The organism is Sphingobacterium siyangense (assembly GCF_007830445.1).
GTDB classification, from domain to species: domain Bacteria; phylum Bacteroidota; class Bacteroidia; order Sphingobacteriales; family Sphingobacteriaceae; genus Sphingobacterium; species Sphingobacterium siyangense.
Genome location: NZ_VLKR01000025.1, coordinates 1 through 57,671 on the forward strand (window position 1 = coordinate 1; position 57,671 = coordinate 57,671).

The 57,671-nt window shown below is 41.0% G+C and carries 34 protein-coding genes and 1 pseudogene (1 of these 35 running past the window's edge); 12 read left to right on the plus strand and 23 right to left on the minus strand.

Annotation, left to right across the window (positions count from 1 at the left end; genetic code table 11):
* Positions 1-222 (minus strand): transposase (locus IQ31_RS19615; RefSeq protein WP_483259537.1); only part of this gene is annotated, 222 nt, incomplete at its 3' end.
* Positions 223-345: 123 nt separating this feature from the next.
* Between IQ31_RS19615 and IQ31_RS19620 the strand changes: the two genes are divergently transcribed.
* Positions 346-534 (plus strand): hypothetical protein, encoded by a 189-nt coding sequence (locus tag IQ31_RS19620; RefSeq protein WP_145329452.1) that lies wholly within the window; start codon positions 346-348, stop codon positions 532-534.
* 261 nt (positions 535-795) lie between these two features.
* On the opposite strand, the gene IQ31_RS19625 is transcribed toward IQ31_RS19620, so the two are convergent.
* The 8 genes from IQ31_RS19625 to IQ31_RS19660 all read right to left on the minus strand — a co-directional run bounded on the left by IQ31_RS19625 (position 796) and on the right by IQ31_RS19660 (position 20,240).
* The gene (locus IQ31_RS19625) at positions 796-4,971 is read right to left on the minus strand and encodes a hybrid sensor histidine kinase/response regulator transcription factor (protein WP_145329455.1); all 4,176 of its coding nucleotides are present in this window, start codon (positions 4,969-4,971) and stop codon (positions 796-798) included.
* A gap of 62 nt (positions 4,972-5,033) precedes the next feature.
* A complete protein-coding gene (locus IQ31_RS28165; RefSeq protein ID WP_145329458.1) occupies positions 5,034-7,733 on the minus strand; it encodes a glycoside hydrolase family 88 protein in 2,700 nt (899 codons plus the stop codon).
* 59 nt (positions 7,734-7,792) lie between these two features.
* Positions 7,793-8,980, minus strand: coding sequence for an alginate lyase family protein (locus tag IQ31_RS19635; RefSeq protein WP_244294541.1), 1,188 nt, complete (start codon positions 8,978-8,980; stop codon positions 7,793-7,795).
* 17 nt (positions 8,981-8,997) lie between these two features.
* Entirely contained in the window at positions 8,998-11,568 is a 2,571-nt protein-coding gene (locus IQ31_RS19640) for a glycoside hydrolase family 95 protein (protein WP_145329461.1), read from the minus strand.
* Positions 11,569-11,574: 6 nt separating this feature from the next.
* Positions 11,575-14,046: a glycoside hydrolase family 2 TIM barrel-domain containing protein gene (locus IQ31_RS19645; RefSeq protein WP_145329464.1), complete on the minus strand. Its 2,472-nt coding sequence runs from the start codon at positions 14,044-14,046 to the stop codon at positions 11,575-11,577.
* A 37-nt stretch (positions 14,047-14,083) separates the two neighbouring features.
* Positions 14,084-15,529 (minus strand): alpha-L-fucosidase, encoded by a 1,446-nt coding sequence (locus IQ31_RS19650; protein ID WP_145329466.1) that lies wholly within the window; start codon positions 15,527-15,529, stop codon positions 14,084-14,086.
* Between the two features lie 25 nt (positions 15,530-15,554).
* Entirely contained in the window at positions 15,555-17,123 is a 1,569-nt protein-coding gene (locus IQ31_RS19655; protein ID WP_145329469.1) for a RagB/SusD family nutrient uptake outer membrane protein, read from the minus strand.
* 27 nt (positions 17,124-17,150) lie between these two features.
* A complete protein-coding gene (locus IQ31_RS19660) occupies positions 17,151-20,240 on the minus strand; it encodes a SusC/RagA family TonB-linked outer membrane protein (protein WP_244294542.1) in 3,090 nt (1,029 codons plus the stop codon).
* Positions 20,241-20,511: 271 nt separating this feature from the next.
* Here IQ31_RS19660 and IQ31_RS19665 point away from each other — a divergent pair, with 271 nt between their 5' ends.
* The 5 genes from IQ31_RS19665 (at position 20,512) to bglX (ending at position 32,117) form a co-directional block, all read left to right on the plus strand.
* Positions 20,512-23,397 (plus strand): helix-turn-helix and ligand-binding sensor domain-containing protein, encoded by a 2,886-nt coding sequence (locus IQ31_RS19665; protein WP_145329472.1) that lies wholly within the window; start codon positions 20,512-20,514, stop codon positions 23,395-23,397.
* A gap of 265 nt (positions 23,398-23,662) precedes the next feature.
* Positions 23,663-26,764, plus strand: coding sequence for a SusC/RagA family TonB-linked outer membrane protein (locus tag IQ31_RS19670; RefSeq protein ID WP_145329475.1), 3,102 nt, complete (start codon positions 23,663-23,665; stop codon positions 26,762-26,764).
* A 20-nt stretch (positions 26,765-26,784) separates the two neighbouring features.
* Positions 26,785-28,215 (plus strand): RagB/SusD family nutrient uptake outer membrane protein, encoded by a 1,431-nt coding sequence (locus IQ31_RS19675; protein WP_088160959.1) that lies wholly within the window; start codon positions 26,785-26,787, stop codon positions 28,213-28,215.
* Positions 28,216-28,290: 75 nt separating this feature from the next.
* Positions 28,291-29,676: a glucoamylase family protein gene (locus tag IQ31_RS19680; protein WP_075991877.1), complete on the plus strand. Its 1,386-nt coding sequence runs from the start codon at positions 28,291-28,293 to the stop codon at positions 29,674-29,676.
* A gap of 164 nt (positions 29,677-29,840) precedes the next feature.
* Positions 29,841-32,117, plus strand: coding sequence for a beta-glucosidase BglX (gene bglX, locus IQ31_RS19685; RefSeq protein WP_145329477.1), 2,277 nt, complete (start codon positions 29,841-29,843; stop codon positions 32,115-32,117).
* Positions 32,118-32,200: 83 nt separating this feature from the next.
* On the opposite strand, the gene IQ31_RS19690 is transcribed toward bglX, so the two are convergent.
* The 5 genes from IQ31_RS19690 to IQ31_RS19705 form a co-directional block, all read right to left on the minus strand.
* On the minus strand, positions 32,201-33,535 hold the full coding sequence (locus tag IQ31_RS19690; RefSeq protein ID WP_244294543.1) for a sulfatase-like hydrolase/transferase: 1,335 nt from the start codon (positions 33,533-33,535) through the stop codon (positions 32,201-32,203).
* 73 nt (positions 33,536-33,608) lie between these two features.
* On the minus strand, positions 33,609-35,219 hold the full coding sequence (locus IQ31_RS19695; RefSeq protein WP_198386072.1) for a RagB/SusD family nutrient uptake outer membrane protein: 1,611 nt from the start codon (positions 35,217-35,219) through the stop codon (positions 33,609-33,611).
* A gap of 34 nt (positions 35,220-35,253) precedes the next feature.
* On the minus strand, positions 35,254-37,086 hold the full coding sequence (locus tag IQ31_RS27690) for a SusC/RagA family TonB-linked outer membrane protein (protein ID WP_208734325.1): 1,833 nt from the start codon (positions 37,084-37,086) through the stop codon (positions 35,254-35,256).
* Positions 37,046-38,350, minus strand: a complete 1,305-nt coding sequence (locus IQ31_RS27695; RefSeq protein WP_208734326.1) for a TonB-dependent receptor plug domain-containing protein — start codon at positions 38,348-38,350, stop codon at positions 37,046-37,048. Before IQ31_RS27695 ends, IQ31_RS27690 begins: the two co-directional genes overlap by 41 nt.
* Before the next feature lie 438 nt (positions 38,351-38,788).
* The gene (locus IQ31_RS19705; protein ID WP_075991875.1) at positions 38,789-39,775 is read right to left on the minus strand and encodes a hypothetical protein; all 987 of its coding nucleotides are present in this window, start codon (positions 39,773-39,775) and stop codon (positions 38,789-38,791) included.
* A 226-nt stretch (positions 39,776-40,001) separates the two neighbouring features.
* Between IQ31_RS19705 and IQ31_RS19710 the strand changes: the two genes are divergently transcribed.
* Together IQ31_RS19710 and cydB are read left to right on the plus strand one after the other, a co-directional pair.
* A complete protein-coding gene (locus IQ31_RS19710; protein ID WP_075991874.1) occupies positions 40,002-41,339 on the plus strand; it encodes a cytochrome ubiquinol oxidase subunit I in 1,338 nt (445 codons plus the stop codon).
* Between the two features lie 6 nt (positions 41,340-41,345).
* The gene (cydB, locus tag IQ31_RS19715) at positions 41,346-42,422 is read left to right on the plus strand and encodes a cytochrome d ubiquinol oxidase subunit II (RefSeq protein WP_145329483.1); all 1,077 of its coding nucleotides are present in this window, start codon (positions 41,346-41,348) and stop codon (positions 42,420-42,422) included.
* 9 nt (positions 42,423-42,431) lie between these two features.
* On the opposite strand, the gene IQ31_RS19720 is transcribed toward cydB, so the two are convergent.
* From IQ31_RS19720 to IQ31_RS19740, 5 genes are all read right to left on the minus strand, one after another.
* On the minus strand, positions 42,432-43,058 hold the full coding sequence (locus IQ31_RS19720; RefSeq protein WP_145329486.1) for a response regulator transcription factor: 627 nt from the start codon (positions 43,056-43,058) through the stop codon (positions 42,432-42,434).
* Positions 43,059-43,070: 12 nt separating this feature from the next.
* Positions 43,071-45,038 carry a sensor histidine kinase gene (locus IQ31_RS19725; RefSeq protein WP_145329488.1) on the minus strand — a complete coding sequence of 656 codons (1,968 nt, stop codon included), beginning with the start codon at positions 45,036-45,038 and terminating at the stop codon, positions 43,071-43,073.
* 354 nt (positions 45,039-45,392) lie between these two features.
* Positions 45,393-45,947 (minus strand): NADPH-dependent FMN reductase, encoded by a 555-nt coding sequence (locus tag IQ31_RS19730; RefSeq protein WP_145329491.1) that lies wholly within the window; start codon positions 45,945-45,947, stop codon positions 45,393-45,395.
* Positions 45,947-46,444 (minus strand): DUF2480 family protein, encoded by a 498-nt coding sequence (locus tag IQ31_RS19735; protein ID WP_145329494.1) that lies wholly within the window; start codon positions 46,442-46,444, stop codon positions 45,947-45,949. The genes IQ31_RS19730 and IQ31_RS19735 overlap by 1 nt, the downstream gene beginning before the upstream one ends.
* 1 nt (position 46,445) lies before the next feature.
* A complete protein-coding gene (locus IQ31_RS19740; RefSeq protein WP_145329497.1) occupies positions 46,446-47,072 on the minus strand; it encodes a superoxide dismutase in 627 nt (208 codons plus the stop codon).
* 229 nt (positions 47,073-47,301) lie between these two features.
* On the opposite strand from IQ31_RS19740, the gene IQ31_RS19745 reads away from it, so the two are divergent.
* From IQ31_RS19745 to fabF, 3 genes are all read left to right on the plus strand, one after another.
* On the plus strand, positions 47,302-47,886 hold the full coding sequence (locus tag IQ31_RS19745) for a helix-turn-helix transcriptional regulator (RefSeq protein WP_201670582.1): 585 nt from the start codon (positions 47,302-47,304) through the stop codon (positions 47,884-47,886).
* Positions 47,887-47,970: 84 nt separating this feature from the next.
* The gene (locus IQ31_RS19750; RefSeq protein ID WP_145329503.1) at positions 47,971-48,564 is read left to right on the plus strand and encodes a TetR/AcrR family transcriptional regulator; all 594 of its coding nucleotides are present in this window, start codon (positions 47,971-47,973) and stop codon (positions 48,562-48,564) included.
* A 61-nt stretch (positions 48,565-48,625) separates the two neighbouring features.
* Positions 48,626-49,864 carry a beta-ketoacyl-ACP synthase II gene (gene fabF / locus IQ31_RS19755; protein ID WP_145329506.1) on the plus strand — a complete coding sequence of 413 codons (1,239 nt, stop codon included), beginning with the start codon at positions 48,626-48,628 and terminating at the stop codon, positions 49,862-49,864.
* Positions 49,865-50,410: 546 nt separating this feature from the next.
* Here the strand turns inward: fabF and IQ31_RS28265 are convergent.
* The 4 genes and pseudogenes from IQ31_RS28265 to IQ31_RS19775 all read right to left on the minus strand — a co-directional run.
* Positions 50,411-50,572, minus strand: a pseudogene (locus IQ31_RS28265) (transposase); the annotation flags it as partial.
* Between the two features lie 59 nt (positions 50,573-50,631).
* Positions 50,632-52,143: a SusD/RagB family nutrient-binding outer membrane lipoprotein gene (locus IQ31_RS19765; RefSeq protein ID WP_088160943.1), complete on the minus strand. Its 1,512-nt coding sequence runs from the start codon at positions 52,141-52,143 to the stop codon at positions 50,632-50,634.
* A 44-nt stretch (positions 52,144-52,187) separates the two neighbouring features.
* Positions 52,188-55,421 carry a SusC/RagA family TonB-linked outer membrane protein gene (locus tag IQ31_RS19770; RefSeq protein ID WP_088160942.1) on the minus strand — a complete coding sequence of 1,078 codons (3,234 nt, stop codon included), beginning with the start codon at positions 55,419-55,421 and terminating at the stop codon, positions 52,188-52,190.
* 618 nt (positions 55,422-56,039) lie between these two features.
* Positions 56,040-56,924, minus strand: coding sequence for an AraC family transcriptional regulator (locus tag IQ31_RS19775; protein ID WP_088160941.1), 885 nt, complete (start codon positions 56,922-56,924; stop codon positions 56,040-56,042).
* Positions 56,925-57,430: 506 nt separating this feature from the next.
* Here IQ31_RS19775 and IQ31_RS19780 point away from each other — a divergent pair.
* Positions 57,431-57,671 carry the start of an aminopeptidase P family protein gene (locus tag IQ31_RS19780; protein WP_088160940.1) on the plus strand. Its footprint extends 1,148 nt past the window's final position, so only the first 241 of its 1,389 coding nucleotides appear in the window; it begins with the start codon at positions 57,431-57,433; its stop codon lies off the right edge, out of view.

Genomic DNA, 57,671 nt, shown 5'->3' on the forward strand with positions numbered 1-57,671 from the left:
ATCGCCCAAATTATACAAATGTTTCAGTAGCAAACAACCCACCATAAACCGAATCGGATGGCTCGGATTGCCCACTTTGGAATACAAGGACGAAAATTCTTTCTCAAAATAATTCCAATCTATTTTTTCTGAAAGTAGAACAAGTTCATGCTCGTGGTCAATAAAATCCACCAACATTGGGCGAAATAATTCTGGCTTCTTTTCTGGATTTTTCCCCAACATATTTGCAAGGTTTTAAAGCTCTAAGATACAAATTCTTGCAATAAAAAACAAGCTATTTTAAACCCAAAATACTAATAATCAGTAAATTATAGATGGTTTAAGGAGAGACTAGGTAGGTTTCCATTGTCGGCAGGTATTGCCGGTGGATTGGTTGGCGGAATTACCTACCTCCTTACTTCTTCACTCAGTTACATCACCGTAAGCTTGGTAAACCCTTCTTCGCAGTTTCAAATTGGATTAGGTTATGGCATATTTGCGCTGTTGGGATTGACCATTTTATACGTTATTCATAAGCTGGTCAAAAGCGTATAAGCTATGCGCTGGTTCTTCCAGCGACAGCGCAACAACAGCCTGTAGCTGACCAGCCACAAAACAGTTTTTAAAAGGTGAATTATTTTTAAAATAGTATTAAAAACAACTATATTTGTAGCATCATAATTTAGGTTTATAATTGGTTATTGAAGGTTTTCATTCTCCCCGTTTGAAAACCTTTTTTTTTGCCTGCAAAAAAAACTTCGGTCTGCTTTTAGGGCTGCTTATGCTTACCAAATTAGGAAGACCTTTGCTTATTTTTTAATTGCTGCTTTCCTTGATACCGAATTTTTCAACATAGGTACGTGGGCTCTCCTTATAGAATTTCTTAAATGTTTTGCTAAAATACTTTGGATCATTGAACCCGACCTGACAAGCCACTTCACTGATACTCAAACCAGTATCGTTCACTAAAATATAGGCTGCTTTCTTAAGACGTACCATATTAATAAATTCAACCAAATTCAGTCCTGTTTGCTGCTTAATCTTGCGGTACAAAACAGAGCGGCTCACGCCGATGGCTTTTGTAAGATCCTGCACTCCAAAATCTTCACAGCCCAGATTTTCTTCGACAACCTTCAATACCTGATCCAAGAAACGAGTTCTTTCAGGCAGATCTGTTCCCTGTGCTCCAAGAAGATAATTCTGCACAAATTTTTCCTCCAATCGTTTCCGCGTCTGTATGATGTTTGAAATTTTCTGAATGAGATGCGGCATGCTGAAGGGCTTGGTAATGTAATCATCTGTACCGATTTCAAACGCCTCTGTGATATAAGGATCAGCTGTACGAGCTGTCAAAAGAATCACAGGAATATGATTTGAACTACTATCGTTTTTAATCTGCTGCAAAAGTGTGATTCCATCACAGTTGGGCATCGTTACATCTGAAATGATAATATCGGGCTGTCTTGCTTGCACCAATTCCAGCGCCTCAATACCATCATTAGCTTCTAAAACAATATATTTTTTTCGTAAGTTTTCACATAGAAAACAACGAAGCTCCACATTGTCCTCGGCAACAAGTATGATTGGCTTATCTTCATCCGATACAGAAGGCTCTATTTCTGTTTTTATAGCATCCACATGTGGCATATCGGCATCTGTAGGGTCTGAGCATACTGTGGCTACAGTACCGTCCAAAGCCATGAGCTCTTCGATGCGGACATTCCCCTGTGGCAGGCTGATCCGAAATACCGTATTGAAGTCTGCCGGCTCCTGTGCCATATTACTTTCAACAGTGAGCTTTCCGCCGTGCAGATGTATGATCGAACGACAAAGTGCCAAACCTATTCCGCCATTGGTAGCCGACAGGCCTTTTGCATTGGCCTGATAAAATTGTTCAAATACAAAAGGTATATCTTTGGCTGGGATTCCACGCCCAGAATCCCAAACGGAAACAAGCAATTTCTCCAACTCGCCTTCCCCTTCTAGCTCAACCTGTATCTTTATTTTACCCCCCTTGTCCGTAAATTTAAACGCATTATAAATCAAATTGACAAGGACTTTTTCAAATTGCTCCGGATCAAAACCTCCAACATAATCAGGGCTTACCTTATTATCCAGGAAAAACTGAATATTATTTTTCTCGGCAATAAAGTAAAAATTCTGGCGAATGTTTTCCAAATACGCAGCAACATGAACCTTTTGGCAAAACAATTTCATCTTTCCGCCTTCATGTTTTCTGAAATCAAGCAGCTGATTAACCAGATTCATCAAGCGATCCGCATTTCTTGTTGCATAACCAAGGTGTTCCTGGGCATATGCTGAAAGCGAACGATCGTCTTTTAATTGATTTAACGGTCCAATAATTAATGACAATGGCGTACGGAATTCATGGGAGATATTGGTAAAGAAATTCAGTTTTGCTTCATGAAGCTCCTCCTGTTTTTCCGAATCTATTTGCCGAATCAAAAGGTCTTGTTTCAGTTTGTTTCTACCGTGGAAAAATCGGATAACCAAAAAACTGGCCGCAGCAAAAAGAAGAAAATAGCCGCTATAAGCCCACCATGTCCTCCATGGCGCTGGCAGCACTTTAATCTTCAAAACCGTTGCCTTTTCGTTCCATACCCCGTCGTTGTTGGCCCCTTTTACCCAAAGCTCGTAAGTACCGGGGTCTAAATTGGTATAAGTAGCCACGGGATTGCTCACATAATTCCAGTCTTGGTCAAAGCCTTTTAGATAATAAGCATATTGATTTTTCTCCGGATGAACATAATTCAATACACTGAATTCCAAACTAAAAACATTTTGATTGTGATCAAGAGTTAATTCATCCATCATGGATATATCTTTAGGGATAACACCATCGAGGCCCGGAAGAACTGTTTTATTGAATAATTTCAACTCCGTAAACTGAATGGGGGGAATGTAATTATTGACACTTAAACTATCCGGATTAAATAGGGTGAAGCCCGAGAAGCTTCCAAAGGCAAGTTTTCCATCCCGCAACATTGCTGCTGCATTTTGAATATATTCGTTACCAGGGAGACCATCGATCTTCGTATAGGTTCGCACATGACCAGATAGGGGATCGAAACAAGAAATCCCCGTATTTGTGCTCAACCACAATTTGTTTTTCAGATCACTTAGAATAGCAAAAACATTGTTGATCGGTAATCCGTTTCGCTCATTAAACCTTTTGAACGCTTTCTTCTCTGGAAGATAAAGATTCAGCCCGCCCATATACGTACCGATCCAAATATGTCCTTTCCGATCTTCATGGATACTCACAATATCATTTCCGCTAATTGAAAGGGAATCTTTCTTGTCATTTAGAAAGGAAACAAATTTATTGGTCCCCGCTAATTTTAGATTTAAACCATTTGAAGTACCAATCCAAAGATTACCTTTTGAATCCTCTAGTAAAGTGCGCACCATATTGGAACTCAACTGCTTTCTGGCAACATCAAATGTCTGGAAAGTTCCTGCTTTCTGGTTTTTACGAAGTACCTGTAGTCCTCCGCCGAAAGTACCAATCCAAATATCGCCATTACGATCCTCTAAGATCGCATACACATTATTATTTGCCAGGCCATTACTTACATTGGGATCGAAACGAAAATGTTCATAGCCTTGCTGCCCCTTTCGCCTTAAATTCAACCCACCATCATAAGTACCCACCCATAAATTCCCTTCCCTATCCAAACAGATAGACTTCACATTATTATGACTTAATCCATTCAGGTTATTTTTATCGTGACGTTCACTATAAAACGAATTCGTATGCCGATTAAAATAATTCAGTCCGCCCCCCTCAGTTCCAATCATAAGTTCTCCCATAGCATTTTCAACAAATGCACTCACCACATTGTAACTTAGGCTATTGCGCTTAGATTGATGGGTAAAATTCTGAAAATTAGGAATATCCTTGTCATAAATATTAACCCCTCCAAAATAGGTTCCAATCCAAATAGACCCCCGCTTATCTTGAAATATAGGGCGAATGGAATTATTGCTTAAGCTATTGGGATTTCCATCGTCTGCCTGGATAAAAAGCAATTTTCCGTTTTGATAAACATATAGGCCATTGAATGTTCCAATCCAAATCTTTCCATCATCTGTTTTTTTTAAGGACCGCACATCTTGATTGGCCAAACCTGTATGATTTCCCTCTTCGGTTAACGAGGATATTTGGTCTGTATTCTCATTGATAATCCGAATACCATTATATTTTGTACCTACCCAAAATATACCTGGACTAACCTCCAAAACCGCCTGAAACCGTTGATTAATCTTATTATCTACCGATTTCTCTTTGAAGTAAGTCCTTAGCACCTTTAAGCTATTTCCATCTTTCGATGCGGCTTGCATGAGTACAATGGCATCATCAGTACAAAACCATAATCGCTTGCGGCGATCCTCATACATGGTTCGAAAATTACGATAGTATTCTTTTCCCTGGCTTCTTTCAACGGTAATCTCATTGAAGACCAATTCCGCTTCAGGATGCCGGCCTTCTTTAATCTTATACAAGCCTATATTTGTCGCAATCCAAATCTTTCCATTGGAATCCTGAAAAATCTGGTGAACGTTGACATCCATTTTCCCACTGCTACTCTCTACCGTAGGTAATGGTATACGGATAAAATTGTCTGATTCTCGATTGTATAAATTCAAACCTGTCATTGTCCCTATCCAAAGCCGCCTTTTGTTATCTTCCGTAATTGCTTGAATAAAGTTGTGCTCTAAGGAAAGGCTATCTTGCGGATTACTGCGATAAATCGTAAACTTTCGGGCGTCGTATTTATTTAAGCCATCACGGGTACCGATCCACATAAAACCCAAATGATCTTGGGCTATAGCGAAAACGCTGCCTTGAGACAAACCTTCGTTGACATCCAAGTGTAAAAAACGATAGTTTTTTTCCTGCGCATGCAAAACAGAAATTAAAGCTAACGCACAGCAAAAACAGCGCATAAAAACACGTAATGGCATCATAAGGTATATAATTGAAATGGATGATAAAAATAATCATTCCATTGAATAAACACGAACAAGAATCACTTTAATCGATCTTTTAATTGTTGCTCATAAAGTGAGCTGATCGACATTATGCTGTTTTGATTTTCCCAGTAACCAGCATTTCTATTTTTCAATCTTCCAGCAACTTTTTCTCCCTTTACTCCTATGGCAAAATTTTGTCCGGAAGCCCAGGGCTGTTGTACTGCAGCACTTTTGACCGTACAATTCCATAAGACTTGTGTCACCCCGGCCCAGCCATGTCCACTTCCCCAGTTACCCCGGTCTTGAACATTAATTTCACCATCCGTTACGATTTGATCGTATAAGGTGCCAACAGCCCATCGATGATGTGGACCGATATCCGCATGTGTTCGCTCCGCGCTAGAAAGGCTAAAAACGTTTGGACCGAGGGTCCTAGCCCCTGTTACGTAATCATGGCGTCCTTCCGTGGTATAAAGTTCTTTAAATAAATTAAGCTGACCGTCATTATTGAATGAATACCTTCGGCCACCTGTAATTTGAGATTTTCCATCCAGACACCGCGACTTCATTACTGTAATCTGTTTGGCAAAAGCGCCAAGGCTCACCGCTGCATAGCCAAAATAACGTGCGGTGATATTGCGCACCCAACCATTCGCTATTTTATCCATATCAATTGCAATCCAGCCGTGGTTTTCGTCTTCATCACTTACAAAATCGGATTCGAAACGTATATTTTCGATTCCAACTTCACTTATACGTCCGTCAAAGGTGTAAGGAATGACAGCCACTTTTCCATACCTCGGATCAATCGCCATCACCAAGGGATTATCAAAAAATACGGAGTCACCTTTAATGGCCAAAATAGTACGTTCAAAATTTAGCTTATATTCCTGCGCTGTCCATTGTTTCGTCCCTTCTCTTTTTTCAATTTGGTTCATTCGAAGCGCTTCGATCCAGGCGTCGTTCATCTCATACGAGAGCAGTACGTGCTCGCCCACTTTCCTTTCCTTCGCATGATCGATTAGGACATATTTAGCCCCTACAGGTCCATATCCATTCTTAACAAACTGTTTTCTAGCTTGGTCCACTGAATAGCTGCCCGTACCCGAAATCTTCAATAAGCTGCGTTGGTCCTGGCTTGTGGCTTTAAGCAGGGTTTGCCCTATTGCATCACCCTCCCCTCTCAACACGACACCGCTGGCATGAATTTCCAGGCTTCCAGGTATATTGTACAGGCCTTTTTTTAACAAAATAGCACCTCTAAAACCATTTTTATCAAGTGGTTTTGCAGATACAGCATCGATGGCTTGTTGTATAATTTGTTGATCATCGCCATTTACGCTGGGTTTTACAGTAATCACAACAGGAACATTGGGCAGCTTTTGATCACCTTGATGATAGCCCACATGGCTAAAGTCGGGGATTACGTTTCCCTGTGCATCTGGAAAATAGATCAGTTGTCCCGCTGGATTTTTCCGGACCAGATCCGATTGAACTTTTCCGGACTGTAGATCTTCTTGCCGATGCAGTGCTTCCAAAAAGTAATAATCTGCATAACTCAAGGGTTTATCCACTTCAGTATTGGAAGGTTTCGATCCTGTACTGTGTAATAATATAAAACCTTTACTTTTATTTGGCGGCGACATGTAATTGTCTATCAGGTTCGCCAATATGGTCTGTGCTTTTGCACGATAATCTTTCCCTTGGTTGCTATAGGTGCTTAATTCCAACAGCCCCGACGCTATGACTGTCGCTGCCGACACATCCCGTGGTTCATTTGGAATATGAGGTGCATCGAAATCCCAGTAAGGGATCAAGTCTTTCGGCATATTGGGATGTGCAAACAGCCACTGCGCAACTTTTTCGGCTTGCTGCAGATATTTCGCATCTCCTGTTTCTCTGTAACACATTGTATAGCCATACAGTGCCCAGGCTTCACCTCGCGACCATGTCGATTCATCACTTAAGCCCTGATGGGTGTTTTTATGCTGCACAGCTCCTGTTTTCGGATTGTAGTCTATTACATGATAGGTGCTGTAATCTGGCCTAAAATGATTTTTTAGCGTTGTATTGGCGTGGCTCACCGCAATATGATAATAAGTAGAATCTCCAGTGAGTTTGGTTGCTTCAAACAGCAATTCTAGATTGAGCATATTATCGATGATGACCGGAAAATCCCAGCGATGGCTATTGTGATCCCACGAACGTATACAGCCGACTGTCGGATTGAAGCGGGTTGCCAGCGTTTTAGCGGCCTGAACAAGCACCTCCCGGTATTGTGGATTTGCGGTTAACCGATAACCGTTTCCTACACTACAGTAGATCTTAAAGCCCATATCATGGGTCTTTCCATTAAATTGCTCCGCTTCGATCGACCTTGTCGTTTCTGAAGCAAGATCTCTCCATTTTTGTTTTCCCGATTTTTCGTAGAGATACCACAGGACGCCAGGAAAAAAACCACTGGTCCAGTCCCCCCTTTTCACGGCAACAAGTTCGTTATCTGAGGAAAGCGTACGTGGCGATACCAAGGATGAATCACTTTTTTTCAAGAGCTGCAATTCTTTATAAAGTAGCTGGGCTTGTTGATCTGCGAGCCCCCAAGCTTTTTGCAGCTGCTTTGTGCCCTGTGCCTCAACATGTTGAAAAGCACACAAAATTCCAGTCAAAAAGAGTGCTTTGGCAATAGATGACCTTTTTAAATTTCGAAAGCGCAAAAAGAGGGTATATCTTCGCAAAGACGTCGCATTAACATTCATGTTATCTGTAGGTTTTTAAGGTGAAATGGTTAAGTTATTTTATAAGGGGGCTAGGAAAATCAAAGCCATATAATTGGGTTTCGAATGGGTAAATTTCGAATAACCTCTTCTTGTTCGGGTGCATGATCAAGCTTCTCCCAAAGCTGCAGATAGTCTTTATTCTGGAAAGCCACTGCCGAAAAGACAAGTGCCGGATGTGCAATTGGCCATTGATCCCAATACATGACATCTTTCTGATAAGGCCATTTTTCTTTAGCTGCAATATAGGGGACCATAAAATCAATCCCCGTTTTTATGGTCCGCCCATCAGACAATGTATACTGCCAAAGGGGGGTATTGGTCTTGGACAAAATCTGGCAGATCATGGTCATCGCATCCAGATTAAACAACGCGTATCCATAAGGTTTTGTCCGCTGCAATTCTCTCGGGAAGCTTCCATTAGCTTCCATTTGATTCGGCAGCAGCACATGCGCATAACGATCTGCACATGTATTGAGTAATACAGTATCTTGCACTAAACTCGAAAATGCGGCTACCTGCATCACCCAACATGTACCATGGTTGTTGGCGGCATTCATTTCATCGATTCCATATTGATGCGTTGTAAGCCAGCGTAAATAAGCCGCAAACCAACGATGTATGGCATCCTTGGCTGCCTGTGGAAAATTGGGGTCATTTTCAAATATCTTTACGCCCTGTGCAACTTCCATCAGATGAATGGTATCAATAATACCTATTCCGCGCCCTGTAAAACGCCCTTGTATAGCCTGTGCATAAAGAAGATTCGGATTCATCATCGTTTCTGCATCAACGAACCAAGCCTTTAAATGACGAAGTGCCTGCTGTACATATTTTTTATCCGGATTCAAACGATAGGCTGAGGCCAGTGCACCCACGATTCGGCTGAAGCGGATCATTGCTTTACGATGTTCAACGAAATTGGCCGGATTAGTCATCCCATCCCGTTGGATATAGGGTGCAGCTGGATCTTTGGGATCGGGCCACCAATAATCGCCTTCAGAATAAAAATCATGAATACCCCCGGCACTCCGGACCGCGCTATATGCTGTGACAGTCAATGGCTTCTGCTTCATCGCCCATTTGGACTGCTTTAGGATAACAGGACGCAGTGTCTGGATGATCTCCTGCTCAAAAACACCTTTCTTAATTTTTGCCTTCAAAAATAAGGGGGAAATTGCGATCCCAAGAAGACAGCCCATGATGCGAACAATTGATTTTGATTTCATTTTTCCTGGATTTTGATTTATAGCGGAACAATACGATACCGTTTACCTTTTATCGTCTCAAATTGAACTTCGAACGTTTTCGTAGCTGCTAACGATGGCAATTTGGACGGATCAGCGATCGTATACGGTAGTTGTTCCGGTTTATATAATAGCGTGTTGTCTGTGACAGCTGCCTGATTTGATTCGAAGCCGACAACTTTAACGGGTAAAGGTGTACGCAAACGACAAACACCTCCAATATTGGATACGATCATTGCTTCGGTCAATACGTTATTTTTCCAGGCAATGTCTACGGTAAAGTTTCCCCTGGCCTTAATTCCTTTAATCGTCCCAGCAGACCATTCATCAGGTAGAGCCGGCAATAAATGAACAGCACCATCGTGACTTTGCAGCAACATTTCAGTCATTCCGGCCGTAGCACCAAAATTACCGTCAATTTGAAAAGGTGGGTGTGCATCAAATAAATTCGGATAAGCTCCACCACCGCTCATCTGAGCACGATCCAATTTAGGATCGATAAAATTTAAGGCATCCTTGAGGATTTTATAGGCATGATTTCCATCCTGAAGCCTCGCCCACCAATTTGTCTTCCAGGCCATCGACCAGCCGGTACTGACATCGCCCCTCAAAAGCAATGAACGCTTGGCGGCCGCAGCCAAAGCCTTGTTTTCCGCAAGGTTGATCTGATTGCCCGGGTATAAACCAAATAAGTGAGAAATATGCCGATGCTGATCTTTTGGATCATCCCAATCTTTAAACCACTCTTGTAATTGTCCATATTGGCCCACCTGATAGGGATAAAGCTTTTCCTTCGCTTCTTCTAGAGCCGATTTAAATTCAGGATCAATACCCAATATCGTACATGAACGAATAACAGCTGTAAAAAGCTCACGAATGATCGCCATATCCATGGTAGAGGCCATAGTCAATTGATATTCTTTACCTGCTATTTTAATTGTATTTTCAGGTGAAGTGGAAGGATTGGTCACGAGATATTTACTTCCAGGATCAGCAATCAGCCATTGCAGCATAAATTGGGCCGCCCCTTTCATCAATGGGTAGGCCTTCTCCTTCAAGAAAGTTTTGTCACCCGTAAAACGATAGTGTTCCCATAGATGTGTGCTTAACCAGGCACCTGCCATAGGCCATGCCGACCAGCGTGGCATTCCTTTGGGGTCCCAATCATATCCGCCCGGAGGGGAAGTTTTGGCCCATAGATCGGAATTATGATGCAGAACCCAGCCCTTATCGATATGATAATTTACCGATGCTGTTTTAGCCCCGTTGATCGCCAGCTCATCCATAAAATCAAACAAAGGCTGATGACATTCTGCAAGATTGGTATTTTCCGCAAGCCAATAATTCATTTCTGTATTGATATTGGTCGTATAATTACTTCCCCACGGTGGCTGCACATGATCATTCCAGATCCCCTGTAAATTTGCAGGCCTTCCTCCTTGTCTGGAACTGGCAATCAATAAGTAGCGTCCAAAATGATAATACAGCGTCAGAAGTCCCAAATCGGCCGGTCCTTTGGAAAACTGCATGACACGCTGGTCTGTAGGTAATTTATCATGTGCAGAAGTACCGGTCAGCGCAAAGGCTACACGATTGAATAGCCTTTGATAATCCCTTTGATGGTTTGCAAGTAAGGTATGAAAATTCTTTTTGGAGACCGTATTCATGCGTTTTTTTGCGAGCAGCGTGGCATCTTTACCTTCCTGACTCGGAGACTTATCAAAACCGTTAAAGCTTGTCGCTTCTGTCAAAAATAAAATCACCTCATCAGCGCCTATAATTTTAAGCTTATCCTGCTCTTTTTTCACTACACCACCGGTAGTTTTTACACTGACCTGCATCGCAAAGGTCATCCCTTTTCCGCCAACACTATCGTACAGCACCTGTTGAGGTTCATAATCCCTATTGGCGACAAAACTCGGCGCCTTACCCTGAAGGGTCAGTTGATTATCACCTTGGATCGAAACGCTATATCGGAGCTTACTGGTCAAGGAAAGATCCAAGGTAATTGATTTTTTCTTGTCCGCTTTCAATCGAACCACCAATGCTTTATCCGGAAAGCTGACAAAACTTTCCCTTTGGTATCGAACACCTTGATACGAATAACTCACCTGATTGATCGCTCGTTCAAGATCCAGCTCCCGTTTATAATCTTTGACCTTTTTTTCGTCCTGATGAAAGTCCAACCATAAATCGCCCATGGGTAGATACCGAGCAGAATAAGGTCCTTGCATTTTCTTCCAAAGAACTGCTGCCTCTTCATATTTTCCAGCAAAGATGGCTTGGCGCACCTGGGGTAAAACCTGCGGGCCGTTTGGATTATTGCCCGCATCGGGTTCACCCGACCACAGCGTATTATCGTTAATTTGAAACCTATCTTTACTTAGCCCTCCAAAGACCATCGCTCCTGTTGTGCCATTTCCAAGTGGCAGTGCTTCTTCCCACAGTGAGGCCGGCTGATTATACCAAAGCTTCAGCTGCGGCGAATTGCTTTGTGCACGGCATGGAGCAATCGTCCCCAGGAGGCCAAGCAGTAAAAAGAAGTTCAAATGATTCGTTGCTTTTAACATCTTGTACTATTTTTCTATTGTTAACAAGGTACTCTTTGATCCTTCCATCCGGCCTGATACCACGGCTGTTCCCGAAGGCAGTCGAAGTTTAATCAATGCACGACCATTGTAGGCCTGTACTTTTTTCGACCCCGTAGAAGTGCCTTGATCGACGATCAACTGACCATCGCCGGTTGAACCAAAATAGATCCAGTCCTTTGCATCGAGACAGGGGGTATTGGTATCGTCCACAATTTGGGCTTGCACAGTGATTACTTCGCCTTCCGCAGCAATCTGTTCGACAAGTAATTTGGCAGGTTTACCCCATTTTTTTGTCTGATACTGCTGTTCAATTTCATCCACTAGAATTTCCCGTCCGTTTTTCGCGACAGCTTTAATCTGATTGTTTCCTTCGTTCAGTTTCACCATCCAGCGCAAACCTGCCGCTGGAAAATCTTGGCTATTCCTTTTCTTTAATCCTTGACTTTCTCCATTGACAAAAAGCTCAACCTCACTGGCATTGGAATATACCTTTATCATTTTCGACTCCTCTTTTTCACCCCAACGGATCGGCCAAGTATGGCCATAAATATGCAGCATTGGTTTCGCTGTCCAATACGACTGGAATACGTAGTACGATTCTTTTTTGGTAAAATCCCGTTCAACAACACCCTTCTGATTGACATAAGGCACAGGATTGTCTGGCCGGACCGGAGTTGAAAAATCTTTAAATGGCCAATAGGCTGTTCCCGTGAGCCAAGGCATTGTTTCTTGTTCCTTTAAGTGCCAATCGATGAGATTACAGATGTAGCTTTCACTCCAATCGCCATCTTTAGAAACCCGTGCTGCACCACCAATGAGCGACGCATCGCCTGCCCGTTCATCTGTTGTGCCATCACCTTTGATTTTAGTTAAAGCGCGATCAGGGTCTTCTGCATGTCGTCTTGCATGACTATCCCCGCCCCACTCCACATGAAGGAAATGTTTTACCTTTTTCATTTCTTCTTCGGACGCTGTTTTATAGTCGGTATAAACACCTCTATACCAACCCGCCCAAATGGAGGGCGAATAAACATCAACAATATCTTTACAGAAATCACAACGTCGTATTGCTGTTTTCCGACTCGGGTCCAATTGATGAGCTAAATCATTGAGTTCACTCATATAAGCCCTTATCTTTGCCTGATCAAACTCCGTAAAATCACCAGGCCAATCATTTTCATTACCAAGCCCCCAGATAATGACCGATGGATGATTATAATGCTGTTCAATCATATGGGTTAACATCCGTTTTCCCTGAAGTTGATAGACCTCACCACCTAATCCACCTCTGCACCATGGAATCTCTTCCCAAACCAAAATGCCCAGACTATCACAGGCCTCAAGCACTTTACGACTCTGCTGATAATGTCCCAAGCGTATAAAGTTTACGCCCATCTCTTTCATCAGGGTCATCTCTTGTAGAATCTGATCGTCAGTCATTGCTGCAGCAACGCCGGCATGGTCTTCATGACGATGGGTACCACGAAGCAAAAGCCTTTTCCCGTTCAGCAGAAAAGGACCTTTTTCTTTAAACGCTACATGTCTAAAGCCAAAGACACTCTCTTCTTTAAATACTTGTCCATTGCTTTTGATTGTCGTAACTAAACGGTATAAAGCCGGTTGATCAGGACTCCAAAGCTGTGGCTTCTTGACCAGGAATTGTCCAAATTCAAGATTCAACGTCCCCCTATTTACCTGTGGTTGCTGGGTTTGCACGATTTTTCCAGCGGGGTCATAGAGCTGCGTTTCGACTTCAAAATTTGTCTGAGCCGAAAATGGCATCAACCGTCCGCGGACGTTGACCACTCCCTGCTTACCATCGGCCCCTACTGACGCCTCAACAAACACACGCTCCAAAGCTGTCTGCGGAACATATTTCAGGTTTAGATGTCTGTAAATACCTCCATAGACGTTAAAATCAGACAGATCAGAAGGGATCATTTCGAGATCACGTGAATTATCCACACGAATTGAAAGCGGTATTTTGCCCTTAAACTGTTTTTTAAAAGCGGCTGTTTTTTTAAACTTTTCAACGGCATCTGTAATGTCCACAGTCCATTCGTCGTATCCGCCAACGTGCTCCCCAACTTTATTTGTATGGATATAAACAGCTGTCTTTTGTCCGGCTCCTTCAAAATGAAGAAGGGTGTGACCATTTAAATAGGGGTTATCGATCTCCAGCGATTTTCTGTACCAGCTTGGCCCCTGATAATAATTTATAGCTGGATCAACAGCGTCCAGCGCATTATAACAGTGCGGCAGATTTATCTGCTCCCAAAGTGGAACAGACTCGGGATTACCGGCTCCCACCGGTCTTACAGCTTCCCAGATTCCCCCCAGATCGCTCTTTAAGAAATCCCAGCCTTGATCAATCCGCTTAACTTCCTGAGCGTGGAGTTGAGCAACTCCAAAAGTCAACAACAACGCAATTATTTTATTCAATCTACTTTTCTTCATTATGCTATTTTAGTATCTGCTTTTCATCTTATCGGCCTTACTCGTCCAAAGCTCCAGTTTTCATGTTTTTTGCTCCGGCCCCTTTTTCGCGCTTAAATTTGCCAGCCACTTCGATCTTAATCACTGTAGCAACAGCATCAATGGCCTGCTCAGGCACGGCAATCTGAATACCATTGGCATTCGATTTTACCTTTAACACTTGATTATTGGCTAAAAGACTAGCTTTTAAAACTTTATTTTCAATCGGAAGTTCAACTATGCCATTTTTTGGCCAGTCAAATACAGAGACATACAAATAAGTCCGCTTTCCATCTTCCTTCATGGTACATCTCCCCCATTCAAATGGCTGTAAAGGACTACTCTTGGTCGCGTAGACTGCTTCACTATTGGCTTTCATCCATTTGCCAATAACAGCCAAACGTTCTATACTCTCCTGTGGAAAGGATCCATCGGGTTTTGGACCAACGTTCAACAAGTAATTTCCACCTTTGGAAGCAATATCAACGAGATTGCGGATCAAGGTTTCGGCAGACTTCCATTTATGATCTGATGTGCGGTAGCCCCAAGTGCCATTCATGGTCATACAGGTTTCCCAATGTTTGCCTTCGAGTTCACTCCAATCTGGAATTTTTTGCTCCGGCGTTTTGGTATCGCCGGGGAAATTAGGCCGTTTCAATCGATCATTTGTGATAATATTGGGTTGTAATGCCAATTGGTCCTGAAGCATATTTGCGGCTTCGTCGGTCATATTGGTTGGTGTATCCCACCATAGCACAGCAATATCCCCATAGTTACTCAACAATTCTTTGACCTGAGGCACAGATACGTTTTTGATATAGTCACTAAAACTCGCCGTTTCTTGTTTGGGATCCCAATGGCCATGATGTGCTAGTGTGTAATCATCTATGCGGGTTGAATCTGGATTAGGCCAGCCTTCTCGCATTAATTTACGAGCAGCCGATCCACCGGGGTTATTCCAATCCTGCGCCTGTGAGTAATAAAAGCCAAGTTTCAGGCCATATTTTCGGCAGGCTTCGGCCAAAGGTTTCAAAACATCTTTACCGTAAGGCGTCGCATCCACCATATTCCACTTACTCGCTTTTGTTTCAAAGAGCGCAAAACCATCGTGGTGTTTGGCCGTGATAATCAAATATTTCATCCCGGCATCTTTCGCCATGCGTACCCATTCGTCTGCATTATACTGCGTGGGGTTAAATTGCTTTGCCATCGCCTGATATTCATCAACCGGAATTTTAGAGCGGTTCATAATCCATTCTGCTCCACCACGTGCCTGTTCGTGCCCCTTATAAACGCCGCCAAACTGCGCATATACTCCCCAATGGATAAACATGCCAAACCGGGCTTCTTCCCACCATTTCATGCGTACACTATCGGGCAAGCGATTTACTTGCGCATACAATAATCCCTTACTCATTCCCATGATGAGGACAAGTGCCAGCAACATTTTATATATAGCTTTCATACCTTAATTTTTCACAGTTCCTCATTTAGAAACCTGGTGTTTGTTTAAAATTGTCATTACCTAAACTTTTGGCCATATCTACCTCAGATTGAGGCACTGGCCATAAGGTATCTCTGGCCATGAATAACCGTGAAGCTCCATCGGGATCCTTGGTTTTATCCATCACCTCTTTGATCATCCCCCAGCGTTTCAAGTCAAAATAACGTTGCCCTTCCAAAGCCAATTCAATCCTCCGTTCATGACGGATAATATCGCGGAATTCATTTTTTGTCAAGGAACCGCTAAACTCTAAGAGCGGCATTTTCACATCAGCCCTGGATCTTACCTTATTCAACGCGTCTACAGCTGTCTGATCAGGCCCGGCACTTTCATTTTTCGCTTCTGCGTACATCAATAAAATATCTGCATAACGTAAGAATACCCAATCCTGATCACTTTGTGTCGCGTAACTGGTTGGCCATTTCGATTCGTTGATATATTTTCTCGGTAAAAAACCACCCAAAACCCCTTCGGCAACCGGATCAAAAGCTGAAGATGCAGTGGTACCTCGCCATACACCGCGGTACATGATTGTCGACTTCAACCGTGGATCTCTATTTTCGTAAGGATTTTTAGCATCGTAAACCGTCGATTCCTTAATATCTTTTCCATCGATGGCATAATAAGAATCCACCAGATACCCCAACGGTTGTATTGTCTTCAGATAAGAATACATCATATCTGCTGGGCTATACATATTGGGCGGTAAAAATCGAGCGGAGAACATGATTTCGGGATTGTTATTTTGTCCAGGTTTTCGGAACAGATCACGGTAACCACCCTGATAGATCGAAAACTTGTTTTCATCCATAACAATCTTCGCTGTTGCCGCTGCCTCGGCCCATTTTTTTGAAGTCAACAACACCTTTGTTTTGTAGCCTAATGCAGCTCCCCTCACAGCATGCCCCTTATATCCTGTATTTGGCAGTTTTTCACTCGCGTAATCTAAATCTGCTAAAATCGCTTCGATAACGTTGGTTTTAGGTGTTCTACCCAACCGAATACTCGCATCGTCCATACCTAGGGGTTCTAAAGTCAATGGCACATCACCGTACAGATTGGTCAACAAAAAGTAGTAATGGGCCCGGATAAAACGAGCCTCTGCTTTATATCGGTCACGGTCCTGCTGGCTCATGCTTGTAATGCGGTCAATATTGGCAATCAATTTATTACATGCAGCAATGGCCTGATACGAAATCTCATACCCCTCAGATTGCATTCCGCCTGTTGTCGAGGAGATTCCAGATCGCGAAATAATATTGAAGTTATTGGAGGTACTGGACACAAAGGCATCGTCTGAAAGCCCATCCCAAAACATACTTGCTCCACCCCAACCACCGCGTGCATTGGATGAAGACGTCGAATTGTATCCTCGGCAAAGAAATTCATAACAGCCCGATAGTGCCAAATCAGCATCAGTCTGCGTTTTCCAAAAGGTTGATTCCGAAATTTTATCCGTTGGGTTTTTATTTAAAAAATCTTTTGTACAACTACCTAGTGAAGCTAAGGCAGCTAAGCTTAGGTATAGATATGTTTTTTTTACGCTATTTTTCATCTTTAATTTTTTTTAGTTACCACTAGATTAGAATGTGATGCTCGCTCCAAATGCGAATACTTTATTCTGAGGATGAGTCACATAACGTCCTGATGTTGCACCACCACTTGATGAAACGCCACGTTCGGGATCTAAACCGGGGAACTTGGAGAATGTGACCAGGTTATCCGCCGCAAAATAGATGCGAAGGCCAGAAATACCAGCTTTGGACAAGGTGCTCTGTGGAATAGAATAGCCTACCTGAATATTTTTAAGACGCAAGAACGATCCATCTTTTAAAAAGAAAGTCGACGCAGTCCGTACGTTATTTGCGGCAGGGGTATTTTCAGCACCGACTATTGGAAGCGATGCATTGGGGTTTTCTGGAGTCCAAGCATCCATCCAGTCGCGGGTGAATGTACCACCTTGCCTGAAAGGAACTATTCCCCACTCACTTACAAATATTTTTTGTCCCTGAGAACCGAAGAAAAAGGCTGTAAAATCAAAATTCTTCCAAACAGCCGTCGCATTAAAGGAATAATCGAAATCTGGATAAGCGCCCGGCACGACAATACGATCATTATTGTCCACAACTTTATCGCCATTTACATCGGCAAATTTCAGATAACCCGGTTGCGCCGGAATCTGTTGCACCGGAGAGGCTGCCACCTCTTCCTTCGAACGGAATATACCCGTGTTCTCCAAAAGATAAAAACTACCATAAGGTAAACCTTCCCGGATAATGGTATTGCCCGAGATACGTTCGGCTCCATATTTCATCACCTTATTGCGATTGGCCTGAATATTTCCATTGAGGGTCAGCGATACCTCTCCAATTTTATCACGGTACTGAAGACCGAGCTCTATACCTCTGTTACGCAATTCACCATAGTTTACGGTCGGTGCAGTCAGCCCAATATAAGAAGGGAAAGCCGTAGATGCGGATAAAATATCTGATGTTACTTTGTTATACCAATCGAAAGAAGCGGTCAATTTGTTGTTCCATAGCCCGAAGTCCACACCGAAATCCAGGACTTTGGTACTCTCCCATTTGATCCTGTCATTAGCCATGGCTACCTGGCGAGCCCCCTGTTGGAGTGTTTCATCAAAAGGATAAGCAAAAGAAGAATTGTAAACAATCTGATAAGGATAGTTACCAATATTCTGATTACCCAGTGTTCCAATAGAGGCTCTTAATTTTAGTTCATTAACAACTTCTTTCAATTTCGGCCCATAAAAGGTCTCATCCGAAACTTTCCAACCTCCGGATATTGAAGGGAAAAATGCCCATTTTCTATTTTCAGGGAAACGTGAAGACGCATCATAACGTGCATTACCTTCGAGTAGATACTTGCCTTTGTAGTCGTAGTTTAATCGACCATAGTAAGACCTTAATGACCATTCATTGGTTACACCGTTATTAGACTGTTGACCGGCTCCGCCACCATCAAGCTCAAGCAAATCATTGTTGGGAAACTGCAACCTACTTCCGAACAATTTTTGTGTTTTATTATATTCTGCCTGGGTTCCTGCCAGCGCTTTCATGTTATGATTTCCAAAAGACTTATCGTAAGTCAGTTGTGTATAGCCCACCGGGTACACATTGTTGTCGTCCGTTACTTCTAATCCTTGACCACCTACATCAAGCTGTCTGGCGGGTAGGTCATCGGGTTTGGCGAACCACATGTATTGATTAATCACAGGTTTGTTGGTATAGTTTTTTGTAAAGCCATAGGTCAACCCGCCGCTAGTCTTCCAATCCAGCCCATCCAATATTTTCACATTTAAAAAAATATTGCCTTGCATAAAATAATTGTTCAGTCTTGTAAATGCATTTTCAGCAACTGCAACAGGGTTTTTATTTGGGGACTGAAAAGGATATGCCCTGGACGTATAACGACCACTACCATCTGGTAATACAGGTCCATAAAGTGGTGATTGACTAATGGTAGACAAAAACTGATCTTCACTACCATTTCTAGGGTATTTCCGATCGCCATAATTCAAGGTAATGCTTGAACCAAAACTTATCCGTTCATTGATTTTAGAGCCTAGGTTAAGCTGTAGATTATACTTTTTAAAAGAAGTCCCGATCATAATATCAGGCTGATTGACGTAGCCCAGTATGACGTTGTAATTTGTTCCTCCGGCACCACCGCTTAAGCTTAAATTGTGCGTCTGTACCGGGACTGTTCTAAAGACAGCATCCAACCAGTTAAAATCGGGATATAATTTTTTATCTGTTGCATTTTTGTAGGCATCAATCATCTCCTGGCTAAAAGAAGCATTTGGATTTGTGACACCGGAGTTTTTATTTGCCTGATTATATAGGTTCATGTAATCAACGGAATTATACACGAGGTCTGGAAGAGCTGAGGCTTTGGTAATTCCGACATTATAATCGTAGCTCAGTTGTGTTTTTCCAGCTTTACCCTGTTTTGTCGTTACCAGAATAACACCATTCGCTGCTCTTGCCCCATAGATAGCGGCTGAGGCAGCATCTTTCAATACGGTGATATTCTCGATTGCTTGAGGATTTAAATTTTCCAAACTCCCGGGGATACCATCTACGATAACCAGTGGAGCGGAAGAAGCCCCATACGACCCCAATCCGCGAACCTGGAGATTCACATTTTCATTCCCTGCTTCTCCTGATCCTTGCGTAACACGAAGGCCGGGCATGCGGCCTTGAAGTAATTGCGTTGGATTTGTAGCGATACGTTTGTTAAGCACCTTTCCATCGACGGCAGCAACAGCACCGGTTAAATTACTTTTTTTCTGGGTACCATAGCCTACAACCACCACTTCATCAATCAGGCTACTGGACTCCTGGAGAACGAGATTAATGTGATCTTTCTTATTGACCTGGACTTCAGCCTTCTCTTTGCCTACCAGCGAGAATATCAGGACATCAATGTCTCGCGCAAGAATCTGATAATTGCCGGCCCCATCGGTTACAGTGCCGTTTTTCACCCCCTTTATCTGTACAGTAACCCCCGCAAGAGGCTCGCCTGTTGAGGAGCTTACTTTTCCGAATATCTTTATTTGCGATTGGGCAAGCAACACTGGTGCAGACATGCTCATCAACGAAAATAAAAGTAACCCCTTCCCTACCGTTTTGGTTATCGGTGTTATCATAGTTGTTTTGGTTTATTTGGTTATTTAACGAAGTAAATGAACTCAAATATCAAAAATCGTTCACAGCAAAAGGAGTATTTTTTGTTCAAATAGGTGGAATAAATAGCTTCATTCCTGATTTTCAACACGATTAAATGGTTCCATCGGTTCAGCTCCAAAATAAGAAGGAGATCTGTCGGAGCTCCCAGAACTCCGTACGCCGAGGGAGATTATCAATTCTGCGATAAAATCGATATATTGTCCCCAAAATCAGTTTAAAGTGAGGGAGTCGATGATAACAAAAAAATATAGTAACATCTATATCTTTTGGTTTTGCAGCATTTTATTTTTTTTAATGCACCCTGGCTATTGCCAGACAATCATACCTACAGGAACACCTTTTGTAAAACAATACAAAAAAGACCAATACAAGGCTGGAAATCAGAACTGGTCTTTGGCAGTCGATAAAGATGGTCGCATTTACAGTGCAAATACCGAGGGGCTGTTACAATTTGACGGACAATACTGGCGTATCTTTCCGCTGCCAAATCATTCAACAGTCCGAAGTGTTGCGATTGGTAAAGACGGAAAAATTTATACAGGTGGAAGAGGTGAATTTGGCTATTGGACTTCCAAACCTTTCGGAAACTTGACCTATCATAGTCTCTCTAAACTTGTGCAGGACAAGACCTATTTTCCAAACGAAGAAATCTGGAAAATCATTGTTGAGGACCAACGGGTATTTTTTCATACATTTTCCAAATCTTATATTTGGGAAAACAATCGTATACGGCAGCTAACCGCCAAAGGTGAACCCTTTTTATTTCCGCATCAGCTCGATAACAAGTTATTTTTCGAACAGCTGCCAAGTGGTCTGCATGAATTTAAACAGGATAAACTTATCCCTGTAAAAGGAAAAGATGTCTTGAAAGATAAAAATGTACTTGCCATCTTACCTTTCGACGCAACGACCTCGCTTATTGCCACTTCGCGAAACGGTCTTTACCTGATGAAAGCCGATGGTTCCATCCTACCCTGGCCTGTTCCGGCAAACCAGCTCTTGAGCCAATCACAAATCAACAATGGCTTATACCTCTATGACGGACAATACGCTTTTGGCACCATCCAAAACGGTGTTATTGTCATCAATAAAAATGGTCAGGTCATTCAGCATATCAATAAAAACAATGGTCTCCAAAACAATACCGTACTCAGTATTGTGAAGGACAATCAGAAGAATATCTGGGTGGGACTTGATAATGGTATAGACCGCATTGAAATCAACTCCCCTTTATCATTTTATACTGATTTTGTTGGAAAAATTGGTACGGTTTATACATCGATTATCTATCAGGGGAAAATCTATCTTGGAACCAATAAGGGATTATTCTCAAGCGAATGGAAGGGATTAAACAATTATAATTCGTTAAATTTTTCTCAGATTCCCAATTCAAACGGTCAGGTATGGACCTTAGCCATATTTGGCGATGAACTTATCTGTGGACATAATGATGGAACCTTCAAATTGGTTAATGGGCGACTCGAGAAGATTTCACAGATCACTGGCGGCTGGATATTCAAGCCTATTTTTGGAACAAAAAATATTCTTCAAGGAAACTATACGGGCCTATCGAAATTTAGCTTCGATGGTATACACCTTCAGTTCGTCCAGCAATTCGCGGGCGTTAAAGAACCCGTTCGATTTTTGGCGCAAAAAGATAACCATACCTTTTGGATTGGCGATTGGGGACAGATACAACTACTCGGATTTGATGCGAATTTCCAACAGGCAAATATTTTATTTTCCTCCAAACAGGACAGTATCGCTTCAAAGAGGCAATTTACGGGAATTTACACATTAGAAAATAATCTTGTATTTGCGACGGACAGCGGATTTCTCCAATTCGACAATATTGTAAAAAGATTCAGCTATGCCGATGAATTAAACACAGCATTAGGCACCTATAAAAATTCAAATAAGGTCATACCGATCAATACAAACAGCTACTGGTTTATTCAGAAGACAAAAATTGCTAAAGTAGATTTTGACAGTAAGGGCAAACTTCATATTGACTCCAATCTGCTCAGTCCCTTACAGGATCGAATGATGAATAACTATGAAAACATCCTCCCTATTGAAAACCAATACTATCTCATCGGTTTAGATGATGGATTTGCGATCTATCGTCATTCCGATAAATCACAAAAATATAGGTTGCCACTTCCACAAATAGCACAACTCATCAACTTGACAACAGGACAGGTTATTATTCCAGATTCAGCGTTCAAACTATCATCATCTGACAATAATCTGAGAATTAGCTTTTCAAGTCCATATTATTCGTCATCACCGATTCAATACCAATATTATCTCGAAGGTTACTCAGACAATTGGTCCGAATGGAGTGAAACTGCCTATCAAGATTTCACGAATCTACCTTATGGAAAATTTCAAATTAAAATAAGGGCGAAGGACAATATGGGCTTGGTTTCGGAAATCCAAACTTTTTCCTTTACTATTCGGTATCCATGGTACCTTTCTTGGTGGGCAAAGGTATTTTATACACTGGTGCTGATAACGCTCATCTATTTAGCTTATATATTTAGTCTTCAGCAGGAGCGCAAGCGTCAGTTTCAAATACGGCGAAAATGGTTGGAAGAGAAAAAGATTGCTTTGGAACGCGAAACAGAGCAAAAAGAGAAGGCCTGGATCAAACTTAAAAATCAGCAATTAGAAGATCAGCTTCAATTAAAAAATAAAGAACTGGCCAATGCGGCACTCAATATCGTTTACAAAAATGAGATGTTGAACAATTTACACGACGAGCTTAAACAGCTTAAAGATGCTGATGGCAACAAACTAAGTTCGGATGAATTGAAAAAAATAAACAAGCTCATTGATGATGCCCATAATGACGATCGTGACTGGCATATTTTTGAAAGAAGCTTTAACGAATCACATGAGAATTTTTTCAAGAAATTGAAACAAGAGTTTCCTGATCTTGTCCCCAATGACCTTAAACTATGCGCCTACTTAAGGCTCAATATGTCGAGTAAGGAAATTGCCTCATTGCTTAACATTAGTACACGCGGTGTCGAGATTAGACGCTATCGATTACGTAAAAAGTTAGGCATTCCCACAGACAAAAACCTCTCTGAATTCCTGATGGAACGTTAAATTCCCATCACAAACACTACATCATTACCACACACGAGCTTTAGTGTATAAAACACACTAAAGCTCGTGTTATTTCGTTTAAAAATACAATCTAAAAAACTGACTATCAAAAACATAAAATACAAAAAAAGGTAAGCTGAGCAAGCTGAAATTTCATGTAGTAGTGATGTGAAAATGTTAAATTTTGGCAAAGTTGTACTACATCAACATCTTTGCTTCAGGGAAATAACCAACGTATTTTAAACAAACACCAAAAATTAACGATATGAGGAATCTATCCGCATTATTTTTGACATCCATGGTCGTATCTGTTGCCTATGGACAAACTTCCATACAAGGAGTGGTCAAAGATGGCTCAAGCATGATCTCCATGCCAGGCGTCACCATCAGTATCAAAGGGAAAGCAGTCGCTACAAAAACCGACGCAACGGGGAAATTTCAAATCAACGCCTCTCCTACCGACTCATTGGTCTTTAACTTTCTGGGTTATCGCACACAAACCGTCTACATTGGCAATCAAACGCAACTCAATGTATTCTTAGAAAATCAAAACCAAGCACTGGAAGAGGTTGTGGTTATCGGTTACGGTACGCAAAAGAAAGCGGATCTGACAGGATCGATCAGCTCCTTGAAATCATCCGATATCACGAAGCAACCTGCCATGTCTGCGATGCAATCCATCCAAGGTAAAGCTGCAGGTATCAATATTATTGCAAATGAAGCACCCGGTTCCTCACCTAATGTAATTATCCGGGGCTTAGGAACGGCATTATCAGGACGGAATCCACTCTATATTGTCGACGGAATTGCACAAACAGATATTAATAATATCAACCCATCAGATATTGAATCTATGGATGTTTTGAAGGATGCATCCTCTGCATCTATTTACGGTCTTCGGGCTGCAAATGGTGTTATTATCGTGACCACGAAGAAAGGTAAAACGGGGACGACAAACATCAATTATGAAAGCTTTGCAGGCATAAAAAATGTCCTCAATCGTGTGAAAATGGCAAATGCTGATCAGTTTAGAACATTTGCCAATGAATACCTAACCTCGACCAATGGATCGTACCGTTTAGCAGAGAATCAAAAATATAATACAGATTGGTATGACGAATTATTACGTACAGGTTCTGTATTTAATAATTCCGTTAATATTTCTGGCGGAACTGAGAAAGTTGATTACTTCGTATCCGCAAACAATTATACCGAAAATGGTATTCTTGATGGCTCCAAATTTGTAAGAAATACCATACGCAATAACAACGTATATAAATTTTTAAACAATCGCCTAAAGTTCAGTCAAAATTTAAATCTTACATTAACAAACGCAACGCCCAAGCCCTATAGTGCTTTCACCACGGCTTATCGTCAGTCACCGCTGGCTCCCCTGATGTTTGATAATGGCCGTTACGGTTTAGGTCGTGTAAATACAACAACTGGTGTTGCCGGTATTGAGGCAGCTCCTGGGCAAGCCATCGGAAACTTAAATTCCATTGGAAATCCAGTGTATGAGGTTTTACGTCAAAATGAAAGAACAAATACGCTCCGCCTACAGGGAAGTTTTGAGGGAGAATTCAAAATAACCGATTATCTGAAAATCAATTCGCGTATTGGCGGGAATAAATTTTATTCGAAACAACGGATTTTTAATAATGTAAAAGATCAATGGTTAAATGCAAATACGTTATTGAATGAATCTGATTTCATCAAATTAAAGGAAAACAATCCAAAAGCCCTTAACTACGTAGACAATAGTCTGAAATATGAAAATCTGGAACAATTCCGTTGGTCTATCGAGAATTTCTTAACCTTCAACAAGAATTTTGACAAGCATCATATTGAGGCGGTTGTGGGGATGTCACGTGAGAAATACGACATTAACAGCATGAGCAGCCAAACGGGTTATAATGTGCCTGAACAAGAGCAATACTGGAATATTAATCTTGCAAAAGGAACAACCAATTATGGTATTGTTGCGCTGCAAACGTCTTATACTCCAAGGGCCTTAGCTTCTTATTTCGGACGATTACAGTACAATTACGATAGCAAATATTATTTAACGGCAACATTGCGTAGAGATGGATCAAGTGTTTTCCGTAATACAGGAAAATACTGGGGTACCTTCCCATCGGTGGGATTAGGCTGGACGGTAACCAATGAAAGCTTTATGAAAGATGCCAGCTGGATTAATTTATTGAAAGTGCGCGGAAACTGGGGTAAATTAGGTAACCAAGATATCCCGTTAAATGTATCCACAATTTTAACAAGTCCAGAAAGTTCAAATTATAACTACGTTTTCGGTCCTGAACAGAATATGGTGTATGGTAGTGCTTATGGTACTCCTGCCGTAAATCTAACCTGGGAAGTAACCAGAGAAACAGGCGCTGGCGTAGACTTTGCGTTTCTAAACAATCAGCTTTCAGGATCCATTGACTACTATCATAAGCTGAATACCAATACTATTCTTGATGTAACGCCAACTTACACTTCTCCTTCAGAGAAAAATTTCTATGCGCATGGTGCCAAAGTACTGAATCAAGGAGTTGAAGTAGCTTTAAATTGGAACAAAAGCATTAATCCTGAATTCAGTTATACCGTCGGCGTCAACTATGCCTACAACAAAAACAAAGTAACAGAAGTGGTTCCTGCCTATGACCGTGCTACTGGAGGTAGTTTAAATAATGGGGAGATTACCAAACAACTCCGTGTCGGACAACCGATCTATGGCTGGTGGATGTTTGAAGCAAATGGTGTCTTTCAAGACGCTGAAGATGTAAAAAATTACCCATCGTTTGGCGCTGCAAAACCTGGCTATCTGAAGTACAAGGATCAAAATGAAGATGGTGTCATCGATTCCCGCGACAAGGTTTTCTTTGGATCATTTTTACCGACTTCAACATATGGTATCAATGTTGGTGTTAATTACAAAGCTATTGATTTTAATGTCTCCGGATATGGTGTTGCGGGCAATAAGGTTTACAATGGTTTAAATAGTGTCCGTTCCAATGCGGGTGAGAATATCGCGTTGTCAACTTTTGAAAATCGCTGGACTGGCGCAGGTTCAACCAATGAGCATCCTGGTGCAGAAAGAGCATATTGGGCTTCGAGTTATTTCCTTGAATCGGGCGCTTATTTCCGTATCAATAATATCACCGTAGGATACACTTTCAACAACTTATATAGCTCGAGATCTAAACTAAGATTATATGTTACTGCACAGAATCCATTTATATTTACGAATTATAGTGGTTTCTCTCCTGAACTTGCAGGCGACGGTAGTCCAAATTTAACTTCTGGTATTGAGCTTTCGGCTTATCCAACGACACGTAATTTCTTATTTGGACTTAACATGCAATTTTAATCACCTTAGTTTTGAAGACAATGAAAATTAACAAACTTTATATAGCAATTCTTCTTAGTGGGGGCATTGCATTGCAAGGCTGCAAAGACAACAACTTCTTAGATGTACCTTCTAAAGAATATGTTGAAGCCGAAGACAGTGAAGAAATCTACACACCCGAGCAATTTGTCAATGGTGTATATGGAATGTTTACGGACTGGGATTATTCTTTCTCTTACATTGGTATCACGGACATGCTTTCCGATAATGCGGATAAAGGTAGTTCAGCGACAGATGCCGGTGGTGATAAACTAAGTTTAGACGAGTTGACTTACACTTCAACAACAGGTTCCTTTCTTTCCATGTGGACACGTTGGTATAAATCCATTGGGCGGGCTACGCAAGCTATTGCATACACGGAAAAATTTGGATTGACAGACGAAGCTTATAAAAACAGATTGATTGCCGAAGCCCGTTTTCTACGTGCATTGAACTACTTCTATCTTGTGCGTGGATGGGGCGATGTTCCTATTCAAGAACGTGATTTAATAAAAAGAGAACCCGCAGCGGAGGTCTACGCTTATATTGAAGCTGATTTACAATTTGCTATAGACAATCTTCCAGTCAAATCTGCTTATGCTGCAAAAGACTTAGGTAGAGCAACCAAAGGTGCTGCACAAGGATTAATGTCAAAAGTTTATTTGTATCAAAGCAAATGGCAACAAGCTGCTGATATGGCGAAAACTGTCATCACATCTGGAGGATACAGTCTCGAACCGGATTACGCAACAATTTGGCGTTTAGCGGGGGAAAATGGCCCTGAATCATTATTTGAATTTCAAGCAAGGGGTACCTCTATCGCACATGGTATCCAACAATATAGTCAAGTACAGGCACCTCGTGGAGGAGCGGTCAACTTAGGCTGGGGTTTTAATATCCCAAGTCAAAACTTATTGGATGCCTTCAATGCCGAAAAAGACAATATCCGTCGCGATGCCACGATTATTTTCAGAGGCGAAACCCTGTATGATGGCCGTCTTATTGACAATGGTGTAGAAAATCCAATGTACAATGAAAAAGCGTATTCCTCTGCAAATGGAGGTGCCGCTGATGGCGATAAAAACGTACGTTACCTCCGTCTGGGTGAAATTTATCTTATCCTGGCCGAAGCAGCTAATGAGGTTGGCAATAGCAGCGAAGCGCTAAACGCATTGAATATGGTACGGACACGTGTAAAATTAGCCAATGTAACGACAACCGACCAAGCACAGCTCCGCCAGTTGATCTGGAAAGAAAGACGCCTTGAATTAGCTTTTGAGCATGACCGCTGGTTTGATTTAATTCGTACAAAACAGGGAAAAACTGCCATGGCAGCCAATGGAAAAACGTTCCAGGATAAAATGATGCTTTTTCCAATTCCGGAGAATCAACGTATCCAAACGCCAGAAATGCCGCAAAATACCGGTTGGTAACTATATAAGTAAATAACTCCGTTCAAACGACCTATGGTCGTTTGAACATTTTTTCAAGAATTAAACAACATATCCATGAGAAAACGAATAGCATATCCAGCACTTAGCGGTATCGCTTTGGCGCTTATTCTCAGCAGTTCGTGCCAAAACGCTACTAATAGCAGTCCAGACAGTCCCTCAAAGATTGATTCAACCGATGGAAGCAAAATCAATGAAGATTCGCTATTAACAACTATTCAGCAACATACATTTCAATATTTTTGGGAAGGTGCCGAACCTACTTCCGGTCTCGCCAGGGAACGTATCCATATGGATGGTGTTTACCCTCAAAATGACCGTAATGTCGTGACCATAGGTGGTAGTGGCTTCGGGCTCATGGGTATGATTGTCGCCATGGAACGTGGGTTTATCAGTCAGGAACAAGGTGTTCAAAAGCTGGATCACATCATGGATTATCTAGGCAAAATCGAACGGTTTAAAGGAGCCTGGGCACATTGGTACGATGGAGAACTGGGTACAGCGAAACCCTTTAGTGAAAAAGATAATGGCGGTGACATCGTTGAAACTGCATTCTTAGCCCAAGGCCTAATCGCCATTCGGGAATATCTAAAAGACAAAGGTGATTCTGCCCAACTCGTTGCCCAAAAAGCAGATAAACTATGGAAAGAAATCAATTGGAATCATTACACAAATGGACAAAATGTTATTTATTGGCATTGGAGTCCTAAATTTAACTTCCAGCAAAATCACCCCGTCAGAGGATACGATGAATGTCTGATTACCTATATTTTAGCAGCCTCCTCACCTACCTACCCTATTGCACCACAAGTGTATCATGAGGGCTGGGCAAGATCTGGTGCAATTAAAAGCTCCGCTAAAAAATACGATATTCCGCTCGTGCTGAAGCACAATGCCAAAGAAGGTGAAGTGGGTCCGTTATTCTGGGAACATTACTCCTATTTAGGATTGAGTCCCAAAGGATTAAAAGACCAATATGCAGATTATTGGGAAGCGACAAGCAACCATGCTAAGATAAATTTGGCTTATGCAGATCTAAACCCAAAAGGTTATAAAGGTTACGGTTCGGATAAAGGCTGGGGCTGGACGGCCAGCTATTCCATTAACGGCTACGATGCACATCACCCAGACAACGACCCTGGTGTGATCTCGCCTACAGCAGCTTTGTCTTCCATGCCCTACACCCCACATGAAAGCATTCAGTTTGCGCAATACCTAGACAAACAACTCGGCAATAAAGTCTGGGGTAAATTTGGCTACTATGATGCCTACAGTGAAACGGCAAATTGGTATCCACAACGTTATCTAGCCATCGATCAGGGGCCTATTATTGTCATGATCGAAAACTATAGAACAGGTAAAATCTGGGAGCTATTTATGCAGGCCCCAGAAATTCAACAAGGACTAAAGAAACTCGGTTTTACAAGTCCTTATTTAAAATAGTGGTCTGTGGAATCATTTTCAATCCGTCACACGTTGAGAATGGTTCCTTCCACGAAAACAACAGGACATTCCATAAAAGAGCGTCAAGAGTCATCTTGAGCGCTTTACATAAACTTACCATGTAGCGAGGAAAGCAAAATCCATGCGCACAAAAAAATAATACGATGAAAAAAGTAGTAGGTACTTTCCTTCTTGCATTGATCGCCTGGCATACAAGTCCAGCGCAATCCAATCAGAAAATGGACACGTTCATTAATCAGCTTATGGCTAAGATGACTGTCGAGGAAAAGATTGGACAACTTAATTTGGTCACCGGTGGTGAAGCGACGACCGGAACCACAGTATCCACGGGAGTAGAAGCGAAAATTAAAAATGGTCAAATCGGTGGGATTTTCAGCATGAGTACACCAGCGAAAATCCGCAAAACACAGGAAATAGCGATCAAGCAATCCCGGTTAAAAATACCCATCATCTTTGGGATGGATGTTATTCACGGGTATCGTACGGTGTTCCCAATTCCTTTAGGTCTTGCCGCTACCTGGGACATGAACTTGATTCAACAATCTGCACGTATAGCAGCCGAAGAAGCGACCGCCGATGGAATTAATTGGGCATTTTCGCCCATGGTAGATATCTCGCGCGATCCACGCTGGGGTCGTATTTCCGAAGGTGCAGGTGAAGATACCTATCTAAGCTCTCGGGTAGCCGAAGCCATCGTCCATGGCTTCCAGGGGGATAACCTGGCAGCACACAACACCATGATGGCCTGTGTTAAACATTTCGCCTTATATGGTGCCGCTGAAGGTGGCCGTGACTACAATAGCACAGATATGAGCCTCCACCGCATGTACAATGAATATTTACCGCCTTACAAAGCGGCATTAGATGCTGGAGCGGGAAGTATTATGACTTCTTTTAATGATATCAATGGAGTCCCTGCCTCGGCAAACAAATGGTTAATGACTGATGTCTTACGCAAGCAATGGGGCTTTAAAGGATTGGTCGTAACCGATTATACTGCTGTAAACGAATTAACAGCACACGGTCTTGGTGATCTCCAGCAGGTCTCTGCTTTAAGCCTGAATGCTGGCGTTGATATGGATATGGTCGGTGAAGGATTTCTGACGACGCTAAAAAAATCTTTGGATGCTGGAAAAGTCAAAATTGCAGATATTGACAGGGCTTGCCGTTTTGTTTTGGAGGCAAAGTATAAATTAGGCTTATTTGACGATCCTTATCGCTATTGTGACGAAAAACGTGCAAAAACTGTGATCGGATCGGCTGCCAATCATGCCAAAGCCCGGGAAATTGCAGCAAAGTCATTTGTTTTGTTGAAAAACGAAAACCAAGTGCTTCCATTAAAAAAAACAGGAACAGTTGCTGTCATTGGCCCATTAGCCAATTCAGGTCCAAATATGCCCGGAACCTGGAGTGTCAGTGCTGAATTGGACAAAACAGCCTCTTTAGTTGAGGGAATGAAGGCCGTGTTAGGCAACAAAGTAAATATTCTCACCCATCTCGGAAGTAATCTGTTGGAGGATCCGATTTACCAAAACCACGCAACCATGTTCGGCCGTACCATCGCACGCGATTCCCGAAAAGAAGAAGAGATCATTGCTGATGCCCTGAAAGTTGCCCAACAATCCGACGTCGTTGTGGCCGCACTTGGTGAAGCGTCTGAAATGTCAGGTGAAAGCTCCAGTCGCTCAGAACTGGATATTCCGAAAAATCAACAAAATCTGTTAAAAGCACTATTAGCAACAGGAAAACCAGTTGTACTGGTATTGTTTACAGGTAGGCCGCTAACGCTCACCTGGGAAGATGCTCACGTACCCGCAATATTAAACGTTTGGTTTGGCGGAACGGAAACAGGAAAAGCAGTAGCCGATGTTTTATTTGGGGATGTCGTTCCTTCAGGAAAGATTACGGCCACTTTCCCACGCAATGTTGGTCAGATTCCGATCTATTATGCACACAAAAATACCGGCAGACCTTATGGAAACTCGGGTGATTTTGAAAAATTCAAATCAAATTACCTGGATGTAAGCAATTCCCCGCTCTACCCTTTTGGTTACGGATTAAGTTATACAACTTTTACCTATAGTGACATCCGTCTTGACCGCAACACAATCGACGATAAAGGTACTCTTCAAGCAAGTATCGACATCAGTAATACCGGAAATTATGATGCGGAAGAAACGGTGCAACTCTATATCCAGGACTTAGTTGGCTCTGTCACTCGTCCCGTAAAAGAATTAAAAGGGTTTCAAAAAATATTCCTCAAAAAAGGAGAACAAAAAACCGTAAACTTTAACATCAAAGTAGACGATCTTAAATTCTTCGACAACAACCTCAATTATGTTGCCGAACCAGGGAATTTCAAAGTCTATATTGGTCCGAACAGTCGCAATGTAAAAGAAAAAGAATTTGAATTGCTTTAAATCTATTGCAACTGTATAAAAAACAAGGCGGACCTTAGGAAATAAGGTCCGCCTTGTTTATGTTAGGCTGTCGTTACGCCTACCTATTTCATATTCCCATCAAAGCTTTCAAACAATACGCGCAATTCCGCCGCTTTTTCTGGATAATCCTTTAAAATATTTGTTCTTTCGCTCGGATCCCAGGCAATGTTATGTAATTCTTCAATAGCATCATAGGGTTTGCCCGAAATCTGATTGACTCCGCCTGCTACCCGCCGATACTTCCAGTCACCTGACCGAACAGCCTCAACATGTCCATAATTCACTAAAAATATCGGTCTGTGTGCTGTTTTTAAATCTTCCGATTTCCCATTCAACAAAGAATCGATCGCTTGGCCATCAATGGATTTCTTCGGCAAGGATGCACCAGTCCATTTGGCTATCGTAGGCAATACATCCAAGTTGCTAATTGCCTGCCGAATAACTTTTCCTTCTTGTGCATAGCCTTTGCCATAAACAATGAAAGGCACACGAACACCACCTTCTGTTGTTTCGGCTTTCGAACCTTTGAAGACTCCAGCAGTACCCACATGCCAATTTTTTGTGGCATGATCATCAGACATCCGCGATGGATAGGATATCCAGGGACCATTGTCACTTGAAAAAATCAAAATGGTATTATCGGCAAGGCCTTTTCGTTCAACCGTTTTCCAGAGCTCCGAAAAATTATGATCTAACTCCTGCATCACCGCACCAAGTGGGCCTGCATTTTGCTGATCTGCAAATCGGTTCTTTTTGTTGGCAAATGCCAAAGGAAGATGCGGGAAATTATGCGCATAGTATAAAAAGAATGGATGATCTTTATCTTGGTCTTCTATGAACTTCACTGTTTCTTTGTGATAAAGTGCGCTCAGGTCCGAATCATCGGGCGCAACGACTTCAGGTTTCCGATTCCTAAAGATCTTAATGACAGAGTCTGTTTTTACATAAGGATCGCGATAATCATGGCTATACAGCATGCCATAAAAAGAATCGAAGCCTTGTTGATTAGGATGATGGTAAGTCTGTTTATCCCCTAAATGCCATTTCCCGATTAACGCAGTTCTATAGCCTACCTTTTTTAATAATTCGGCAATCGTTTCCTCATCGTCAGGCAAGCCTAAATTTGACCCTGGACCGATCGGTGCGGGAAGATTATAACGGGAAGCATATCTTCCGGTTAATAAAGACGCTCTTGACGGTGTACAGGAGGGCGTAGAAACCATAAAGTTTGTTGCTCTCACGCCCTTACTGGCGATCGAGTCCAAAAAAGGGGTTGAGATATTCGGACTTCCATAACAACCAATGTCGCTATAACCAAGATCATCGGTCAGAATCAAGATAATATTAGGCTTTTTTTGCTGGGCATTGGCAAAAGCCACCAGTAAAAATAAAGCCATAGAGGTCATAAGTTTAGTGTATCGCATCATATTTGTATGAGTTAATTGGAATCGTGTCACAAGATAACAATTTTTACCAATTTGGATTCTGTTTTAGATTCGGATTGAGGTTAATTTCCCGTTGTGGGATGGGCCAGAGATAATGCTTTTTCGCATCAAAAACACGGCTTTCGGAGGCTGCTTCAACGACAACTGCCTCTCCGTTATTATTTTGATAGGTGATGCCATACACTTTACCAGGAACTACCTTTTCAGCAGTTTTCCATCGTCTTATATCCGCGAGATGCAATCCCTCAAATGCCAGTTCCACCGTACGCTCGCGACGAACCAACTGGCGAAGTTGTTCCTGATTTACTTGATTACTTATTATTGGAAGTTTTACATCAGTGCGCGAATTTCTAATTTGGTTAATGGCATCGTAAACACTGCCATCAATTTCGCCGAGCTCAATCTTTGCTTCCGCATAGGTCAATAATATTTCGGCATAACGCAGTAGCATGATATTCAACCCACTTTTTGAGGGGTTTGCCAAATCTTTTTTATCGATATATTTCTTTATATTGAAACCTGTTGTGGAAGCAATATAAGTACTCCCCACAGCATCAGCAGTCCCACTATTGGGTGCAGGATGAAAAATAGCGCCATTGGGAAGCGGATCGCCATCCAAAAAAATTGAAAAAGCAAGCCGCGGGTCGCGATTTTTAGAGGGATTTTTGGGATCATAACCACTATTGGTATCCGTAATAACCAACCCACTTGAAGTCTCGTAACTATCTGTCAAGGCTTTGGTAGGCACATAGGTACTCTGCCCATTTTGCTGGCTATAGGGGGCTAAGAGGTTAAAAACACTTTGTGTGTATATATTTTCCAGAAATTGCTTATCCAACAGCACCTCTTTGTTATTTTCAGCCGCATACGTAAAGAGATTTGCATACAGGGGGTAAAGCTCGAATCGTTTGCTATCGATAATCGTTTTTGCGGCTTTTGCTGCTGCTTCAAATCGCCCTGCGTATAAATCTGACCGTGCTTTCAGGCCCAATGCGGCCCAACGGGTTATGCGCCCCACATCGTTACTGGAGTAGCTTTCAGGCAAACTTGCCGCAGCCAGTTCCAATTCGGTGTCAATAAAATCGTAAATTTCTTTAAGGTCGGCGCGTTGTACCGCCCTTCCCTCTTCCAAGGTCAGCGGCGCTTTTACCAAAGGTACCCCGCCAAATAAATAGGCCAATTTGATATATTGATAGGCTCTTAACACACGAGCCTCGCCGATAAATCTGGCGATTAGTGCTTCATCCCGGCTGCCCTCGATTTTACCAACATTCGCCAAAAAGTAATTGGCCGCACCGATTCCTTTATAGGCACTACTCCAGGTATTGTACAATCGGGAGCTTGAAGCGTCATAAGTACCAAGCTCGATATACGCATCCACAGCGAAAGGCTGATTGACATGCGCTATGTCCGTCAATGCATCTGAATAGAAGATTTCCGCTCCATCAAGATCATTGTAGAGCGCATTTACAGCAAGCTCCGCATCGGCTTGGCTTTTCCAAAATATATTCTCCGACAGACGATCAGTTGGTACGGCATCCAACAGATTCTTATCACAGCCCATCAGCATAAGCGAAAACAGTCCGAAACTGAAAATCCAGTTTCCTTTTTGACATAGATATTTGTAAAAATTCATGAGTCCTCAATTAAATAGTATAGTAACAATCACCCTACAGGGTCAAATTTACACCCAGTGTATAAAGTCCAGTTTGCGGATAATATACTGCTCGACCAGATTCCGCTTCGGGATCCAAATTCCATTCGTTCAATTTTGAAATTGTCCATAAATTTGTCGCGGATAGGTATACCCGTAGTTTGTTGATTGCTGTCTTTCCGATTGCATTTAGGGGTATTGTATACCCCAACTGTATATTTTTCAAACGCAGATAAGAACCATTGACCACTAAACGGTCCGACGTTGCGACATTGCGCAAATCATATTTGACCACACGCGGAAAGCGTGCATCGGTATGTGTCGGTGTCCAATAATTGTCCGTAAATATTTCATGTGTAAATCCTTCCTGATTTCCCATCTCCGCCAATGCACCGGACAATCGCGTATCAACTTTCGCTGCCCCTTGAAAAAGGAGATCAAGATCAAAATTTTTAAAATTGAAACTCCCATTAATTCCGAAGGTATATCTGGGAAAGGAATTCCCGATGGCGGCCATGTCATTTGCATTGATTATACCGTCGCCATTCAAATCCACATATTTCACATCTCCGGGCTTCGTATTGGTGGCATACGTAGCACCATAAGCTTTAATTTCCTCCGGAGACTGAAAGATACCGTCGGTCTTATATCCCCAAAGGGTATTGATCGGGAGCCCTTTGGCAATGATATACCTTGGGTCAATATCCGACCCTGCGATATAGGGTCCTGTACCTTTTAGATCTGTTACTTCATTATGGTTGATACTAAAGTTTGCATTTAATTGGTACGCAAAAGCCCCAGGAGCGCTTGGTCTTTGCTGATAATTTGCACTGAATTCCCAGCCACGATTCAGTACCGTACCAGCATTTTGGGGTGAAGGTTTTAATCCCAAAACGGCGGGAATATCCAGATTCAGTAAAATATCGTCGGTAACCTTGTTATAATAATCCAAGGTAAACGTCAAGCGATTGTTTAGGAAAGCGGCATCCAAACCCAAGTCATACTGTGTCGTAGACTCCCAACCCAATTGCTGATTGGCATAACTGTCCAGCCGGTAACCCTGTACAGATTTACCCCCAAAATCATATCCTGCTGCAATTAAGGCCGAATAATAACTATACAAGTCGACAGATTGGTTTCCCGTCTTTCCCCAGGAAGCACGCAACTTGAATTCGTTCAACCAATTCCCTATGGGTTTCCAAAACTCTTCCTTGGATAGTAGCCATCCTGCTGATGCCGAAGGGAAAAAACCGTATTGTTTATCTCCCGTAAAACGGGATGAACCATCATAGCGGCCATTCACTTCAAGCAGGTACTTGCCCTTCCAATCGTAGTTTATCCGACCAAAAAAAGAACGCAAGCCATACTGCACATCATAACCGCTATTATTTTTTGTAGCGTCGTCAGCCCCCTGTCCAATAGAGGTAATGTCATTGTTGTAGAATCGTTCGCGATAGGCCGTAAGATAATTTTGGTAATTGTGAATCTGTGAATACCCAGCTAATGCCTTGATATGATTTGGCCCGGTCGTCAACTGATAGGTCAACAGGTTGTTCCATGTATACTCGCTGCTATTATCACGAATTTCGGTTAACGAATTGATCGGAAAACTCTTTACTATCCCTGTATTTCGGTCTTTATTGTCAAAAGCGTTCAAAAAGGTTTTGCTGTTGTTGAAGTTTACCCTAACACCAAATTGGGAAGTAAACAACAAATTTTTCACTAATTGAATGTCTGTTTTAACGATGGAGCTTAGGTAGTTTTCATTTACCTTTTTAAAACCACTTTTTTCAATCAACATTAAAGGATTATTTCCTTGCGTACTTAAATCCGTAGGTACCATCATCATATTTAGGCACCACCCACATCGAGCCATGGAGAAAGTTATTGATCGGATCACGTCCGGGCTCGGCGGCTTTGCTATATCGGTAGTTTATACTTCCCGTAAAATTAAGCCAAGAGGTTGCTTTGTAATCGTTGTTTAGCCGGATATCCGCCAATTCAGCACCATAATGCTCAATAATACCATCCTGCTTGTTATAACGAACGGCCAATCTGGAGCGCAGGATCTCATTTCCACCAGCGAATGACAAGGCATGATCTTGTTGAGGAGCTGTTTTCAACAGCGTGTCAAACCATGTATTCGGTAAAGGATATTTTTCACGATCAGTTGCCGTTTGGTAGGCCGTAATGGATTCGTCACTAAATCGCGCTGGTACCGCCAGTCCCGCATTACGGTAGGCGTCCTGTTGCAATTGGAGGTAGGATACGGCATCCATCTGCTTGGGCTTATTAATTGATTTCTGTAAAGCGTAATAGCCATTATAATCAATCACAACATGTCCAGATTTTGCACTTTTGGTGGTTACAATAATTACACCGTTGGTCGCGCGTGATCCATATATCGCCGTGGAAGCCGCATCCTTTAGGACTGAAATTGAGGCAATATCATTGGGGTTTAACTTGGACCAGGGTTGTTCAATTCCATCCACGATGACCAAAGCATTATTCTTGCTGAGATCATATCCACTGGTGCTGCTCGAATTGGTATTAAATGTAGTCAGTCCTCTGATTCGAATATTGGCAGCTGATTGTCCTGGTTTTCCACCAAGATCTTGCACAGTTACCCCCGGCAATAGGCCCTGTAAAGCTTGCTGCGTATTAGAAACCGGTCTTTTCGTCAGTTTATCACCATCAATACTGGCGACTGAATTGGTCAACGAGATTTTTTTCTGCGTTCCATAGCCAACAACGACCACCTCATCAAGGTCCTGTGTAACTGGATCCAATTCAATTTTCGTGGGAGATTCGGAAACTAACACGGTCTTTTTTTTGTAACCAATGCGCGAGAGTGTAATCGAAAAGGGTAATTTCTGTCCCGTTACAATTTGAAAAAAACCTTTTTGATCGCTCGTAACAGCATGAGTTACGGCTTCGAGTTGAATGGTTACGCCTTCAAGAGGTTGTTTAAGCTGGCTATCATATACATATCCCGATAAGGATGCATTGATAATCGGTCTGACATCTGTTTGTGCATATACCTGATGCCCAACGCCAGATAATAGTAAACATAGCGACAAGGTAGAATACCGGAGTACCCTAAAATTTTTCATAGATAAAGTGTTAATGGTGAATACGAACAAGTGCCAACGCCAATCGAAAACTTGTTTTTATTTTGAAGACATGAGGGGAAGCGAGCGCCTCCCCTGCTGTCAGTTTGAGAAAAGATAAGGGAAATTATCCTATATGGCACATTCGCATCTTTCTTACATCTGGGGATTTAGCCTTCAAAGACTTTGCAGTAATACTTACGAAAAATGTGCTTTTACTAATATTGATATGTTCCATAATAATGTGTTAATTCGCCGCCCTGAAATTAATACATATTTTCAACCACGACCTGTTATCTTCTCACAAATATAGAAGTAATTTTAATATAATCTACTAATTCTATAGATTTTATTGAAAGAAATAAATAGGATATGCAGCGGGGCTATAAAAGCGAGCTGGCAGGCTTAAAAGATTGTCGATTAGGGATAAGCAAGAAGATTCTATTGTAGTGTTTTTAAATAGGTTTTAATCAGCAGTATTCCTTCATCATGAAGTACAGTAGTCCCCTTTTGAGGCATATGCATCTCTCCCAATGTGGACATCCGTCCAATAATCTTAGCTTGTTTTAACCAAATCCCAGTTTCATTCAACTGGCTTTCATACCTCAGATCCAGCATGGTCATATAAGCCGTTCCTTTAGGGTTGTGACAATGGGCGCAATTGATCTCGAGATAAGCTCGGGCACGATTTGCAGTCGATTGACCAATATCCTCATAACCGGGCAAACTATTGGAAACTTTGAACGATTTCAGATCGAGAGCCTCCATCTGAGTCAACCGGACCAGTTGCTGGATACTGTCACCATCGTGAACGATTATCCGGTTTAGATTTCTGATCTTCGGACCTATCGGGAGCAAATGATTTCCTTGTCGATGGCATGCCATACAATCCTTTCGGGAAGGAATAATATAATTTGTTTGTCGCTCAACACCTTTATTGTCCAAAAAGGAGACATGCACGGAAGCACTGTCCATCAACAGAAAAGCTTCATCTTCGGCCGCATTCCATTGATAGGTAGCTGCATTCCACTGTCCGTCTTTATGAATCAAAAGCCGCGTTTCAAGCAGCCGCTGTCTCGAGTCCCCTACCGCATCTCTCGGAGGATAAAAAAAAGTTTTGGCAATGATGGTACCATCGGGGAAGCAGGGCAAACCATCGTCTGTGGCGATCATTTTTCCTCCCTTAGGAAGAAAGATGACACGCTTTTTATCGGTATAGTCTGTAAATAGGGCCGAAGCTAATTCATAAGAGACCCCCTGGTCATTTGGAACAAGATCAGCAATTTTGCCCTTGAATAAATTGTAATCAGATAATTTATCCCGAAACACAATATTATCTTTAGCGACTGTTCCCCGGCCCGTATTATTCAGTATAATAAAAAGTATGGGTATCAATAAAACACCCATCAAAATTAGCACTTTCTTCATTTCCCTAATGTTCTTCTACCCTTCCGCCGTTATCTTAAATTCGGACGAAGATAAGATAAAAAAGAGATTACAGCGGTGGATGCCTTGTGTTGATTTTCAGATTTTACACTTAGGACAGAAAACAATAAAAAACCAGCTATTTTATCAAAAAATAAAACAGTTTCATGGATATATACGCAAATAAAATGGCTATATTTAACTGTCTTTTAACCAAAACTTCGGCTACATGGAAGATATGATTCTCTATAATCGACTTCAGTTCGCATTTACAATTACATTCCATTATTTATTCCCTCAATTGACCATGGGTTTATCCTTAATGATCGTCTATTTCAAATGGAAATTTCTGCAAACAAAAAATGAAGACTACAACCATGCTTCCAAGTTTTGGATGAAAATCTTTGCGCTTAATTTCACCATGGGCGTTGTAACAGGCATTCCCATGGAATTTCAGTTTGGTACCAACTGGGCCAAATTTTCTGAACTTACGGGGGGTATTATCGGACAGACCTTAGCCATGGAAGGTATGTTTTCCTTTTTCCTGGAATCTTCATTTCTGGGGATGTTTCTTTTTGGAGAAAAGTTGCTGGGGCATAAGCTCCATTTTTTATCCGGACTGATGGTCTTTATTGGATCTTGGGCCAGTGGTTTCCTGATTATCGCCACGCATTCCTGGATGCAGCATCCTGTTGGGTATGAGATTCTTGAAAATGGCAAATTTGTACTGAACAATTTTAGTGCATTATTCAGTAATCCATGGTTATGGCCATCTTATCTACATAATCAAGCCGCTTCATTGGTGACCAGCTCGTTTTTCGTTGCTTCTATTGGAGCCTTCTATCTGTTAAGTGACAGGCATAGTAAGTTTGGAAAGATATTCGTTAAAAGCGGTGTTATTTTTGGCGCTATTTCCTCCGTTATGCTGGCGTTTCCTACAGGAGACCTTGCAGCCAAAAACGTAGTCAAATATCAGCCAGCAGCCTTTGCTGGCATGGAGGGAATTTTCAAAACTGAGAAAGGCGGATCAGAGATTATTCTGATCGGTCAACCGGACATGGAAAACAAAAAATTGGACAATAAGATAGCCGTACCGAATGTATTGAGCTTCCTGACCTACCAGCGTTGGGATGCAGAAATTAAAGGATTAAATGAATTTGACCAATCTTTACATCCAACTAACGTGCCCGGACTGTATTACAGTTATCACATCATGGTAGGTTTGGGTACCATATTCATTGGCATTATGGTCCTTGGAGCACTACTGCTTTGGCGGAACAGGTTGTATCAAACGAAATGGTTGTTGTGGATCATTATGTTTATGATTCCTTTCCCCTACATCGCGAATACTGCAGGCTGGTATACGGCGGAACTGGGACGACAACCTTGGCTAGTTTATAATCTCATGCGTATGGTAGACGGTGTATCCCCTACCGTATCTTCTGGAAATACATTATTTACCTTTCTCGGCTTCGTCGGTTTATACATTCTTTTGGGTTTGTTATTTCTGATGTTAGTCTTGAAGATCATTAGAAAAGGGCCTGAAACGACAGTTGCATTAACCTAATTAGCTATGGAAATATTCTGGTTTATCGTATTAACTTTCATGCTGGGAATTTATATCGTACTCGATGGGTACGATTTTGGGGCGGGAATCGTCCATCTATTCTTTGCTAAATCCGAACAGGAGAAAAAAGCTGTTACTAACGCGATTGGGCCGTTTTGGGATGCCAATGAAGTTTGGCTCATCGCTTCGGGTGGTGTCCTATTCTTTGCTTTCCCAACACTTTATGCCTCCTCTTTCAGTGGATTTTACTTGCCGCTCATGCTTGTATTATGGTTGCTTATTTTTAGAGCGATAAGTCTTGAACTCAGAGGTCAGGTTCACCATCGTCTTTGGGAGGCTTTATGGGATAAAGCTTTCGGTCTAGCAAGCCTGTTGCTGGCACTTTTCTTTGGCGCTGCCCTAGGCAATGTCGTTCGCGGAGTAAACCTAGGTATGGTAGAAAATGGTGTATCGACCCAAGAGCCACATTATTTCTTTTTAGCGCTTTGGAATCCGACATTTGACCCATTAGCCCAACATCAAGGCATTATAGACTGGTTCACCATCATATTAGGTTTAGTTGCCGTCGTTACATTAACAATCCACGGTGCAGGCTGGGTCATTCTGAAAACATCCAGCACACTAAATACCAGATTAAAGAATATTGTTTTTAAACTCAACTTTGTCTTGCTTATTCTCGTCCTACTATCGGCCTATGTATGGCATTATGTGAAACCCATTTCCTTAAACAATCTTCAAAATCATTATTGGCTGTGGATATTTCCTTTGATTGCTGCCGTTGGATTACTTGGACAATTTTGGATCAAAACTTTTAAGAAAGATGGTATTGGCTTCCTATTTTCATCCCTGTTTATACTGGGGAGTTTTGCCACGACCGTTGCTTCCATGTTCCCTATATTATTGCCTTCAACGAATGACGTAAATCCTTCCTTGACGATTCAAAATGCTGCAGCACATGAATATGGTCTTTCAGTAGGTTTAGGCTGGTTTATGTTTGCAGCAATTCTGGTGGTTGCCTATTTTATTATCCAATTTAGGGTCTTCAAAGGTAAGCTTGATGACGTCGGTTACGGTGAACACTAAGAGCGGTCTCTATTCGAGTCCCAACAACTTATGTTTCATCGCAAGCTGTACAAGTTCAATCATATTTTTAACTTTAAATTTAGTCAGGAGATTGCGCCGATGCGTCTCCACAGTAACTGGACTTAAAAATAACTGCTCGGCAATCTGGTTTGTAGTAAGTCCATTGGAGATCAACGTCAAAATCTCTTTTTCACGCTGTGTAAGCCTGGGCAGACTGCTGATCGTAGAAATTGCACCACGATAAAGTTCTTTTGCCCGATCACAAATTGCTTCTTTGCCATCCAATCCGAGCTGTACACAGCCCAGGAATTCTTCGTTGCTAACATCCTTTAAGATATAGCCATTTCCACCTGCCTGCATAAACTGAACAATAAGGTTACCATCGGCCAAATTACTCAATGCAACAATAGGAATCATAGGAAACAGTTTCCTCACCTGAGTACAGACATCCACTCCATTTGTCTTCAACAGCTGCATATCCATAAGTAGGAGATCCGCTTTCGTGACCTTTAAAAATTCAATTAACGTAATTTCTTCCAAAAAGGGATATACAAGATACCCATCCTGATTATTGAGAAAAGAGGCAACACCTTCCAACAATAAAGGATGATCGTCTAACACTGCAATTATCTTCATGACTCAGCCTATTTAAACAGTTACACCAATTTCGATTTGAGTTCCGGATCCAAGCTTACTCTGAATATCAATTGATCCATTGATCCATTTCACTCTATTGACCATATTATTTAAACCCAATCCATAATTTAACACAGCGGAATCAAAGCCTTTGCCATTATCCTCAACGAGGATATGCAGTACTTCGTCCGATTTACTTACCTGAACGATAATTACATCTGCGTTTGCATACTTTAATGCATTTGAAATAGCCTCTTGAACAATTCGATATATGGCCAATCCTTTTTGAAAATCCACATTCAATTCAGGTTCATAGTTTTCAAATTGGATCGAAACATGACTATTTTTCATTGCTATACACAATTGCTCCAATGCTGCTATCAATCCAAACTGACGCAACGATTCAGGCATTAGATTATGGGATATCCGTCTTACTTCGCCTAAGATGTCGTTCAACTTCTGCGGCACTTCATCAGTCAAGAGTGTACCCTTTGCTACATCGCTGGCAATCTTAAATTTTAAACCTGTTAACATACCTCCTATGCTATCGTGCAGATCTTGGGCTATACGCTGACGCTCCTGCTGCTCCCCCTTGAGCATAGATTCCGAAATTTGTAGCTGTTTTTCCTTTTCCAATTTGTCCAACACAATTTCGTGGTTGAGCTGAATCTGTGTATTGAGCTTCCGTTGTTTTCGATAGAAAAAAGCAACAAAAAGCACAATACAAAAAAGCAAAACGGCAATACCCAAAACGAGAAAAATCCGAAATTGGTTGCGATCCTTTTCTGCGCGTAGATTCAAAATTTCTTTTTCTTTTTCAACGGTCTTATATTTCGTCTCCATCTCATTCATTTTTTCCAGCAATTGGACCTTCTGAATGCTATCGGATAGTTTATTTGCCATATTGGACATCTTTAGCGCATCCTGATAATTACCCATAAGCTCATCCACACCCGCCAGTTGACTGTACACAATTTTACTGTTGTAAAGATCTCGCGTTAATAATCCATTTTTCACGATTTCCTCCAACTGCAGTTTAGCATCAGCATACTTTTTCTGTAAGAGATACACATTAAACTTTCTGAACCGCATCATCTGGAATAATTTCCAATTGTTCATTTTCACCGACCAATCCAAACCGATATCCAACAGGCGAAGGGCTTCATCAGTCTGTTGCTTTGTGGTAAAATAAAGCGCTTCATTGTAATAGTAGTTGGGTAATTGGGAAGAATTCGGGTAATCGTTCAGGAGCTGTTTGACTTTGTCCAACAGTACTCTTGCTTCTTTGGATTTCACCTGATAGCAATAATTACTGACTGTATTGAGATAAGCCACCACAAGTGCGGCACTCGGCGGTTGCTGCTCGAGCTGCTTTATGGCCAATTGATGGTATTCATCAGCTTTTGCAAGCTGATTGGACGACATAAACGTCATGCCGATCATCGTATTTATACTACCTTCCATGATGGGATCATGTGCTTTCGCATAAGGCAAGCACTTCCCGTTAAGAATATCCAGAAAATCAGCAAATCCTTTTTTAGGAAATCGAATTAAGCCCAGATTATACCAAGCTTTGGCCAAAAGCCCCTGCTGAAAAGGCTTTTGCGCATTTCCAAGGAGGTCTACACATCGTTGGGCTTCAACTCCTGCATTTTTACTATCCAGAAATTGCCCATAATAAAAGCTTTTGTAAAGTGCCCCCATCGCCTGTAAGCTCCGGAACGGTTTGGCTAGCCGCTCCCCCTGTCGCATATGATCCCAAAATTTGGTCGTATCTCTAAATCTATAGTAATCTGCCAAATAAAAATGCTGCATTGCTTTCACACTGTCCTCCGAACTCGATAGCAATAACTTTTCCGCATCAGATCGATATTTATTTTCATCCAATGGCAAACAACTCTGTGCAGCTACAGCGTGTACAGTAAAGTATACTATAAAAAAGGCAATTATCTTCGTTAACTCTTTCAACTGAAACATCATTAATCCAATATCTTAATCATTTAAACAATTAAACTAAATGGGGCCTTTTCAGCCAATGGTTTCATAATATGTGACAAGAAAGTCTTATGGTGGTCAAAGACTTCTCTCTACCTCTAAATTTGCCGTCGATGAGGCTTCTTCAAAGTCGACAATAGAACATATAGGTCGGAAAACCGCGTAATCAAATGGCGGGTCCAAAAAACAAAGATATATCTCCGCGATGAATTGCTAAAGATATTCTTCTACTTTTTTGAAATTAATTTTCCATATAGAGTTTGGCTAATCTATTTAAATATAGGCTAAAACATCTCTCGTTGATAAAAAAGCCTCTCGATAATTCGAGAGGCTTTTTTATCAACGAGATTCGCTATTCTTTTTCGTAGCAATATCGATCAGCAAGTCCAGCTTACACTGGTAAGCCGAAGACAGCACATTTGGATCGTCGGACTCAAAAAGCGCAGATTTCATGATGGGCACACTAAAGGGCAATGTCCAGGCGCGGAGCGACTTCGCGATAGCATCCATTGCATTAATGCCCTGTAGTGCATGCACACCATCGGCCCAACAAACCAGTCCGATATGTTTATCCGTCAGGTAAGCCGGTTTATTTTTAGCGCTGACTTCAAGCCAATCCAAACAGTTTTTCATGACACCGGGAATACTTCCATGATAAAGCGGAGACAACCAAAAATGTATATCTGCCTCAAGAAACAAGGTATTCATAATCTTAACAGCATTGGGTACCCAATTGAGACTCAAATCAAATAAGGGTATTCCGCTATCAGCCAAATTAAAAATAGTATTTTCAACCCCCCTTTGGTTCAGTTGGTCGGAAAAATAGTGTGACAATTTTCCTGATGTAGATTCTTGCCTTCTTTCCAAGGCGCCATTGAATATTAATGCTTTCATTATACTTTCCCTTTTTTAAAAATAACTTTTGGCATACCAACCTCACCATACATCAACGTCTGGACAATAGGAATCAATCGTTCTGTCGCTAACATATAAAGTGACGCCGGAATATTAGGACGGGCCCGTATGACAACTTTTTGCTGCTGAAAATTCGACAAATCTATCGCTTGTAAAGCCTGCATCCATAGGTCTATTTCCAAATCCTCCATCGCCTTAAAATCGTAATACGCTGCAACAGGATGAAGTTTTTCCGCCAGGGCCATATAGACCCAAGGCGGGATAATTGCGTCCACAGAACAGCTAATGGCAACCGCCTTATTTCGAAAAGCAGACCAATCCACCGCCGCCAAAGCTTCTCTGAATTCTTTTTCTTTAACGATTGCTTCCTGATACAACAATGTTTTGATGTCAAAACTTAGGATAGCAAGATCGGTTTTAAAATCAATTAGATCTAAAGCCAATATACCCGTGTTTTCAACTTTATTTATAAACATATCAAACCAAGCCTGCAATCACAGTATCGTATTTTTGTTCAACAACAGACCAATCCAAAAGCGACCAAAATGCATCCAAATAATCGGCTCTTTTATTTTGATATTTCAAATAATAAGCATGCTCCCAAACATCGACCCCCAAAATAGGGAAACCTCTGCCGATCGATTGTGTATCCATCAGCGGATTATCCTGATTGGGAGTAGCTACGATAGCTAAGGCGCCAGAATGTTTTACATAGAGCCAAGACCAGCCCGAACCAAACTGCCCAAGTCCCGCATTTTTGATCTTGGCTTTGAGTTCTTCCAAAGAACCAAAGGCGGCGTTTATCTCATCGGCTAACTTCCCAGTGGGTACCGTTTTTGGATTGGGCGATAAAATTTCCCAAAATAGCGTATGGTTAAAGTGACCGCCACCGTTATTGCGGACTGCTGGGCTATATTTACTTACGCTTGTTAATATATCCAATAGATCGTCAGCTTCGCCTGCTGTTCCTTCCAATGCCTTATTTAGATTGTCAACATAAGCTTGATGATGCTTTTGATGATGAATCGTCATGGTCTCGCGATCAAAATATGGTTCAAGTGCCGCATAGGCATATCCCAACTGGGGTAATTGAAATTTGTGCATAGTTTTATTGTTTTTATGATAAGTCAAAACTAGAGAATCAAACTTAATAAAACAACTAATTAGTTGTTTTATTAAAGTCATAAAAATAAATCAAAAAGGATAAACCTGTGTTTGAAACACATTTTAGAACAAAAAATAAAAACACTACCTTTGCTGATGTTATATAAAACAACTTTTTTATTGTCAAATGCAGAAGAATCCAGCTGATCGAATATTAATGTTATTAAAAATGCGCCGAGAAGCCACTGCAGCTTTGATTGCAACAGAGTTGGCTATAACAAAAGAAGGGGCCCGTAAACATTTATTGAACCTGGCGAATCAAAACCTGATTGTCTCCAATGCCCGGAGCGAAGGGATAGGCCGCCCTTCGACTTATTACAGTCTGTCACCGCAGGGCATGGCACGATTTCCAGATAGTCACGCCGACATTACAGTACAATTGCTGCAGTCGATTAAACAAGTGCTCGGCGAGAATGCTTTGGATCTACTTATCAGTGATCGGGAGTCTAAAGTATATCAAAAATATACTGACGCACTATCGGATATTGAATCCATCGAAAAAAAACTTGAAATTATAGCCGCAAAAAGGACGGCGGAAGGTTATATGGCAGAATGGAAAAAAGAGGCTGACGATTATCTTCTCATTGAAAATCATTGCCCCATATGTGCAGCAGCAACCGAATGTCAGGGATTTTGCCGTTCAGAACTGAATAATTTTCAGCAACTCATCGGTCCGGCATATCGTATATGCAGAACAGAATACATCATCGAAAATGCACCCCGCTGCACCTATCGCATTTCAAAGGCGAAATAAAACCCATTTCTAAGGCATTCCTGTACAAATTATTAATATACCAAAAAGTATTTTTTATATTTGCATTAAAAGAACAGGAATTACATGTCAAAAGCAGAACAGACACGACAATATATCATTGAAAAGACTGCGCCCATCTTTAATAAAAAAGGCTACTTTGCAACTTCGCTCTCGGACATCACGACAGCGACTGGTTTAACAAAAGGAAGTATCTACGGTAATTTCAAGGACAAGGATGACCTAGCTACCCATGTCTATACCTATCAGAGCAGAAAAATTTCAGAAGCTGTTAATCAGCAGATTATACAGCAAAAAACATCACTAAAGAAGCTTTTGTCTTTTCTAGATTTCTACAAGGAAAATTTCAAAAATATCGCAGCTTCAGGAGGCTGTCCCATGATGAATGCGGCCGTGGAGGCCGATGATTCGCTATCTTTTTTAACCCCCAAAGTCAGACGTTCTTTTGACCTTTGGAGACAGCGGTTAATTCTAATTCTTGAAGAAGGGGTTGCAAGCGGTGAATTTAAACAGCATATTTCTGCTGAAAATTATGCCATCACCTTTATGGCGATGGTCGAAGGCGGAATCTTGCTTTCCAAGATTTCCGGACGAGGAAAAGATCTTGCCATTGTATTGGATAAAATGAAGGAAATGGTGGATCGGGAGATTAAGGCTTAATTTTTTTACAAAAACAAATACCAATTGGTATATTTATAAGTTTATATTAAAATAAAAAGAGATGAAAAGAGTTGTAATAACTGGCATGGGAACAATTAACCCGCTGGGAGAAAACATAGACATATTTTGGGATAACATTTTGCGAGGCGAAAACCACACAACGCTTATTAGCCGTTTTGATGCTTCGTTGTTTCGAACACAGATTGCAAGTGAAATTAAACACTTTCAACCTGAAAAATACTTAGATAGAAATGAGATTAAACGGAGTGATCTCTTTACGCAATATGCTTTATACAGTGCAGCGCAAGCAATGGAAGATTCGGGACTAGATCTCGATGCTATAGATCCATTTGATATCGGTGTCATCTGGGGTGTTGGCCAGGGCGGTATGGAAACTTTCGAAAAAGAGGTAGAAAGCTACGTAACAGGAGATTATAAACCAAGATTCAGCCCTTTCTTTGTTCCTAGACTTATCGTCAATATGGCTTCAGGCATGATTTCAATGAAGTATGGTTTAAAAGGAATCAATTACACTACCGTATCGGCTTGCGCCACATCCAATACGGCCTTTATGGACGCTTTTAATTACATTCGGCTCGGCAAAGCCAAAGTCTTTATAAGCGGCGGTTCCGAAGCCCCCATTACCCCGGCTTCAGTTGGCGGTTTTTCTGCTATGAAAGCCATGTCGAGCCGGCATGATAGCCCCCAGACTGCAAGCAGACCCTTTGACCGTGATCGTGATGGTTTTGTTATGGGTGAGGGAGCTGGAGCACTTATCTTGGAAGAATATGAACATGCCAAGCAAAGAGGTGCAAAAATTTACGCAGAGCTTGTCGGAGCTTCAATGACCGCAGATGCTTACCATATGACCTCGCCTCATCCCGAAGGGATAGCCGTAGCAAAAGCCATGTCACTGGCTTTGGAGGAGGCTAAAATTAATACCGATGAGCTCGACTATTTAAATCTCCACGCGACTTCAACCCCAGTTGGAGATATCGCCGAACTTAAAGCCGTACAACGAGCTTTTGGAAAGCTAAATAATCCATGGGTCAGTTCTACAAAATCAATGACAGGACATTTACTTGGGGCAGCCGGCGCTATCGAAGCAATCATTGCCATAAAATCCATCAACAATAATGTAATTCCGGCAACAATTAATATCGAAAATATCGATCCCGAAATTCCCGAGGGAATTCACATTGTCGTCAATCAGCCATTAGAAAAAGCTGTTCAAACCGCAATGAGCAATGCTTTTGGTTTCGGTGGGCACAATTCGAGTATCGTTTTCAAAAAGATTTAATTTTTTTTGAAATAACTCTTGACAAAGTGTAATAAACACACTATCTTTGTTGTATCATAATTTAGGTTTATAATTGGTTATTTAAGGTTTTCATTCTCCCCGTTTGAAAACCTTTTTTTATGCCTGTTCAATTCTTGTTATCAGCAAACTAGATTTTTTATTTTTAACCGATACGACAAAACTATTTGGCCCATTTATCCATTTACCAGATATAAATCCGTTGAGGACCTTCATTACCAGATATAAATCCGTTGAGGACCTTCAATAGTGTGTCACTGGTGTTATTTTTCAGAACGGAGTCCGTGTCTTATCTACTATTTAACCCCTTCTTCGAAGATCATTCGAGGCATTTTCGGGCCTTATTCGTACTTAGGAGCAGATAAGAGCGTTTTCTGACAGCCATGCTACTGTCTTATCTCCGAGTATAACTCGGACTCACCACGGACTCATGTCGCACTCACCACGGATACACCCAGACTCTGATACGGAGATGTATCGGAGGAGACACGAAACGATAGCGAAGCAGAGGTCTTGCGTCCATGCCATAATCAGAACATTCAAAATCCCGCCCCTGTCATTGATGACTAAATGAAGCTTGTAGCCAGCCCATTGTAGATTTTCCAACTTCGGCTATTCCTTTAAATACCCTCTATTCGCCTTAATCCGCTTATTCATGCAAACCCTAACCGGTGTAGAATCGAAAGAAATCATAAAAAAACAGCGGGATAACCGAAGTTACCCCGCTGCGTAAAAATAAACATGTGAAACTATTCTTTGCCATTATCTTTAGCCCACCATAACCGCTTACCCCAATTGTAATCCACAGTTCCAGCTGCAGCCGCGTTAACATTCTCTGTATTATACAAATACTCATTATTCGGATACGGCAAACGCCATGGTTGATCGGTGTGTACTTTTTTGAATTTTTGAATTTTCGAAGGATAGTTTGTACTAGGTATACCAGTTCTTCTGTACAGGTTCCAAGCTTCAAAATTTTCTTTAAACAAAGCTACCCACATGTCCCAGTAAATACGGTCTTTAGTATTATCAAATTTACCTGCATCAGCGAGATAAGCCGCGATGTCATCTGTTGCGATATTATTATCTTGCATGGACAGTGTAACCCCTGTTTCATAGGCCGTTTTTGCGGAAATACCAACATTGTATCCGGATAAAGCAGCTTCAGCTAACAGGTAATACGTTTCACAAGCCCTATAGAAAGGTACCGCTCCAGCAGGATCATTGATATAATGATCGCCAATCCAAGAAATCGAGGTTGAAGGAGACGGATTTGTCAATGAACCATTTACAAATCCAACATACTTGCCTTCATTATTTTTTCGGGCGATAGAAGCTATCCTTGGATCTTTGGTCTCAATTAAATGATCAATAAAAATATCAAACATTCCCCAATTATTGATCCGGTTACCGTTGATACCTGATTCATACCAAGGTTCCATATAGGGTAAAGTACCAGGGAAAAACATCTGGCAGTTTTCTGCGTTTGTCTCAATAATAGGATATTTCTCTTTATTCTTGGCAATTTCCTCAATAGTCGATTTTGCCAATGCAGGCGCAACAGAAGAAATCCGCATTGCCATCCGTAAGCGCAACGCGTTACAGAATTTTTGCCACCTTAACATTTGCTCCTTTATATCCGCACTTCCACTATTGGTTTTTCCATAGATCACATCATAATCCCCCATTTCATCCGTACCTATCCCTGCCGCCATTTCATCCGCAATTGATTTAAGATCGGCCAATACAGCAGGGAAAATATCTTCCTGTTTATCATATTTAGCTTTCAAGATGGAGCCGTCCTCTGGACGCCCTTGAAATGCTTCTGAGTAAGGAATATCTCCCCAACCATCCAATAAATAAGACCACATATAATTATTCCATATCCTGGCAACAATCCGAATATTTTTGTAACTCTCTGCTGCACCATCTGTTTTCTTCAATAAATCCTTCATCTGAGTGATATTGTAGTAACAAGCAGCCCAGCGATTACCATAGGTATTATTCGAAGGAATTAATCCCCCCAAATTGTCTGGATATTGAATTTTAACAATATAACCTGCAAATGTACCATACCCGTCAACGTCACCACCAAATTGGTCTCCGGCATAACGCATGACATTTACTAACATGTTTTGCGGAGGGACATCTGACAATGCATCTGGATCGGTATTAATTTTTTCAAAATTTTTAGTACATCCCGACACCAATAAGGCGGCTAGAATTGGTGTATATTTAAGTTTTTTAATCAAAGTATTCATAAGTGTAAAATTATTTTTATTACGTTTTAAACCTAATAAAGAAATTAAAATGTAAAACCAAGTTTAAGACCTATACTTCTTGAATTAGGAACAGTCGCTTGTTCAAATCCTACTCCTCTTGAATCACTCGAAACACCACCTGCTTCTGGATCCAAACGCATAGTATTAGATTTATGAACCCATAACAAAGCTAAATTAGTTCCCGTAATAGAAATATTGGCACGTTTTATTCCTTTTATCTTACTATACAAGTGTTTAGGCAAGTTATACGAAACATAAGCTTCTCTCAATTTCAAGAAAGAACCGTCGAAAACATACATTTCAGAAATACCGCCGTTTTCGTACCAGTCTTGTGCACTAGTTTCAATCGTATTTTCAACCCAGCCATCTTTTCCGTCCGACATTGCGAATCTTTCATTTGTCATTACATCCTTACCAGCTACAATTGCACGTTCGCGAATGCCATTCGCTGCTGTAATTTCTGCAATACCTGTCGTATAACCATGGGCCATAGTTTGCGACCACACATCACCACCTTTTCTAAAGTCGAGCATAAATCCAAACCTGAAATCCTTGATAGTAAAATCGTTGCGCATAGAGGCTAAGAAATCGGGTACAGCTTGACCAATATCCTGACCATCCAATGGTGTAGAAACCAAACCATTATTACCGACTTTTATTGCTCCCTTCATTGGACCATCTTCTACACGATCAAAACCAGAGCCAACTAAAGTTCCCCAAGGCTTACCAACGGATGCCATATTGGAAATACCCCAAGTCCAGCCAAGTCTGTAATCTTCTAAGCCCAATTGCGGATAAAGTTCAACGACCTTATTCTTATCTCTTGAGAAGTTAATGGTCGTTGTCCAATTTAGCCCATCTCCTCTTTTTAGAATGTCGCCTCTTAATTGCAATTCAACACCTTTGCTTTTAATTTCACCAGCATTTAGGAATATAGAACTAAAACCAACCACATTCGATGTTGCCACCTGAAGCAATTGTTTTTTGTTGGTTTTATTATAGTAGGTAAAATCCACATGTAGGCGATCTTTGAATAAACCTAACTCAGTTCCGATTTCGTATGAGGTAATTGCTTCGGGTTCTAAGCCCTCAATTGCATACGTCATACTCTTATACATCTGAGCTAAATTATTATAGGAATCTGTCTGTGCATAGTAGTAATTTCCGTTTTGATACGGACGAGTTGCATTACCTACCTTAACAATGTTGAACCTCAATTTCCAAAAATTTAAATAATCACTTTTTAATCCTTCAAAACTAGCCGTAGGCAACCAACTTAAACTTGCTGAAGGATAAAAAAATGATTTTTTCAGCGTTGAAGACCAATCATTCCGCGCGGTTAAATCTAAATATAACTCGTCTCGCCAACCTAAATTGGCTTGTGCATAGACAGAGTTTGATCGACCTTTAGAATGATCCATTAAAGTATAGGCATCTCCAATTTTATTACTGATCGTATAGACCCCTAGTACATTCAACCCTCTGGCTCCTAACGTGTTTGTTTCAAACTGATAATCCCGATAATTTGCACCCAAAATCCCTGTCAAGCTCAGTTCTCCAAATTGTTTATTGAAGTTTGCAATAAAATCTGCATTGAATTCGGAATTACTATTCTTCATTTCATCGAATTTTCCATTCCTGTTGTCGAAATTAAAATAGGTTGTCTCAAAAGTATGCGTATTATAATAATCCAATCCCACCCGACCTTCAAATCTCAAAAAATCAAAAGGTTGATAATACAATGAAGTTTTCCCAAAAATACGATTCATTTTGAGAGCATTTTGAGACTCATGCATGGTATAAAATGGATTCATATGATAGGCGGAATTCCAGTTGTAGTACGTATAATTTCCGGCCTCATCACGCTGATCCCAATTATTTTTCAGATCTTGCATATCTACCTGACGGCCGAACCAGATCAACCCATTCATCGGATTAGCACTATCGTAACCTTGCATTACGAGATTATTACTTTCAGTACGTGTGAAATTACTCATAATGTCATAAGAAAATTTATCGCTTAACTTATATTCATTATTTAACTGGGCTGTATATTTCTTTTGATCTGTATTGGGTACCGTCCCGCGCTGATCTCTAAAGGAAATGGACGCCCGGGTAGAAGACTTATCTGTTTTAGAAAGTAAAGAAATATTATGATTTTGAGAAAAGCCTGTTTGAAAAAATTGCTTGACATTATTTTTATGGGAATTCCATGGAGTTGCTTGGCGTACACCGTTAACTTCAGGGCTATTAAATTGTGGAATCATTAACCCAATATCCATTCTAGGCCCCCAAGATTCATCAATATTATCGTTGACACCAAATTCTCCTGTACCATCTACATAACTAAAAGAATTCTTAACTACATAATCCTGATAAGATTCTCCTCCTCCTAAAGTATTGTAACTATATTCATCTCCTCTTGACCCTTGACCATATAAATTTTGATACTTTGGTAAATTGACTACTCTATCAATAGAAAAATTACCATCGTACGAAATTTGTACGCCATTGGCAGCGCGTTTGCCTGATTTGGTAGTAATCATAATAACACCAGCGCCTGCTCGCATACCGTAAAGTGCGGCTGCTCCACCTTTCAAGATATTTAAGCTTTCAATATCATCTGGATTAATGTCATTCAAGCCCGACCCATAGTCAACCCCTGAATAAGTATTATCTCCCGAACGTTGTGCTTCATTTGTAATGGGAATACCATCTACGACAATCAAGGGTTGTTGATCTTTCTGTAACGAAGAATTACCTCGGATGGAAATACGAGCTGAAGAACCTATTGCACCCCCAAATTGATTAACTTGAACTCCAGCAGCTTTACCAGCCAATGCGCCCGTTAAGCTATGTTGCCCAGCATCTGTCAATTCACTCGCCTTAATTTCCTGCGTGGCATAACCTAAAGATTTCTTATCTCTAGTAATTCCCATCGCAGTTACCACAACTTCGTCCAAATTGCGCTCATCAGTCGTTAATGTGACCTGAAGTGAAGTCTGATTGGTCAAATTTACTACTTTACGGTCATAACCCACTGCTGACACACTTAATGTCCCCGCCTGCTTATAGTTAATCGTAAATTCACCATTTTGTCCACTTTGGGTTGCTGTTCCATCTCTTAGCGTGATTGTAACTCCAGGGATAGGTTTCCCGTCTTGGTCGATCACCTTCCCCTTCAAAACTGTCTGTGCGTATACTGCCGAGCTTACCAAGAAGGTAGCAGCTAGCATAGCGATACTTTTTCTGTTCATAAGTTTAGTTTCAGATGTATTAGTTTATAGTGCTTTTTGTAATAACTAAGTTATAAGTACTTGATTGGCATTGATAACTAAATTTTAACAAGTATTGCCCAGTTATTAACCCAAAGTGTTAAATAGCTAAATTTAACCCAACCAATCACAACATAAAAAACTCTTACACGAGTACATCTTCACAACAATAGCCTACCTATCCACTCCCCACACACCGATTTACAAGTAAAACCACAGAAACATATTAATCTAATTTATTTTACTACATTTTTTGGTAATTTTATTGGAAAAAGCTTTAAAAAACCAAAATAAAAACCAAAAAAAAGAGAATTACCTACATTTTTCACAAGATATTTCAAAAAAAACTTAAGATAAATAGCTTTTAAAAAAGTTTAGGCACATAGGAAAGAAAAAAGACATCTAAATAAAAAAGAATAAAATTCTGCCAAGAATTGCCATATGCGTTCCATTCTTAGCAGAATTTTACTTTCGAATTCATATATTTAAAAGTCTAGCCAAGCCAACCGAGCCGCTAGCGAGATTAATTAAGAAATCTAGACTTATTTACTCGTATTCCTTATTCCGGTACAATCTAATTCTCCATTGGAATTTCTTGAACTAAATAACAGAATAGAGTGTTTGTTTATATTGCTGCACATATTCCTTTGGATTGCAGCCCACAATTTGCTTAAAAACTCGGTTAAAATTAGTAATACTATTAAAGCCGCTGTTGTATGCAATAAACGAAACACTGTCTAGGTGTTCTTCGTTTAGTTGATTACAAACTTCTTTGACTCTTATCCGGTTAAGATAGGTCACAAAAGTAACACCACAATGCTTTTTAAAATATCGACAAAATGCCTGCGGAGTAAGATTTGCATGGTCAGCAACATCTTCCAGCGTAATTTCGTCTTTAAAGTGCTCCTTAATATAATTGCAGATGAAATTAATGCGATTTGATCCGTGCATCGTATCAAAGGCAACTTCTACCCGTTCGTTACAAAGTGCTTCCGCCTCCCGTGAAATATTTGCCAATGCTCGTAATAAATAGAAAAAGTGCATTAACTTATCCATCTGATCAGCTGACTTCAATTGACAAACCCGTTCCGATATCTGCTCAAAATACGTTTCCGGCACCTTAAATCCTCTAGAGTTATTATAGATAAATTGATTCAGCGATTCAAATTCATCCAAAGAAAATAGTGATTTCAGTTTACCATTGGGATCAAAAAAGATAGAAACAGAACGTGATTCATTGGAAAGACCATCTTGGGACGCAGACTTAAAAACATGTGGTTGATTCGCACCTAAAAAGAATATATCATTTTCCTTAAAGGGATGGAGCGTATCTTCAACAATCAAAATTCCACTACCCTTTTTTATCCACATTAACTGAGCCTCCTGATGACGATGAAAATAGGGATAGAAAGCTTCCAAAACATCTTCTTGCACAGTTAAACTTTGCCCTCGGGTTGTCGGCACGTTAAATTGAAGCGTTTTCATAGTTTATTTAGTTTTATGTTTACTGTTTAGTAATATAAATATAACAACTACAATGGAAGATTACTTCTTGCAAACAAAACATAAAAATACTATACCAAAATATGTTTAGAATCCGACAATATTTAATAATCCCTAAGAAATACGCAAACCAAAACAGATAATTTACACCAAAAATTCATCAGCATAAAAAAAATGGGTTAAAATACAATTAGACTTTGATAAATTGTGCAAATTATTATTCAACAGAAAGGCTGAACTTTATTTAATTTCGTTGTTTGACCTTTTTAGAGACAAAATGGCGAGCATATTCATTTGTAACAACAGCAAACACCGCACTATCAAAGATAGACCTTTAAATAAATGATTTTGACATGCATAAATTTTACGATATTCGTATTGGACAATAAACCGCTAGGTAGACAATTCTACTTCAAGCCGAAGCAGATTACAAACAATTCATGATTTTAGCACAACAGACACAGTACCTCCTTTAATTCCCAAAACTTATGTTCAAAAAAGAAATATATCTTAATCGCCGAAATAATCTATTATCAAAGATCACGACTGGCAAAATTCTTTTGCTAGGCAGCATTGAAAATCCGATCAATTTTGAGCACAATACCTATCCCTTCCGTCAAGACAGTAGCTTTTTATATTATATCGGTATCAAAAGCCCACGTTTGGCGGCTGTATTGGACACTGAAAAAAACGAGACCATACTATTTGGTGATGAAATGACCATTGACG

Bases quoted from the DNA above. Each gene is read 5' to 3' on its own strand.
- IQ31_RS19740 (WP_145329497.1), bottom strand. From the start codon at position 47,072: ATGCACAAATTTCAATTACCCCAGTTGGGATATGCCTATGCGGCACTT.
- IQ31_RS19730 (WP_145329491.1), bottom strand. From the start codon at position 45,947: ATGAAAGCATTAATATTCAATGGCGCCTTGGAAAGAAGGCAAGAATCT.
- IQ31_RS19680 (WP_075991877.1), top strand. From the start codon at position 28,291: ATGAGAAAACGAATAGCATATCCAGCACTTAGCGGTATCGCTTTGGCG.
- IQ31_RS19670 (WP_145329475.1), top strand. From the start codon at position 23,663: ATGAGGAATCTATCCGCATTATTTTTGACATCCATGGTCGTATCTGTT.
- IQ31_RS19655 (WP_145329469.1), bottom strand. From the start codon at position 17,123: ATGAAAAATAGCGTAAAAAAAACATATCTATACCTAAGCTTAGCTGCC.
- IQ31_RS19690 (WP_244294543.1), bottom strand. From the start codon at position 33,535: ATGGCTTTATTTTTACTGGTGGCTTTTGCCAATGCCCAGCAAAAAAAG.
- IQ31_RS19675 (WP_088160959.1), top strand. From the start codon at position 26,785: ATGAAAATTAACAAACTTTATATAGCAATTCTTCTTAGTGGGGGCATT.
- IQ31_RS19665 (WP_145329472.1), top strand. From the start codon at position 20,512: ATGATAACAAAAAAATATAGTAACATCTATATCTTTTGGTTTTGCAGC.
- IQ31_RS27695 (WP_208734326.1), bottom strand. From the start codon at position 38,350: ATGAAAAATTTTAGGGTACTCCGGTATTCTACCTTGTCGCTATGTTTA.
- IQ31_RS19745 (WP_201670582.1), top strand. From the start codon at position 47,302: ATGCGCCGAGAAGCCACTGCAGCTTTGATTGCAACAGAGTTGGCTATA.
- cydB (WP_145329483.1), top strand. From the start codon at position 41,346: ATGGAAATATTCTGGTTTATCGTATTAACTTTCATGCTGGGAATTTAT.
- IQ31_RS19635 (WP_244294541.1), bottom strand. From the start codon at position 8,980: ATGAAATCAAAATCAATTGTTCGCATCATGGGCTGTCTTCTTGGGATC.
- IQ31_RS19770 (WP_088160942.1), bottom strand. From the start codon at position 55,421: ATGAACAGAAAAAGTATCGCTATGCTAGCTGCTACCTTCTTGGTAAGC.
- IQ31_RS19725 (WP_145329488.1), bottom strand. From the start codon at position 45,038: ATGATGTTTCAGTTGAAAGAGTTAACGAAGATAATTGCCTTTTTTATA.
- IQ31_RS19720 (WP_145329486.1), bottom strand. From the start codon at position 43,058: ATGAAGATAATTGCAGTGTTAGACGATCATCCTTTATTGTTGGAAGGT.
- IQ31_RS19765 (WP_088160943.1), bottom strand. From the start codon at position 52,143: ATGAATACTTTGATTAAAAAACTTAAATATACACCAATTCTAGCCGCC.
- IQ31_RS19695 (WP_198386072.1), bottom strand. From the start codon at position 35,219: ATGAATTTTTACAAATATCTATGTCAAAAAGGAAACTGGATTTTCAGT.
- IQ31_RS19775 (WP_088160941.1), bottom strand. From the start codon at position 56,924: ATGAAAACGCTTCAATTTAACGTGCCGACAACCCGAGGGCAAAGTTTA.
- IQ31_RS19645 (WP_145329464.1), bottom strand. From the start codon at position 14,046: ATGAAGAAAAGTAGATTGAATAAAATAATTGCGTTGTTGTTGACTTTT.
- IQ31_RS19660 (WP_244294542.1), bottom strand. From the start codon at position 20,240: ATGATAACACCGATAACCAAAACGGTAGGGAAGGGGTTACTTTTATTT.
- IQ31_RS19640 (WP_145329461.1), bottom strand. From the start codon at position 11,568: ATGTTAAAAGCAACGAATCATTTGAACTTCTTTTTACTGCTTGGCCTC.
- IQ31_RS19750 (WP_145329503.1), top strand. From the start codon at position 47,971: ATGTCAAAAGCAGAACAGACACGACAATATATCATTGAAAAGACTGCG.
- fabF (WP_145329506.1), top strand. From the start codon at position 48,626: ATGAAAAGAGTTGTAATAACTGGCATGGGAACAATTAACCCGCTGGGA.
- IQ31_RS19710 (WP_075991874.1), top strand. From the start codon at position 40,002: ATGGAAGATATGATTCTCTATAATCGACTTCAGTTCGCATTTACAATT.
- IQ31_RS19625 (WP_145329455.1), bottom strand. From the start codon at position 4,971: ATGATGCCATTACGTGTTTTTATGCGCTGTTTTTGCTGTGCGTTAGCT.
- IQ31_RS19735 (WP_145329494.1), bottom strand. From the start codon at position 46,444: ATGTTTATAAATAAAGTTGAAAACACGGGTATATTGGCTTTAGATCTA.
- IQ31_RS19705 (WP_075991875.1), bottom strand. From the start codon at position 39,775: ATGAAGAAAGTGCTAATTTTGATGGGTGTTTTATTGATACCCATACTT.
- bglX (WP_145329477.1), top strand. From the start codon at position 29,841: ATGAAAAAAGTAGTAGGTACTTTCCTTCTTGCATTGATCGCCTGGCAT.
- IQ31_RS19650 (WP_145329466.1), bottom strand. From the start codon at position 15,529: ATGAAAGCTATATATAAAATGTTGCTGGCACTTGTCCTCATCATGGGA.
- IQ31_RS28165 (WP_145329458.1), bottom strand. From the start codon at position 7,733: ATGAATGTTAATGCGACGTCTTTGCGAAGATATACCCTCTTTTTGCGC.
- IQ31_RS27690 (WP_208734325.1), bottom strand. From the start codon at position 37,086: ATGATGATGGTACCTACGGATTTAAGTACGCAAGGAAATAATCCTTTA.